Raw genomic sequence first — 57671 nt, forward strand, 5'->3', positions numbered from 1 at the left:
GTCGCCCACGGACATGCCGAGCTGCGGCACGGCATACGGGAGAAGGTCTGCCTGGTTCCCGTCCCACCGGAACAGCGCGCGCCGATCCTCTGGCGTTACCTGGAGGTCGCGCCGGGCGCGCGGCCGCACATTCCGGTCGCGCCGAATGCCGCACCCGCCGAATTCGAGCGAATCGCGGCCGATTATCCGGTGTTTCGTATCGAATCCGAAGTGCCAGGGGCGCAGCGCTGAACTCCTGCTCGGCGCGACCGGGGCCGCGGATCGATGGCGGCGCTTCACGACCCGCCCCCATCGCCCGATAACGGAAGATGCTGTGCGCAAACGGCTTCCACGAATTCACCGACCACCTGTTCGGGCAGTCTGCGCGCCAGGTCGGCCTCGGTGATGATGCCGACCAGTTTGCCGCGCTCGGTGACCGGGAGCCGCCGGATCTGCATCCGCTGCATCAGCTCCATCGCGTCCGCCAGCTCGGTCGCGACGTCGACGGTGTACAGCGCGGCGGCGCCCTGGGCCAGCTCGCCGGCGGTGGTCGACTTCGGATTCTGGCCGAGGGCAACGCATTTCACGACGATATCGCGGTCGGTGACGATGCCGACCGGATGTCCCTCGCCGTCGCAGATCGGCAGCGCGCCGATATCGAGCGTGCGCATCCGTTCGGCGGCGGCGGCCATGGTGTCGCGCACGCCGATGTGCACCACATCGGGCTGCATCACGACTTGTGCCGTGGTCATGGCGAGTTTCCTTCCTGCGGAGGATATTTCGATGATTCGACCATCGTCGCGACCGCACACCCGCCGCGACTAGGGAAGAAGGTCGCCGTTCGCCGGGATGGATGATTCGGAATTCCTGGTGACAAAGGTCCTCGGCGGCCACGCACTTCCTGCCCTGGCCCGCCGCGGCGGCCGGGCGCACAGTTGCCGGTACCGACGTCGAACGGATGCGAGGCGATGAACGATGATGGATATGTCCACCGACCTGGGACGGTTCCTGCACATGATGATGATGTGTCTGCACATGATGGGCGTGTTGCCGCCGATGCGGATGTGACCTTCGCACAGGTCGCGCCGCGGTCGGCTCGGACCGAGGAACGGTTCGACCCGGCCTGGTCTATCGTGGAGGAACCCGGAAACACTTTGCGCCGCAGGGTGTCCGAGGCTCTCTTCACGATCGGGGACGGCGGTGTCGCCACCCGCGGCTCGGTCGAGGAGGACGGACCGGATACCGCGCCCGGTGTGCTGGTCAACGGCGTGTACACCGGAACCGGTCCCGAACAGCATCTGCTCGACTGCCCACGCTGGACCGGCCTCACCATCGATCCGCCGATCGACGCCGACGAACGCGTCCTCGACCTGCGCGACGGCGTGCTGTACCGCCGCGAACCGGGCGGCGACTTCCGGAGCCTGCGCTTCGCCTGCGCGGACCGCCCCGGCGTTGCCGTACTGCGCGCGGAGGCCGCCCCCGGGCGGCTGGCACCGGACCCCATGCTGGAACCCGCGCCGAGTTCGACGGACACCACCACAACGACCGTCGGCGAGGATCAAAGCCTCTGTCTGCGAACGGAATCCAGCACCGGTGGGGTCGTCGTGGCGGTCGCTGCCCAGCGGGTTACCGACGAAGCCACGCACCGCCGGGTCGACCGTATCGTCGCCTATCAGGCCCGGCCCGGCATACCCGACCGCTTCGCGTCCGCTCGGGAGCTCGGTGTCGACCGGCTGCTCGCTGCCCACCGAGCCACCTGGGCGCACCGCTGGGAGCAGGTCGGCATCGATCTCCCCGACGACCCCGAAGTCGAACTCGCCGTGCGGTTCTCACTCTTCCAACTGTGGAGCAACACGAACGCGCACGGCGAATCGGCGGTCGGTGCGCGCGGGCTGTCCGGCCCGGGCTACCGCGGCCACGTCTTCTGGGACGCCGATATCTTCGTCCTGCCCGCGATGGCGAGCATCGATCCCGACGCGGCGGCGGCCATGCTCGCCTATCGGTTGCGCGGGCTGCCCGCCGCCAGGGCCAGAGCCCGCGCGGAAGGCGCACGGGGAGCACGGTTTCCGTGGGAGTCGGCCGCCGACGGCACCGATGTGACGCCGCGCAACGGCTACCTCGGCGGGGTGCCGGTACCGATACTGACCGGCACCCAAGAGGAGCACATAACCGCCGATATCGCCTGGGCGGCAGACCATTTCGCGGAGTGGACCGGCCGCCTGGACTGGCTCGGCACCGAAGGCCGCGAGCTGCTCACCGACACCGCCCGCTACTGGGTGTCCCGGTTCCGGCTCGATCCGGACGGCCGCGCCCACCTCGACGACGTCATCGGACCCGATGAATACCACGAATCGGTGTGCGACAACGCCTTCACCAATGTGCTCGCCCGCTGGAACCTGCGCCGCGCCGCCCGGCTCGAACCGCGCGACGCGGCCGAGGCCGCCGAATTCGCGGCCTGGCGGTGGCTCGCGGAACGCGTTGTCGACCAACATCATCCGGACGGCCGCTACGAACAGTTCACCGGATACTTCGATCTGGAGCCGCTGCTGGCCGCCGAGGTCGCGCGGCCACCGGTCGCCGCCGATGTCCTGCTCGGCCAGGCCCGAGTGGCCGGATCCCAGCTCATCAAACAACCCGATGTGCTGATGCTGCACCACCTGATTCCGGAGGAGGTCGATTCGCTCGCCGCGAACCTCGATTACTACGGCCCGCGCACCACGCACGGTTCCTCGCTGTCCCCCGCCATCATGGCGGCGCTGCTGGCCCGGGCCGGACGCCCGCACGCCGCGCTGGACATGCTGCGCCGCGCCCTGCGGATCGATATGGACGATCACACCGGAACCACCGCGGCGGGCCTGCATCTCGCCGCACTGGCCGGGGTGTGGCAGGCGATGCTCACCGGATTCGCCGGTATCCGGGTGCGAGACGGGGTATTGCGTATCCGCCCCGCATTGCCCGGCGGCTGGGGACGATTCGGTATCGCCTTCGGCTGCCTCGGCAGATGGGTCCGGCTCGACATCGGCCGGGACGGCGTCGGCATCCGCTGCGACGGTCCGCTGACCGTCGCGGTGGACGATGCGCCCCCGATCCTGGTGTCGGGCGAAACCTGGTGTGCCACAAAGCGACAGGGAGTCTAGATGAATTCATCCGAGCAATTGCCCCGCGACGCCGTCCGCGGTCCGGCGACCGCGGCAGCACCCTACTATGTGCTGTGCCGCGGCTCGACGACCGTCGCCGCGGTGGCGGACGCGCTGGCCGACGTGATCTGCGGCCAGGTCTATCGCCAATCCGGCGACGCGCCCGCCGAGGTCTTCCTGCGCGCGCTGGCCGACCCGGCCATCGCACTCGGCGTGCTCGCCCGCGATGCCGCGGCCTGGCCGATCGTGCAGGCCACCGCCAAACCGGTTGTGCTTGTGCCGGAGGGTATTCCGCATTCGGTGATCCAGCGGGTGCTGGTACCGCTCGACGGGACCGAGGAGGCGACCGCCGCGGTCGCCGAGACCGTGCAGCTGTTCCGCACCGCCGGAACGGAGCTCATCGTGTTGCACGTGTTCGACCGCAAAACCGTTCCGGCGTACTGGGATCAGGCGGCGCACGCCAGGACCGGCTGGGAGGACGAATTCCTCGCCCGCTACTGCACACCGTACTTCTCCGGCCCGAATCAGAAACTCACGCTCCGCAACGGAGCGCCCGGTGAGACGGTTGTCGATGTCGCCGCCGAATCCGCCGATCTGATCGTCCTCGGCTGGTCGCAGCAGGTGCGGCCGGGCCGCGCGGAGACCGTGCGGCGCACCGTCGCCGCGGCCACGGTGCCCGTACTGCTGGTACCGACGTCACCGCACGAGAGGTCTTCCGGCACTGGGACGAACCCTCCCGCGAGAGGTTTCCTCTTATCATGACCTACACGGCGAATCTCGACTTCGGCAAGGCGTTCGGCGCATCCCCGGTCTGCCCCGGGTGCGGGGCGGAAGACGTCTTCATAGCGGACGGCCAGAGCGATGTCCTGTTCCGCTGCCGCAATTGCGGCATGCAGTGGCATGTCCCACACGAATACGAGCATCAGCCCCAGCCGATTGCGGGCTAGGCCCACGATGCTCTCCAGCTAGAGCAGGCTTTCCAGGGCGGCGGTCAGCAGATACGTTGTCTCGTCCGCGATTCGGTGCAGTTCGGCGATGGCCGACTCCGCGAGTCGCGGAGCGACCACGTCCACCGTCGTCTGCCCGGCCACCGTCCGGACCAGCACGGGATTCGTCAGCAGCGGCACCGCGCCCCGTGCGTCGGCGGCCAGCGCACGACGGACCAGCCGGGACCCGCAGGCCACCAGCACGGCCTCGTCGGCGTCGCGCCCGTGTCCGGCGGGGTCCAGATCGAGCGTCGTGATCATGTCGAATCCGTGCTCGCGCAACGCATTCGCGATTCGCGGCACGGCGGCCGCGAGCGGCTCGCTCATCCGGGCCGAGATCGTCGGCTCCGGTGCGACCGGAATCATCAACTCGATGGTCAGCTCGGATACGGTGTCGATATCCTCCGGCGCGATGTGGAAGACCTCGGTCAGCGGTCCGATGGTGCGCATATTCGATGCGCGAACCCACTGTTCCAGCGCCCGATGAGCGGTGTCGATACTGCCGTATCCGCCGCGATGCCAGGTCCTGGCGACCAGACCCGGTGCGACCGTGCGCACCTCGGTATCGGGCGTCGGCGCGGGCGCCCGCATGATCGGCACCGCGAAATCGACCGCTACCCGGTCGGAGCCCGGGATCTCGCGGAAGGTAGCCGACGGCGCGCCGACCATCTCCAACCCGGCCGCGTCGACCAGCTCGAACAGTTCGCGAATACCGGCGATGATGTCGGAATCGTCTCGGCGGCCTGGTATTTCGCGCCGCATCAGCAACTCGGTGTACGCGGTCGCCTCGGCGACACCCACCGGGTCGGTGGTTCTGGACAGCACGGATATCGCATCGGCATCCGGAACGACGAGTCGCGCGCCGTCGCGCCGCGACCGACCCGGATGCGCCGACCGGTCTATCCCGATCACCGCGGCGAAACCGCCGCCGCTCGCGACGGCGGCGACCTCCTCGACCACGACCGTGCGGGAGGGCAGCACACCGAGCTGCCGTGCTGTCTCGTAAAGTATTGCGGGAGAGGGCCTTTCAGGCAGCTCCAACTCGGACGCGATCTGCCCGTCGACACACGCGATGAACTCGTGTTCCAGCCCGGTGGCGGCGAGGATATCCCTGCCGTTCCCGTGCACCGAGTACACGCCCGTCGCGATCCCGGCCTGATGTAGCCGCCGGACCAGCGACATGGTCGACTTCTGTACCGGCACACCGCGTTCCAATTGTTCCCCGAGCAGCCGCTGTTCGCGGTTGGCCAGTGCGTGCACGCTTTGCGCGCCCGGCGGATCGGCCGGATCGCCGAGCGGCAGCGAAATCGACCGCGACGCCAGGAAATGCGTTATCCCATCAAGTCGCGGCTTACCGTCGAAGTAGGTGTGGTAGTCGGCGGCCCGGAACGATCGGCGATCCGCGCCCGCGCGCCGGGAAAGCACATCGTCGAAGACCTCGCGCCAGATATCGGCGCGCAGGGCGACGGTATCGACGACGACGCCGTCGAGGTCGAATATCACCGCATGGTGCACCCACGGATCGATCACGGTCGATATCGTGTCCATCTCGATGCCTTTCTTCCGGTCCTGCCCATGGGCGGCGGCCGCGACCGCCGCCCCGGATTCCATTGCCGCTCAGGAGGATTTGATCGCGATATGCTTTTCGGCGGGCGCGACCGTCTCGGCGACGGGCACCGAAACGGTGAGGATGCCCTTGTCGTAGGTCGCGGCGATCTCGTCTTCCTTGGCGCCGGCCGGCAGCGCGACCGAGCGGACGAAGGAGCCGTAGCTGAACTCCGACCGTCCCTTGGTCTCCTGCCGTTCGCTGCGCTCGGCCTTGATGGTCAGCACACCGTCGCGGACGGTGATAGTGACGTCCTTATCCGGATCCATACCCGGCATTTCGGCGTGCACCAGGTACTTGCCATCGGCCATCTCGTCCTCGACCCGGAGCAGCTTGCCCTCCATGACCGGGCGCACGGTCTCGAAGAAGGGGAACCCGGCGAAGAAGTCGGACAGCTCGGGGAACAGCGACTGGGAGCGGCGATGCGCGGGAAGCAGACTCATGATTCACTCCATTTATATTGGGAGACTGATACTTTCGATTCGAGCAGAGGTCCGGTCCGCCCGGCTAGGGACCGGGGTCCCGGCTGCCGGTGTCATTTGTCGTCGCCGCGGTAGCCCTAAGTCCGCACGGGTTCGGATCTCCGGTCCTCGGATACCGTGCGAACTTCCGCGATAAACGCGTCGACCGTCGAGCGCTGGAATATATCGGTGCCCGGCAGCAGCACGGTCGCGGCAGCGGCGGCGACACCGTATTCGCAGGCCGCCAGACAGGACGCGCCGGCGGCCAGCCGATAGGTGAGCGCGCCGATCAGGCTGTCGCCCGCGCACGCGTCGCTGCGCGGCGGCAGCGGCGGCGGTGGCGCGGAAATCCGGTGGTGCGCTTCCTCGTTCGAATACACCGCGCCGAGCGCGCCGACCGTCGTCACCGCGTGCACCGTCGCGCCGAGATCCAACAGATACTCGTTGGCGGCACGGGCCGCGGCGAAGCCGTCGATCGGCGCGCCGATCAGCGCGGACGCCTCCCTGCGGTCGAGCCGGATCAGGAAAGCCCGCTCGCGCAACACATTTCGCAGCTGCGCGCCGGCGATATCCAGCACGATCCTGGTGTCGTACCGCCGCATCCGTTCGACCAGCTCGGCGCAGAAGTTCTCGTCGAACCCGGACGGCACGCTGCCGGTGACGACCAGATACGGATAGCGCGGCGCCACCGCGAGTATCGCCTCCATACAGCGCCTGGTATCGGCCGCCGACAGCGGCGCGCCGTCCGGCACGATGTGAAAGCTGTGGCCGGTGAACTGTTCACCGACGACGAAGGCGTTCCTGGTCTCGGCGCCCACCTCGATGGGTTGATGCGCGAGTCCTTCCGCGTCGAGCAGCCGGTTCAGCAGCTGCCCGACCTCACGTCCCGCGGTGTGCAGGGCCATCGCGGACCCGCCCAACCGGGTGACGCAGCGCGCGACGTTGATGCCGCCGCCACCACCGCGTACCGAACGCACCCGCGCCCGGTTCTTCCCCTCGCCGACCAGCCGGTCCACCTCGAAGGTGGTGTCGACGGCCGGATTCAGCGTCGCTGTCAGAATCATGCGATCAGCGTCGGTATTCGGGGGCGGTGCGCCGTAGAGCCGAAGGACCCCGATCGGACGTCATTGGTCGCGCGACGCCGCGACAGGGACCATCGTCCCCGGAGTACGGGCGCAAGTTCCATATCGGTCGCGCGCGGATCGGCCGACACTGGCTTGCATGACCGACAGCACCGCGTTCACCGAGCAATTCGTACCGGATCGACCGACCATGCTGGCGGCCACGCGGCTGGCCGGCCGAGCACCGTCGGTGCACAACACCCAGCCGTGGCGCTTGGTGTTCGACGGCACCCGGCTACACCTGTTCCGCGACAACGATCGGCTGCTCGTTTCCGCCGACCCGAACGGCAGGCAGCTGGTGATGAGCTGCGGCGCGATGCTGCACCACCTGCGGACCGCCTTCGCCGCGTACGGGTGGCACACCGATACGCTGCGCCTGCCCGATCCCGGGCGGCTGGACTACCTCGCCGTCGTCGACTTCCGCCGCTGGCCGGATCCGCCCGCCGGGGTACGCGCCCGGGCCCGCGCCATCGAACACCGGCGCACCGACCGGCTGCCGATGCTGCCCCCGGCCGACTTCGACGAACTCCTGCACACCACTCGCATGCTGGTACATCCGCACAACCTCGAACTCGACGCCCTGCCCGAGGACGCGCGCGACCGGCTCACCGTCGCCTCGCAGCACGCTGCGGCCGTGCGCCGCTACGATATGGAGTATCAGACCGAATTGCATTGGTGGACAGGGCATACCAGCGGCCCGGAGGGTGTGCCGAAGAGTGTCCTGGCCTCGGATGCGGAATTCGCCCGCGTCGGCGTCGGCCGCACCTTCCCGTCGGCGCCGCATTCGGCCCGCCGCGGCGAACTGGCGGCCGATCAGGCGCGGCTGCTGGTGCTGAGCTCGACCGGAGATTCGGTGCTGGAGTGGCTGCACACCGGTGAGGCGCTCTCGGCGGTGCTGCTCGAATGCACCGTCGCCGGAGCGGCCAGCTGCGCGCTGACCCACATCACCGAACTGCCCGCGGAACGCAAAACCATTGCGGCACTGCTGCCGAACCCCAACCTGCCACAGGTGGTGATCCGGGTGGGCGCCGCGCCCGCGGACGAGGACCAACAGCTCTCGCCCCGCCGCCCTGTCGCCGACATCCTCACGTTCCACCAGCTCTGAGCCGCATAGAGACTCGGCCGATGCGCCGAGCGGGATCTGGCCGTGGCAGTCCCTCCTTCGTCCTGCGCCACGGCCATTTCCCGTATCCGAACAGAAACACCCGCGCATCCCCGAACCGGGTGCGCGGGTGCATCTTTCGGGTTACCCGACCGGCACGGCCACCGCTCGCGCACGGGCGAGCAGTTCGGCGGTCGCGCGCTCGATACCGTCGGCGATCAGCGCGATATCGGGTGTGCTGTCGAAATCGCCGGTGATGCCGTAGGCCAGCTGGTCCCGGTAACTCAGGATGGCGATGCCGGTGCGCAGGCGCATCGCGATCGGCGCGTACGCCAGGATTTCCACCACCTCCCGACCGAGCAGGCGCAGCGTCCGACGCGGCCCGGGAACATTGGTGGCCAGCCCGGCGACCGAGTGCTGCGGGTAGCGCAGCACCGACCGCACGATCCAGGCGATCGACGCGAACGGCAGCCAATTCGCCAATTCCAGTATCGAATTCGCGGCCGACGCCTCGCCGCGACGCTTGTGCCGTGCCATCCGCTCGTGCACTGCGGCCAATTGTGCCACCGGATCCGCCAATTCGATCGGAAGTAAGGGCAGCATCGCCGAAACACGGTTGTCCAAAACATTTTTCGCATCCGTCGCACGCGTGGACACCGGTGCGAGAATGCGCAGCTTGTCCGGCGTCGGCTCCTCGCCGCGGGCCAGCAGCACCGCGCGGAACGCCGCCGCCACCGCGGCCAGCGCGACATCGTTCACGGTGGCCCCGAACGCCACGCCGATCTCACGCACCGCCGAAAGGCTGGTGCGGGCGACGGCGTAGCGGCGCTGGCGGCCTATCGGCCCGTTCAACGACGAATCCGGCGCAGGCGCAAGGGCATCCATTATCAGCGGCACCGCGCCGAGCACCGCCTTCGGCGCATCGATCGGCAACCGCAACCCCTTGGCGAGCAGTCCGAGCGGATCCCGACGGGTGCGCTCGACCGCCGGGCGCACCGAATTCCCCTGCGGCCCTTCGCAGAGCCGTTCGAACAGGGTGATACCAGAGATGCCATCGACCATGCTGTGGTGCACCTTCACGATCAGCGCCCAGCGTCCGCCGGTCAGCCGTTCGACGACGATGCACTGCCACAGTGGGTGATCCCGGTCCAGTCGCTCCTCCATCACGGAGGCGATCAGCTCGTTCAACGCCGCGTCGTCGCCGGGCTCCGGCAGGGCCATCCACCGAATGTGGTGGGCCAGACCGAAATTCGGGTCGTCTACCCATTCGGGTGCGGCCATATCCCAGCGCGCCCTGCGCACCTTCTGGCGCAGCCTGGCATCGGCGTCGAGGTGATCGCGCAGCGCCGCGATCACCTCCGCGCGGCCCGGCTGCGCACCGGCCACGATCGCCACCGCACAGATCCCGGCACTCACGTGTCGATCCGTGTCCTCCAGTTCCATGAATCCCGCATCCAACGGGCCTAATCCGGTCATCGCCCAATCCGTCCTGCGTCGATGTGGCGTCGATCACGCGGCGCCGATTCGGCCGGGACGACTCACCACCGCTTCATGGTGCCGGTGTGGCCGGGCGCCGCGGCAGATGCGTTGGCCATCACGACGCGGGACGTTCGCCCCCGCGCACCACGATCATCGGGCAGTCCGCCGAATGCAGCAGCGCGTTGCTGGTGGAGCCGAGCACCATGCTCGCGAATCCGCCCCGGCCCCGGCTGCCGACCACCAGCAGTTGCGCATTCGCCGACTCCTCCAGCAATGAACGAACGGGACGGTCGCTCTTGACGATTCGGCGCACCGACACCTCCGGATACCGCTCCGCGAAGCCGGCCAGGCTCTCCGCGAGCAGTGCCTCCTCGCTCTGCCGGGCGGCATCCCAACCGGCGAGCGGCATTTCGATACCGCTGGCATCGCTCCAAGTGTGCAGCGCGACCAGCCCGACCTTCCGCAGTGAAGCCTCGGCGAAGGCGAGTTCAATTGCGGGCACGCTGTTTTCGGTGCCATCGACGCCGACCAGCACCGGTTTCGTCATCGAGACCGCGTCGATCGCCGAAATGCCGTGGATGACCGCCACCGGGCAGCGCGCGTGCCGGGTGACCGCGGTGCCGACCGAACCGAGCAGCCCGCGCTGGAACGCGCCGAGCCCGCGGCTGCCGACCACCAGCATCGCCACCTCGGCCGAGCGGTCCAGCAGAGTCGGGATGATAAGGGCGAAGGACAGTTCCGTCGTGATGTGCAGTTCGGTGCTCGAGGTCGCCTGCCTGGCGACGCGTGCGGCCTCGGCCAGGACGCGTTCGCCGTCGCGGCGCAGCCATTCCAGATCGGCCCCGCCGAGCGACATTTCGGGCCCGGAGCCGGTGGAGATCGCCATCGATGTGAGGATGTGCAGCGGGCGGCGGTGCAGTGCCGCGTCGACCGCCGCCCAGGCCACCGCCTGATACGAGCTCGCCGAACCGTCGACCGCCGCGAGTATCTGATTCGTTGACATGACTCCAGGGTGCTACGCGCCACCCGCCGACGGCAGGGACCAAGGTCCCAGGACGACATGCCATCGGAGGCCAACCGGGCCGACGCGGGCCGAAAGTCACCGTGCGGGTGGCGGTTCGGCACTGTGCCCACTGATCACCCGCACGTAGCGTCGAGATAGTCCGCTGCCCGGAATACCGGGTCCGGCGAAGGAGAAAAGGATGCGGGCACGCGTCGTCTACGAATCGATGTGCGGCAGCACCGCCGCGCTGGCCGCCGCCATCGCCGATGGGCTCGGCGAATACGGAACGGTCGATGTGGTGAGCGTGGCGGCCGCCGGCGAGCAGCCGGAGCCGACGGTGGATCTGCTGGTGGTCGGCGGGCCGACGCATCTGCTCGGCATGAGCCGACCGTGGACCAGGCGGCGCACCGCCGGACATACCGATGCCGAGGTCGTCACCGATCTCGGCATCCGCGAATGGCTGGCCGGCGCGCATCCGGCATTACCCGGCGCGCGGGCGGCCACCTTCGACACTCATGTCCCGCGGCCGGCACGGCTGGCCGGTTCGGCCGCGCGTGACGCGGCAAAACACCTGTGCCGCTTGGGTTATGCGCTCGCCGACGATCCGATGGACTTCGTCGTCGACCGCGTCGGCGGCCCACTGCGCGCCGGCGAGCTGGCCCGCGCGCGAGCCTGGGCTCGCCGGCTGGCCCGCACCGAGGCCGCATACCTCGCATCACAGGAAGGGTAGGAAATCCCATGTCATACCGCATCACCGTGGTCGAATCGAGCCCGCACACCCTGCTGGAACTGCGCCGCGCGGTCCGCGCCGAGCACGCGGGCGACGATATCGCCGCGGGCATGCGCGAACTCTATGATCTGGCGGACCGCACCGGCCTGGCCCCCGCGGGCCCGCCGTCGACGACCTATCGCGGCGCGGTCGGACCCGGCCGGGCCACCGAGGTCGTCTTCGGGCTTCCGGTCACCTCCGGACTGGTAGGCGGTGCGGCGGAACAGGTTTCGGTTCGCCCGATCGCGCCCGGGCTGTTCGCGTACACCACCCATCACGGCGACTTCCAGCGGATCGGCGAGGCCTACCGCGCGCTGGAGGAATGGGTGCGCGCCTCGCATTTCCGTCCCGTCGGCCCGTCCACCGAGGTCTATCTCGTCGCCCCGGACGAGGCGGTGCATCCGCACGATCTGGTGACCGAGATCCGGATACCCGTCGCGGCCGCCGAACTGGCCACCCGCATCGCCGTATCCTTCGGCCAAGCCGTTGGGCTGACTCGAGATGCTTTGGCGGAACAGGGTTTCGGCCTACTCACCGAAATCGATGTGCGGGCGACGATGCGCGCGAAACTCGGCGTGGAGATGGAGGATTATCTCATCCTCGGCGCCTACAACCCCGAACTCGCCCACCGCGCACTGGATATCGACCGGCACATCGGGCTACTGCTGCCCTGCAATGTAGTGGTGCGCACGGCCGAAGGGGCAGCCATCGTCGAGGCGATGGACCCGGATCTGTTGCTGGACCGGGACGCTCAGCCCGCGCTCTACTCGGTCGCGCGGGAAGCCAGGTCCCGTTTGGCGGCAGCGCTCGAGAACATCGAAAAGCGTTCGGCCATACCATAAGTCAGCCGGCGGCCCGGTCACTGCCCAAAGGGTCGAGCAGCTCATCGATCGGCCGCCGCGGCGCGGGTGGCAGCCGCACCGCGCCCGCGGGCAGCCACCCGATACGGATCACCGCCTGTGGATGGGCGCGGTTGTCCAGCACCCCGGACCGGATCCGGCCGCGCAGCTCGGGAATCTCCAGCGGCTCGGTGAGCAGGCAGGTGGCCAGGCCGACATTGGCCGCGGTCAGCAGCACGGCGCTCAACGCCTCCCCCGCCGCCAGCCTGGACGGCCGGTCGTCGTAGGCGGTGCCGACCACCAGCAGTTCCGCGTAGTCCGGTTCTTTGGTCGGATCGACGAGCCCCGGCTGGGCGAACTCCCTGGTCGGAATGCCCTGTCCGGCGCGCGGCGGCGGCACGCTCCAGGATGGCACGCCGTCGTTCGTATCCCGCCTGCCACTCCAATTCGCCAGCTCCAGTCGATATTCCGAATTCCCCGCATGTCTGCGGCCCGCCTCGTACATCGCCGCGACCAGGCAATCCCGCGCGGCATTCGCGGCGCGCCGGACAATGCCGCCCTGCGCCCCGGCCCGCTCGCTGACCAGTCCGAGATATCCGGGCGGAATCGGCCAGGAGCTGAAGTGTCTGCGGTCGGTCTGCCGAGTCGAAATGGCCTCGGCGAGCGCGATTTCCGTGCCGGTCGGCCGGTGCCGTACCAATTCCAGCATGGCCAGATGCTCCGGATCGGCACGGTCCGGCAGCCGGTGCACAATGGCCGACCAGCCGAGCGAGGCGAACGCGATGCGCAGATGATGTAGGGCCGCACCGCAGCTCACCAGCGCGTCGCGCTGATCGGGATCGGTCGCCCGCAGCGTTCTGGCCGGGTCGAGATACAGGTGTACCGCACCGTCGCCGATCTGGAAACGCCAGGGCTGGGTGTTGTGCACCGAGGGCGCGCGCACCGCGAGCGACAGTGCCGCACGGATCGTTTGCTCATCGGGCCGTACACGGTTCATGGTGGTTCCATCCGTTCCCTTCGTCGCATCGATACCAAGGCTGCCATCGGATACCTCATGCCGGTTAGGGCAGGAATGCCCGAACTCGCGGGACTTTCTCGAAACCGCCGGAAGTCCCGCCCAGCCGGTGACCTTCGGCCATCACCTCGCGCCCCTCGGGCGCGACATGCTTGGGCTACTACTCCGACGGGTCGAAAGGGACTGCCCCATGCCGGAATTCGCGGCGCCCGCGCAGGTGCGGGAAACCCACACCGGGCTCGTGCTGCTCTACGGTGACCGGGCCTACAAAATCAAGAAGGCCATCCGCACGGACTTCCTCGACTTCGGCACCCCGGAGCTACGTGAGCGAGCCTGCGCGCGCGAGGTCGGGCTGAACCGCCGACTCGCGCCGGATGTCTATCTGGGCGTCGCGCATCTGACCTCACCCACCGGCGGCCCCGATGAACCCGTCGTCGTCATGCGCCGGATGCCGGAGGACCGCAGGCTCACCACCGTGCTCGCCGACCCCGAACGAGTCGGCTCCGAGCTGACGGCGCTGGTCCAGGTGCTCGCGCTGTTCCACCACAGCGCCAGGCGCGGAACGGAAATCGACGCGGAGGGCAGGCCCGACGCGCTGCGCACCCGCTGGCGGATACTCCTGCACAGCCTGAGCGAGCAGCCCGCCGACATCATGGATCCGGCGCTGCTCGCCCGGATCGACGAACTCGCCATGCGCTATATCGACGGCCGAGAGCCGCTGCTGCACAACAGAATCGCCGAGGGCAACTTGCTCGACGGACACGGCGACCTGCTCGCCGAGGATATCTTCGCGCTGTCCGACGGTTTCCGGGTGCTCGACTGCCTCGACTTCGACGACCGGCTTCGTTATGTCGACCGGATCGACGATATCGCCTTCCTGGCAATGGATTTGGAATTCCTCGGCCACGCGGACCCGAGCGAGCGCCTGTTCGACGACTACCAGGCGATCACCGGCGACCAGGCCCCCGCGTCGCTGTGGCACCACTACATCGCCTACCGCGCATTGGTTCGCGCGAAGGTCGATACCATCCGTTTCGCACAGGGCGAGCTCGCGGCGCGGCATCGCGCGCACCGGCATCTGCGGATCGCGCTGGATCATCTCGAGGCCGCCGAGGTGCGGCTGATGCTGGTCGGTGGCCTCCCAGGGACCGGTAAATCCACTGTGGCGCACGCACTTTCGTCGGCCACCGGTGCGGTGACACTATCCGCCGACCGGCTGCGCCGGGAGCTGCGCGCCACCGGTGAGGTGACCGGCGCGACCGGAATCCTCGATGCCGGAGCGTATTCCGCGGCGGCCAAGGCCCGGGTGTACACCGAACTGCGCATCCGCGCGCACGCGCTGCTCACGGCCGGTGTCTCGGTGATCCTGGACGCCAGCTGGATCGATCCGGACGAGCGGCGGCGCGCCGCCGAGCTCGCCGCCGCCACGCACGCCGAACTCCGGCAGATCCGATGCGTCTGCCCCGCGACCGTCGCGAACCACCGGCTCCGGGACCGCGCCGCGGGCGATTCGGACGCCACCCCGGCCATCGCGGCCGCCATGGCCGACAAGGCGGCCGATTGGCCCGGCGCGACCCCGATCGACACCGGGCGTCCGCTCCCCGACACCCTCACCGACGCGCTGCGCGAGTGGTACGCCGGTCCCGCGAAAACTAGGGACTTTGGTCCCGAATCGGAGGTCGAGCGCCCCTGTGTCGGTGGGAAAATCTCCGTAGGCTGAGGAAATGGCGAAGACAGGTGACTACCGGTGATAAAGGTATTTCTGGTCGACGATCACCACATCGTGCGGCGCGGCGTCGCCGATTTGATCGGCGCCGAACCCGATCTCGACGTGATCGGTGAGGCGGGCAGCGTATCCCAGGCGCTGGCCCGCATCCCCGCGTTGCGCCCCGACGTGGTGGTGCTGGACGTGCGGCTACCCGACGGCAACGGCATCGAACTCTGCCGCGACCTGCTGACCCAGCATCCGGAGCTGCGCTGCCTGATCCTCACCTCGTTCACCGACGAGCAGGCCATGCTCGACGCCATCCTGGCCGGCGCCAGCGGCTACGTGGTCAAGGATATCGGCACGCTGGAATTGGTCGACGCCATCCGCGAGGTCGGTGCGGGTAGATCGCTGCTGGACAATCGGGCCGCCGCCGCGCTGATGGCGAAGCTGCGGGAGGAGGCCGAGGCCAAATCCGGCCCGCTGGCCGGGCTCACCGATCAGGAGCGCACGCTGCTCGAGCTGCTCGGCGAGGGACTCACCAACCGGCAGATCGCGGGCCGAATGTTCTTGGCGGAGAAGACGGTCAAGAATTACGTGTCCCGGCTGCTGACCAAATTGGGAGTGGAGCGGCGCACCCAGGCGGCCGTGATGGCCTCCAAGCTCAACACTCCCACGAAGAGGGAGTGAGCCGCGGCCCGGGGACGCCGCGCGCAGGCGGGCGCCCGGCCGATGTACCGTGCGAAAATGCTCGGTATGGAAGGCAAATCGTCCGAGACAGCACCGGGCGACCAGTCACCGGTCCTGGAGACCCTGTCCCAGCTGCGGCTGCGTGAGCTGCTGAGCGAGGTCCAGGACCGCATCGCGCAGATCGTCGGCGTGCGCGACAAGATGGACCGGCTCATCGAGGCCATGCTCGTGGTCACGGCCGGACTGGATCTGGACAATACGCTGCGTTCGATCGTGCACACCGCGATCGAACTCGTCGACGCCGACTACGGCGCGCTCGGCGTCCGCGAATCGGATAAGTCGAGCAAGCAGCTCGCCGAATTCGTCTACGAGGGCATCGACGACCGCACCCGGGTGCTCATCGGCGATCTGCCGCGCGGTCACGGGGTGCTCGGATTGCTCATCGAACAGCCGAAACCCATTCGGCTGACCGATCTTTCGACCCACCCCTCATCGGTGGGCTTCCCGGAACACCATCCGCCGATGCATACCTTCCTCGGCGTGCCGGTCAAGGTGCGCGACGAGGTTTTCGGCAATCTGTACCTCACCGAGAAGGCCGGGGGGCAGGAGTTCACCGAGGACGACGAGGTGGTGGTGCAGGCGCTGGCCGCGGCGGCCGGTATCGCCATCGCCAACGCCCGCCTCTACGAACAGTCCCGCATCCGCCAGCAGTGGCTGGAGGCGACCCAGGACGTGGCCACCGAACTGCTCGCGGGCGGCGAACCGGCCGAGGTGCTCGCGCTGGTGGTAGACCGGGCCTTGAAGTTGACCGAATCGTCCTGTGTCTTCCTGGCCCTGCCGGAGGATCCGGATATCCCGCACGCCGAGGTCTCCGAGCTGAGGATTGCGGCGGCCGCCGGAATAGACTCGGAATCCCTTCCCGGACAGGACATTCCGGTCGCCGACTCACATGCCGGGACGGCGTTCGTCGAGGGCAGAGCGGTGGCGGCCGACCAACTGCGCTACACCCCCATCTTCGAATCCTCGATCGAATTCGGCCCGGTGCTGCTGCTGCCGCTGCGAGCCGAGGGCACCGTGATCGGCGTGCTGACAATGCTGCGCCCACCCGAACTCAAACCGCTGGACGCAGCCGGCCAGTCGATGATGACCGCGTTCGCCGATCAGGCCGCGCTGGCACTGCAACTGGCCAATACGCAGCGGCGGATGCGGGAGCTCGACGTGCTTTCCGACCGCGACCGCATCGCCAGGGATCTGCACGACCATGTCATACAGCGGCTGTTCGCGGTCGGGCTGTCGCTGCAGGGCACCGCGCAGCGCGCCCGCGCACCCGAGGTCAAGACCCGGATCACCGACACCATCCTGGATATTCAGTCGATCGTGCAGGAGATCCGGCACTCCATCTTCGATCTGCACTCCAACAACGCCGCCGACACACCGACCCTGCGCAAGCGGCTGCACGGGGTGATCGCCGAGATGACCGAGGATTCCGGGCTGCGCACCACGGTCCGGCTGGCCGGACCGGTCTCGGTGCTCGGACCGTCGCTCGCCGAGGATGTGGAGGCGGTGCTGCGCGAGGCCGTGAGCAATGTGGTGCGGCACGCCGCGGCGAATACCGTCTCGGTGAATCTCGTTGTCCGCGACGATGTCTCGATCGAGGTATCCGACGACGGCGTCGGCATCGCCGTCGGCGACACCCGGACGAGCGGCCTGCGCAACCTCGCGGTCCGGGCCGAACAGGCGGGCGGCTCGTTCACGGTGCAGCCCGGCCCGGAGCGCGGCACCGTACTGCGCTGGATCGTGCCGCTGCCCTGACCCACAAACAGCCTTAGGGCCTGCTGATTCGGGACCAACGCCAGGCGAGCGGGACCATCGGAAATTCCTAACCTACGGGTACAGATCGCACCCGAAGGGATTCCGCACATGTCCAGCCGCAGCACCGACACCCACCTACTGGCGACCGCCCCGGTGGTGGTCGGCGTCGACGGTTCCGAACCGTCCGACCTGGCCGTGCGCTGGGCCGCCGAAATCGCCGCCGCGCGCAATCGGCGGCTGCGCATCGTGCACGGCTTGGCGCTGGATCCGCACTCCACCGTTTTCGGCATCTACGAGCTGCTGACGCCCGCGGTGACCGATGCGATGCGCAAGGCGGGCCTCGACCTGGTCGCCACCGCCCGCCGCCTGGCCACGCAGGTCGATCCCGGCCTCACCGTGGAAACCGAGGTAGCCCCCGACCAGCCCGCCGAACTCCTTGTGCGCGAATCGAATTCGGCCCATATGGTGGCCATCGGCGCGGGCCGGGCCAGCGAATTGGCGCATATCGGCTCCACGCTGCTCGCGGTGTCCGCGCACGGGCACGGCAATATCGTGGTGGTCCGCGACACCGGCAGCGAGCGGCAGATCCGGCAGACGGGCCCGGTCATCGTCGGCATCGATGACAGCCGCACCTGCGCGCCCGCCGTGGCGGCCGCCTTCGCCGAGGCGAGCATCCGCGAGACCGCACTGGTCGCCGTGCACGCCACCGGCGACATCACGCTCACCGGCTACGCGAATCTCGCTGCCACCCTGCCGATCCGGGAAATGGAGGCGGCCGCCCACGAGGTGCTCGCCGAACATCTGGCCGGCTGGCAGGAGAAGTATCCGGATGTCCACGTCACCCGGAAGGTCTATCCGGCAGGCCCGGCCCATCAGCTCATCAGCTGGTCGAAGGCGGCGCAACTGGTCGTCGTCGGTTCCAGGGGCCGCGGCGGATTCCGTGGACTGCTACTCGGCTCGACCAGCAATTCCCTTGTCCAGCATGCCCATTGCCCGGTGATGGTCGCGCACGCCAACTAGCGAGAGGCGAAATCCCATGTCCGCAAGCATCAATCCCCCGGTACTGGTCGGCACCGACGGTTCCGATCCAGCCCTGGCGGCCGTCCGCTGGGCCGCGGGCGAAGCCGTCATGCACCGCGCGCCGCTGACCATCCTCCACTGCATCGGCGCGCCGGTCGACTTCGGGCCCGGTATCGCGTTCTCCCGCTTCGATTACGAGGTCTACCGCCAAGCCGGGATCGCGGCGCTCGAGCAGTCGCGCGCGGCCGCCGCCGAGGCGATCCGTTCGGCAGGCGAACTGGAGATCACCACCGAACTCATCGAAGCGCCGCCGATTCCGGTGCTGCGCGATCGATCCAAGGATGCCAGGTTGCTCGTCGTCGGCACCCAGGGGCTCGGCGCGTTCCGCCGCGCGCTGCTCGGCTCGGTCAGCACCGCGCTGGCCCGGCACGCCGAATGCCCGGTGGCGATCGTTCCCGAATCGCCGAAATACGACTCGCGCGATCAGCGCGTCGTCGTCGGCGTCGACGGCTCGGCGTGCAGCGCCCGCGCCATCGAAATCGCCTTCGACGAGGCGACATTTCGCGGTGCGGCACTGACCGCGGTACTCGCCTGGACGGAATTTCCGCCGTATATCCCGCGCGAGGATATGCGGCAGGAGGCCGAGGCGATCCTCGCCGAAAGCCTCGCCGGATACGGCGAGCGCTATCCGGAGGTCGCGGTGCGGCGGATGGTCGCCACGGACCGTCCGGCAAAGGTCCTGCTGGAGCTGGGATCCGGCGCCCAGCTGATCGTGGTCGGCAGTCACGGACGCGGCGGATTCGCCGGGATGACGCTCGGATCGGTCAGCCAGGCCGTATTGCACGCGACCACCGCACCGCTGATCATCGCCCGCTCGCACGCCTGAACCGACTGTCGCCGAGCAGATTTGGATTCTGTACCGATGCAGACCCTTGTCGAAATCCGAGCCGCGGCGCCGGGCGGCCCGCGCCCGCTCTCCGCGCGGGCCGCCGGCGCCATGACGACCGATCAGGTGCTCAGCGCGCTGGCGGCCCCGGCGGACGGACTGTCCGAGAACGAACGCGTCCGTCGGCGACAGCTGTTCGGCCCCAATGCCATTCGCACCCACAAGACCCGTCTGCTGCCGGTGTTGCTGCGGCAGCTGCGTTCTCCGCTGCTGCTGTTGCTCGCCGTCACCGCCGCGGTGTCGTTCTTCGTCGGTGAGCGCACCGACGCGATCATTATCGGCGTGATCCTCGCCGCCTCGGTCGGCCTGGGCCTGATCAACGAGTACCGGGCCGAGCGCGCGGCCGACGCGCTGCACGAGCGGATCCGGCATCGAGCGGTGATCCTGCGCGGCGGCACACCGGAATCGGTCGATCTGGCCGAGCTCGTGCCCGGCGATGTCGTCGAGCTGCGCGCGGGTGAGCTGGTGCCCGCCGACCTGCGGCTGCTGTCGGTGACCGGGCTGCGCTGCGACGAGTCGGTGCTGACCGGCGAATCGGCGCCGGTGTCGAAATCGGTCGCGCCGGTCGCGCCGGAAAGTCCGGTGGCCGAACTGGTTTCGTGCGCGCTGATGGGAACGGTGGTGAGCGCGGGCCGCGGCCGCGGCCTGGTCACCGCGACCGGGACGACCACCGAATTCGGCCGCATCGCGGCCGGTTTGAGCGAACGTCAGCCGGAAACCGAATTCCAGATCGGGCTGCGCAAATTCTCCATGCTGCTGGTGTGGGTCGCCGCGGCGCTCACCACCGGCATCTTCGCGGTGAATCTGGTGCTGCAGCGACCGCTGCTCGACGCGCTGCTGTTCTCGCTGGCCATCGCCGTCGGCATCTCGCCACAACTGCTGCCCGCCGTGGTGTCCACCGCGCTCGCCGCCGGTTCCCGGCAGCTCGCGAACTGCAAGGTGCTGGTGAAAAGGCTGGTCTGCATCGAGGATCTCGGCGATATCGAGGTGCTGTTCACCGATAAGACCGGCACCCTCACCGAGGGCCGGATCGAATATATGCGCGCGCTCGATCCGGACGGCGGGGCCGACGGACGCACCCGGCTGCTGGGGATGCTCTGCACCGACGGTGTCATCAGCGGCGAAACCCTTTCCGCCGCGGACCCGTTGGATACCGCACTGTGGGCATCGCCGGGCGCGCCCACCGCGACCGTCGCGAAATACCGGCGGCTGGCGACGCTTCCGTTCGACCACGAGCGCAGGCTGCTCTCGGTGCTGGTCTCCGACGACCGGGGCGAGCCGTCGATCATCACCAAGGGCGCGCCGGAGGCGGTGCTCGCCCGGTGCCCGCGCATACCGGCCGCCGCGCAGGCGGTGCTGGACGCGGAATTCGCTGCCGGACACCGGATTGTCGCGGTCGCGACCCGGCGCGCCGATCCCGCGGCGACGGCGCTCGAACCCGCCGACGAACGCGACCTGACGCTGTGTGGCTTTCTCGTCTTTCTCGATCCGCCGAAAAGCAGTGCCCGCGAGGCTCTTTCGCGACTGTCCGGCCTCGGTGTTACGGTCAAGATACTCACCGGCGACAATCCGGCCGGCGCGCTGCACGTCTGCCGCGAACTGGGCCTGCCCGCCGAGGCGGCGGTCACCGGCACCGATCTCGACCGTCTCGACGATCGACAGCTCGCCGAATGCGTGAAAACCACAACGGTTTTCGCCCGAGTCTCCCCCGAGCAGAAGGCGCGGATCGTGCGCTCGCAGCGGGCGGGCGGGCTGGACGTCGCCTTCCTCGGCGACGGCGTCAACGACGCGCTCGCACTGCATGCCGCCGATGTCGGCATCTCGGTCGACTCCGCCACCGACGTCGCCAAGGACGCCGCCGACGTCGTGCTGCTGGAAAAGGATCTCGGCGTACTCGCCGACGGTGTCGTCGCCGGGCGGCGCATCTTCGCCAACACCATGAAGTACGTGCTGATGGGCACATCCAGCAACTTCGGCAATATGTTCAGTGCCGCAGGGGCTTCGGCATTCCTGCCGTTCCTGCCGATGCTGCCGTCGCAGATCCTGCTCAACAACCTGCTCTACGATTCCAGCCAGCTCGCCATCCCCACCGATCACGTCGACGAGGAGCAGCTGGCCCGGCCCGCGCGCTGGAATATCGGCCTGATCCGCCGCTTCATGCTGATCTTCGGACCGATCAGTTCGGCATTCGACTTCGCCACCTTCGGCGTGATGCTGTGGCTGTTCCACGCCGACGAAACCCTTTTCCACACCGGATGGTTCGTCGAATCGCTGGCCACCCAGACCCTGGTGCTGTTCGTCATCCGCACCCGGCGCAGCCCCTTCTTCCGCAGCGGGCCGAGCACACCGCTGCTGCTCGCCGCTTGCACCGCGGTCGCGGTCGGTGCGCTGCTACCCGTGACGCCATTGGCCGCCGATCTCGGATTCCGGCCGCTGCCAGGGGCGTTCCTGCTCGTGGTGGTGTTGCTGATCATCACCTATCTCGGCCTCGCCGAACTGGCCAAACGGTGGTTCTTCCGCACACCGCCGTCCGTCGCCACCCAGCGCGAGCGGACCAAGGGCTATCGAATCCGCAGGCGCGCAGCACGTTTCAACGCCAAGGCGCCCCGGAATCGGCGGCCCGGCCACAACCATCGATGACAAGGAGACCGCATGCACGCCACGGTATTACCCGAAACCGCCATGCACCCGGCCATCCGGCAACTCGGACCGGCCGACGCCGAGGCCATCCGAGCGCTGCACGCCGCGATGGACGCCGAGGACGGCTACTTCCGGTTCTTCATGCCGCCGCCGAAGGATCTGCACAAGGTGGCGCATGCGATAGCGCTGCGCGATCCGGAGCACTGCGCGGTCGGCGCCTTTCTCGGCGGCGAACTGGTGGGGGTCGCGAATTTCATTGTCCTGCCGGGGACTCGGTCCGCGGAGGTCGCGCTCGTTGTCGCCGCGGAGGATCAGCAGCACGGCATCGGCACCGCCCTGCTGCGCAGCCTCGCCGAACTCGCCCGCGAGCACGGCATCGAACGCTTCGTCGCCGAGGTGCTACCGGCCAATTCGCGGATGATGCGACTGCTCATCGACGGCGGATTCCCGGTGACGACGTATCGGCAGAACGGCGTCGTCCAGGTCGGCATCCAGCTGTGAATTCCGTATCCGAACAACAGATCCCGAGGACGGGCGATATGACAACACCACCCTACGAGAATCCGCACCGGCTGGCGTCGGCGGCGGTGGTCGTCGGCGTCGACGGCTCGGAGGGAGCCGACCTCGCAGTCCGCTGGGCGGCCGAAACCGCCGCCCACCGCCACCGTGATCTGCTGCTCGTGCACGGCCTCGACCTGGCCTCGACGCGCTCGATGGTCGGCTACTACGACGTGCTCACCCCGTCGATCACCGAAACCATTCACAAACAGGGCCGCCGCATCGTCGACGCCGACCGGCGTCTCGCGCAGTCGGTGAACCCGGATTTGGTTGTCGCCGTTGAGATTTCCGAAGCGGGCGCGGCCGAGCTGCTGATCCGGCATTCGCGGACGGCGCATCTGGTCGTCATCGGCGCCACCGGCAACGCGGGCGCCTTCGCCCATATCGGCTCGACCCTGCTGGCGGTGAGCGCCCACGGGCACGGCTCGGTGATCGTCGTCCGCGACACCGCGATCCGGCACACCGGCCCGGTCGTCGTCGGCGTGGACGGCACCGAGGCGGCCGACGCCGCCATCGCCGCCGCATTCGACGAGGCCGCCGAACGCGAAACCGAACTCGTCGCCGTACATGCCCGCGCCGCAACGCCATCCGCCACGGATGAGAACGGCGCCGCCGATACGGTCCTGGCCGAACGGCTCGCCGGCTGGCAGGAGAAATATCCGAACGTCCGCGTCCGCCGCGAAGCACGCCCGGCACAGCCGACCCAGCTCCTCATGGACTGGTCCGACACCGCCCAGCTGATCGTCGTCGGCACCCGCGGCCGCGGCGCACTCACCGGCCTGCTACTCGGCTCCACCAGCAATTTCCTTGTGCAGCACGCCCATTGCCCCGTCCTGATCGCCCACCGAGACCAATCCGAGTAGCGGCCGAACGCTCACGGCGCGGCCAGCACTCCTTTTGCCAAGGCCGCCGTGACCGCGGCCGTGCGGTCGGACACCTCGAGCTTCGAAAACGCCCGCTGTAGATGTGTTTTCACGGTCGCTTCGCTGATGTGCAGGGTTCGGCCGATTTCGGCGTTGGTCGCGCCGCGTGCGACGTACCCGAGGACCTCCACCTCACGGGCCGACAACAGCGCCTGCGGGTTTCGACGGTGCAGCCGTGCGCCGACCGAGGGCGTCAGCACCGTCTCGCCGCGCGCGGCCGCCCGCACGGCGGCCGCCAGCTCCGCGCGCGAACTATCCTTCAGCAGATATCCGGATGCGCCCGCTTCGACGGCGCGCAGGATATCGGTGTCGGTGTCGTAGGTGGTGACGACGACTACCCGGCTCTCGGGACAGGCGGCCAGGATCTGCTCGGTCGCCGCGGCGCCGTCGACCTCGGGCATCCGCAGATCCATCAGCACCACATCGGGACGCAGCGCCGTGGCGACCGCAATGGCCTCCGCGCCACCGGCCGCCTCGCCGACGACAACGAGATCGGCTTCGCGGGACAGTATTCCGCGCATACCCTCGCGCACCACCGGATGGTCGTCGACGAGTAGGACGCTGATCATGCCGGCACCTCGACGGCCACCCGGGTGCCCGCGCCCGGGCTCGTCGTCACGGTGACCACCGCGCCGATCTCCTGCGCCCGGCTGCGCAGACCGGGCAGGCCGAATCCGCCGGCACCGGCCGCGTCGAAGCCGATTCCGTTGTCCGCCACCGATAGTCGCACGCCCTGCCCGGTTCGGGTGAGGTCGACGGTCACGCTGTCGGCACGTGCGTGCTTGCTCACGTTCGTCAACGCCTCCTGTGCGGCGCGCAACAGTACCACCTCGGTTCCGGTATCCAGTTGGGGCACAGCGCAATCCACATTCACGGTGACGGCTATACCGGTCTCGTCGGCGAGTTTGCGGCAGCGTCGCCGCACCGAATCGGCCAGCGATCCGCCACCCAGATCGGGTGGTGTCAACGTCTCGACCATGGTCCGCGCTTCGATCAAGTTCTCCCGTGCCGTGGCTTCTATGAGTGCGATATGCCGATGGGCGGCATCGGGATCGGTATCGAATTCGGATTCGACGGCCTGGGCCAGCGTCGCGATTCCGGTGAATCCCTGGGTCAGCGTGTCGTGGATTTCCCTTGCGAGGCGGGCGCGTTCGGCCATCGAACCCGCCTCCCTGGACAGTCGCGCGACATCGGCGCGGCTGCGTTCCAATTGGTCGAGCAGTATCGCCAATTGCTCACTGCGGTCGAGGGCAAGCGTGATCGTCGCCCCGATCGCCGGATTGAATAGGATTGCGACCAAGGATATCGCCAGCCCCAACGGCACCTGTGTCTGTGCGACGAGCGCGAATACGAGGGGCGTGAAGCTCACCGCCTCGGCGACCACGATCGCGGCCCACACCGGCAGCGTCATGTAGATCAGCGCATACACCACCACCACCCCCGCGAGGGCCGGTGGTGACCACCAGACGGCGACATGGAAGAACAGCAGCACGCCGACCACGAAAAGCACCGAATTCCGGCTCACCCTACGGCGATAGAAGGCATCGGGGTTGTCACGGCGCGGCGACAGCAACGCCGACCAAGCCAGCAGGCAGGTCAGCGCCACCAATGCCACCCACGCCTCACCGCCGTATACGCGGCGCAGGACGATGACCAGAACTCCGGTGGCGATGATGCCGCCCACCACATAGGCGCTCCAGATCCGGTACAAGATATCCCACCGCCCTGGCGCTGTCATGCTCCGACGATAACCCGGATCGTGCGGCCCCGGGTCCTCCGAACAGTGGACACACACCCCGCGCGTATCGGCATACGCTGCGACAAAAGCACACGGACACAAGGGAATCAACCATGACGACCACACCCGACGCCACCCTCTACCCGCCCCGATGGCAACCCGCGCTACTGCGCTGGCACCGTACCCGGGTGTCGTGGTGGCAGTCGTGGAAACTTGCCGCCCAAGCGATGCGGCTATTGAGCGACCACAGCCCGGCCAACGCCTACGGCGCCCGGCTCCCCGGACAGGACGACGTCATGGTGGCCCGAATACCGTTGCAGCGCTATGTCGTAATTCGCAGCCCCGAACTCGCCCGACACGTCCTGGTGACCAATCAGGACAACTACCCCAAGAGCGCGGACTACGACATGCTTGCCGTCGCATTCGGGCGCGGTCTCGGCACCGAGCGGAACGAGGATCGCTGGCAACGCAATCGCCGCCTCGTCCAGCCCGTATTCGGGAAACGGAATATCGCCACGCTCGCGGGCCCGGTCACCGAGGCCGCCCACGACTGCGCCGCGCGCGTCCGCCGGCTCGGCGCGAATGCGGCGCCGGTGGATATGAACGCCGAGATGAGCAGGCTCACAGTCGATATCGTCGCGCGCACGATGTTCGGACTGGACCTGACCGGACCGATGTCGAAGATCAGACTGTCCCGGATGCTCGGCATGTTCGGCTTCGGGTTCCTCACCGGCGTCACCCATCGGCTGCACGCGCTCGCCGAACTCACGCACCGGCACAATCTGCCCATGCGCGTCATGCGTTGCGCCTCTTGGGTTCTCGCGCCGCGCATGATGGCCGACCTGCGGCACCTCGAGCGGGTGATCGACCAGCTCATCGCGGATCACCGCAGCGGTGCGATCACCCGCCGCGGCAACCTGCTCGCATTGCTCATGGACGCGCACGACCCGGAAACCGGGCACCGCTACACCGATGCCGAAATCCACGACGAGCTCATGACTTTCCTCGGCGCAGGGACCGAAACCACCGCGACGGCACTGGCCTGGACCTGGAAGCTGCTCGCCGAAAACCCCGACGCCCGCTCCCGCCTACACGCCGAACTCGACGACGTCCTCGCGGGCCGCACCCCGACCGCCGCCGACGTAGACCTCCTACCTTGGACGAAAGCCGTTCTCGCCGAGACGATGCGACTGTATCCGCCGGTCGTCGCGCTGGCACGCGTCGCGAAGAACGATGACCTGCTCGGCGACTTCCCGATCCGCGCAGGCACCACCATCATGATCAACCTGCACGCCATGCATCAACACGGCGGCGTCTGGCCGGATCCGGACACCTTCGACCCGACTCGCTACCTGACCGAAAACCTGACAACCGCACAACGTCACGCCGCCCTGCCATTCGGAGCGGGCAAACGCATGTGCGTCGCCAACGTCTTCGCCAGCACCGAAGCCGTTCTCGCACTGGCGACCATCGCTCAGCGCATCGAGATGGATCTGGCTACCACCGAACCGATCCGCCCGCAGTTCTCGTTCACTGGCGGTCCCGACGGACCGCTTCCCATGTTCGTGCGCGACCGACCGGCCCGAGCGGAGCTTGTTAACTAAAAGTTGTCTACGAGGGCGATGTTGATGGTTAAGCTACCGCAATGACCCCTCTTCGACGCAGGTCAACGATCTCGAGGCAGATAATCGCCATCCTCGGCGTGATAGTTGCCATCCTCGGCCCGGCCGCATGTGGCAAGAGCTCCGACGGCAACAGCGGCACCTCGGCACGTCCCGATGCGAATCGGCCCTTCGATCTGCAGGCGCATCGCGGCGGGCGCGGGATGACCATCGAGGAGTCGCTGCCCGGATATGCCGAGGCGATCCAATTGGGCGTCAGCACACTGGAACTCGACATCGTGCTGACCAAGGACAACGTTCCGGCGATCTGGCACGATCCGGTGATCCAGTCCGAGAAATGCGCCGATACCGCGCCTCTCACGCCCGGCGACCCGATGTACCCGTACGTCGGGAAGGTGGTGCACGACCTCACCTACGATCAGATCCACACGCTCGACTGCGGGAAGAAGCTGGCGGGCTTCCCGGAGGCCACCGCGCTGCCGGGTAACCGGATCGCCCGGCTGCCCGAGCTGTTCGATCTGGTGAAGTCCTATCCCGGCGCGTTCGATGCGCTGCGCTACAACATCGAGACCAAGCTAGAGGCCGCGAAGCCGGAGCAGTCGGCGACACCGCAGGAGTTCGTCGATGTCATCCTCGACGCGGTCGAAACGGCGGGCGCCACCGGCAAAGTGGAGATTCAAAGCTTCGACTGGCGCAGCCTGCCGCTGGTGAAAGCGAGGAATCCGGCGATCCCGACCGTCGCGCTGTACGACGATTCGACATTCGAACCGGGCAGCCCGTGGTTGCGCCCGATCCGGTACGAGGACCACGCCGGTGATCCGCTGGGCGCGATCAAGGCGCTCGGTGCGAACATCTCCTCCCCCAGCTATGTGAATCCGTGGGACAGCGCGGCCAAGGTCGGCGATCCGGGCTTCAAGCTCACCACCACAACGGAATACGTGAAAAAGGCCCACGATTTGGGCCTCACGGTCATCCCGTGGACGGTCAACGACAAACCGACCATCGCCCTGGTGCTCGACCAGGGCGTCGACGGCATCATCACCGATTATCCGAACCGCGCCCGAGAAGTGATGCGGGACAAGGGTATGCCGCTACCGAAGGGGTTCGCCAAGTAGCGCACCAGGCGTTCTCAGAACGGTTCGATGACGGACACCGCACTCGGTGTTCCCAGATGCCGGAGGAAGGCGAGTATCCCGGCGCTCCCGCGGGCCCAGGAGATGGCACTCGCCGTCGGTCCGTCGCCTCGGGCGGGGGTGTCGCAGACCCCGCGGATGACGAGTTGGGTGGCCGCCGACCACGCGGCGTCGGTGAACCGGGCATCGCCGGTGGCATCGGCCAGGTGGACGAGGAAATCGCCGACCCCGGCGATACCGCAGCAGGCGCTGGGATAGGACAGGTACGGAATCCAGTCCGCGCACACCTCGCCCGCGGCGCGGGCGAGGTCGAGGGCTCGCGGATCTTCGCGCGCCGCCGCGAGCCGTAACAGTGTGAGACCGATGCCCGCCAGTCCCCGGCACCACGAAACACATAGCGGAACCGCGGTGGCCTCGCCGGAACGTGTTATGAGAGAGCGGGTTTCGCGGTAGAACGCGTCGATCCGCACCGCGAGCCGACGCCGATCGACGAGTCCCAGATCGCTCATCCGCAGCAGGGCCGTGATGACGCCCGCCTGCCCATGGGCGAGCCCGGTGGCCGCGTCGAGTCCAGCGTTGGGCGCAACGTCGCGCACCGCGAAGTGCGAGACGGCGTCGGCATGCTCCAGCAGCAGATTCGCACAGCGCCGGGCGATTTCGAGATGGCGATCGCGTTCGTTGGGCGGGGTCGAATTCGATTCGGCGAGTAGGCAATGTCCGAGGCCCACCCCGGCGGCCCCGGCGATCACATCGTCGCCGTAGGGCTCCCATTCGCTACCGGGCATCACCGAATCCATTGGCAGAGTCGGAATATCCATCCCGTCATCGCACAGGCGACGGAGCAGGATCTCGATGCCGGTGGATCCGACGAACAGCCCGGGCCGCAGGCCGGTACGTTCCACGCTCTCAGCCGCCGATATCGCGAGCCGTCGTACCAGCCGCGCGACGCCGGGCCGATCCAGGTGGTGGCGAAGTTCCAGGGCGACGCCCGCCGCGCCGTGATAGATATTCGCATCGGCCCAGTCCTCGGGTTGTGCGAGTAGCTCGTCGGTGCGGGCCACCAGATCGTTCAGCACGGTGTCGGTGAGTCGAGCCAGGCCGGACCGGTCGCATTCGGTGATCGCCGGTGTCGCGACGAGATCGGTGAATCGCTCCGGCCTTCCGGAGCCCAAGGCACGCAGCGCCGCGCGTGCGCGCTCGGCATCGGGATGCAACAGTCCGGCGACGCACCGGATCGATGGGACCGGGTTATCGCCGTAGATCCGCGCGATCGTCCGCAGCGCACAGTGGCGGGCCGCGTCGGGATCCGCACCGTCGACCAGCGGGTCGGCACCGGTCGCCGCGAACAACAGCGTCAGCCCGAGCGCGTACAGATCGTCGCCGAATGTCGGTGGCACACCCCGCAATTGCGCATGGGTGGCATAGCCGGGAGTGCCGCCGCAGAGGCGGACGCCGTCATGGTTGCACAGCCCGAAATCGATGACGACCGGTTCGTCGTCGCGGCCGATGACGACGTTCTTCGGTGACAGGTCGCCGACCACGAAACCGCGGGCATGGATTTCGCCGAGGATACGGGCGAGCCGGGTGGCCAGCCGATCGAGGGTTCGACCCGACGCCGGATGCGCCGTCGCGGACAGCGGCCGGAAACGGCCATTTCGCGGAATGTCCTGGGCCAGATTGAAATCGCCGTCGAAACTCGTGACGAGATATTCGTCGGCATCGTGGCGGAAATGGTCGATGAACCTCGGCACTCCGCTGATGTCGGCGAGGCGTTCGAGCACATAGCGCTCGTTGCGCAGCCGGACTCTCGCGTCGTACCCCGCCTCCGATTCGGCGACGTAGGCGCGAGCCTGTTTGACGATCACCTCCGCGCCGGTGCGAATATCCGTTGCCCGGTAGACATTTCCGTGTCCGGTCCGGTGCAGGCCATCGGTCGGGCGGTAGCGGCCGCCGAGCAGGGTGCCAGGCTTCGCGGTGCCGTCCGGATCCGCCCCGGTGAAGGGGTCCACCGTCCACGGCGGCTGGCGGTAACCCAATTCGGCTCGCCCACTGAAACTTTCACCGTTCGGGCCGTGCATCTGCGAGATGAGCTGCCCGTCCGATTCGGCGACGAGGCGCCGACGGAAGGGGCCGTAGCGATAGTAGACCGGCGCATCCGCGCCGACCCGCCGGTCGGAGAGGATGCGCGGGGCGTGCTCGCCGCGCAGCAGCTCGGCCAATTCCGTTCCCAGCTCCCGGATCTCGTCCGCGGCCGGGTACACCGTCCACGCCTTGCCGACCGCCGCCGACGCGTTCCTGCCGTCGTTCAGTGTGCGCAGCACCTGCGGTGATCGCGCCATCTTGAACGGACACCCGGCGCTGAGCAACACCGGAACCACCCGATGCGCGATACGCTCGAATTCCCCGGCGCGGGCCGAAATATGCAGTTTCCAACCGTGTTCGGGCAATTCGATCTCGGGAACGTCCACATACAGCCACACCGCCGACCGCCGCACGCGGCGACCGTATTCGATCGCCGCGCGCGAAACGATCCGCTCGATTTCGGACGCATCGGCGTTCACCACAGGTGTTCCACCGTCCGCCGGATCGTCGAGCATCACGCGTCCTTCACCCCTATCCCGGGTACGTGACCAAGCAGTTGACGCTGTCGGTGCATCCCCACGTCGCCGGGCAGGCGGCGATCTCGTGCAACGACCCCGGATCACCGAATGGGACATCCGGCTCACCGACGTCGGAACCGGCGTCGCGGGGAATGAGTTCCATAAGTGTTTTCATGATCAACCTCGCTGACGCCGCGATGCCATTCGGCCGAACGTTATCGCGCGATCGGAATGGGTATGCACCAACGGCGTCGATTCGTTGGCATACAGGATGCGGGTCAGGTTATATCCGACCGGAAATCCGCTCAAGACAATGTATTCGACTGGTTGACAAACCGAATATGCGAATCGATACGAACAGTCGAGCGACATCGGCGGCCCAGTGGGCACTGATGGTCAAAGCCCAGGTCATCACCGGTTTTGCGATGAACAACCGATGCCACCGTCCATTGTTCGCATCATGTCGTTCGATACGAAACCACCGATACCGAACAACCGAAATATGATAGCTTGCGGGCCGCATCGCAATGCATCCGGAATCGGTATCGAAATTCCCCAGAACACTCACCGCATTGCCCCCAGTTCAAGCCACCCGTAACACTTCTTCCCGTCGGCTCGAACAACCGACCAAGCGACAGGAAGAATAATGAAGAAAAGAAATATCGCGATCGCCGGTTCCATTCTCACGGCGTTCTGCCTGCCTTTCTCCGGCGCCATGCACGCTTCGGCGGCCGATCTCCCCGTCAACAATGATTATGTGGTCGGTACGACGGATAAACTGCCAGCGGATATCCAGCAGAAGATCGGCGCCACCAGTAGTCCGGCCGACACCTGCGGTATCGGAAGTCCGATGAACGCACAGGCCGATGGCGGCGGCGGTTGGTACGTGGGTTGGCGGAACTGCTGGGGACAGGCCAAGCTGAAGAACGGTGCCAATGCGGCGATCGCCCCGGAGTGGTTCAACGGCGGCGGGGATCACTGGGTCAATATGCGGGCGATCCAGGACGGGTCGAGCATGTGCATGGTGGTCCCGAACGACGGCAACGTCTACTGGTGGCACATCAGCGCGGCCAGTCTGCCCGGTGAGAACACCAACTTCGACAACGTGAGCTACTGCCTCGCCTACTGATCGAAGGTTCGGGATGCGGCGGCGCGGCCGACATCCCGAAGCGGTCACCGGACTCGGCTGTTCCGTAGTCCGGTGACCGGCAATCGGATTCGCGTCAGTGCAGTTCGCCGGTGCCGACGGACGGTTCAACGCACGGGTTGCTCACCCAGACCGACCGCCTGCCGCCCCACCGCACCTCGAACCAGCCGTCCCGCACGATCGGCGGCCGCCACGCGTCGCGGCCGTCCGCGCCCGGGCCCCACCTTCGGTGGGCGGTATGCACACATCCACCCGAGGGCCGCGCACAGCGGTACGAGCGCGACGCCGCACGCCAGTGCGTACCACAGGGAAAGCCCGGTGCCGGTGTCGCCCAGAATCGCTCGGGCTGTCCACGGCGCGAGCGCCAGCCCGACGAACGATCCCACCGCACTGGTCATCCCGGATTGCCAAGCCGAAATCGCCTGGCAGGTCCGTGAACTCGCTTCGATCGCGCGGAGATCCACGGCCCCATCGCGCAATTCGGTGCTCGATAGTCCGATGCCGGTGAGCACGATCAGGAGATATAGCCCGGCCAGAACGGGTGCGGCCGTCTCGGCGAGCGTGACTATCCGCTCGGGCACCGCGTCGCCGCGCTCCACGTCGAGCCAACCCGAGCTGAGCAGTTCGGGTTCGTGTTGGGTGAGTATCGAGGCGGCCTGTTTCTCGGCCCGCGAGTCGGGGCTGTGCGGTGAGCGGAACAGAAACAGGTAGTCACCGGTCGTCGTGTCGAGGCCGTTCGACCGGGCCACGCTCGCCGACACCAACGCCATCGGCGAACCGGCGTATTGTTCGTCGGCAATTGCCAAGCCGGGCAACGGAATCCGAATGTCCTCGGCGCGCCTCCCGTCCGGTTTCGGGGGCGGTGTCGCGGTGAGCACGGCGTTTCCGGCCGAGTCGAGCAGTGCGGGATGCAGTACCAGTACCGTGCCGCCGTCGAATGCCGCGGCCTCGGCGGGGGTGAGTTCACGGCCGATGATGACGGCCGCGGCCCGCCTGTCGACGGCCGCGACGGTGGGGACGCCCTTGAAATCCCGATGGGCGACGCAATCTTGGAAACGGCTCGCGGATCCGCGGAATCGGTCCGCGCACACATCCGCCGGATCCCGCAACCGGACGACGGCGGGTCGGCCCGAATCGCTGTCCGGCTTGGTCACCCGCCGAAATTCCGCGACACCGGTGGCGCCGAGCCGTTCGGCCGCGCGACGCACGGCCGCGTCGGGTACCGCTTGATGATCGGTGAACAGGGCGGAGCCGACCGGTCCCTTCGGCAGGTGGGCGCCGGTGGTCAGGTAGAAGATCGAAGTCGTTGCGCACGTGGCGATTCCGGCGACGGCAACGATGAGCGCCGCCTGCCGGACGGGCACGGCGGCGGCAGCACGCACGGCGAGTCGCAGTGCGAGTGGCCCCCGGCGCATATCGGTTCCCCAGCGGCGCAGCAGCCAGACCATCAGCAGCCCGCAGGCGAGGACGATGGCGCCCGCGCCCGCCGCCGCCATGGTCGGCTGTCCGCTCGCCGCGCCACGGCCGAGAGCGATGCAACCGAGTACGCCCGCGAGCACCGCCGCGACAGCGGGTCCGGAACGTGAGCCGTTCGCGGGCCGCCCGGTCAATCCGCCGCAGAGCGTCACGGCCAGCACGGACAGCCCGGCGATCGCCGCCAATCGGCCTGCGGGCACGCATAAGCGGCCGTACTGTCCCCATCGCAGTACGACCGCCAGCCCGATCCCGGTGACCAACCCGAACAGCACCGGGATCGACCCCGCCACGAATCCGATCGCGAAAGCCGTTGCGAGATCCTGCTTTCGGTCCACCAGCCGCCGATACGAGTGGCGCCGCCGCCGCGCCATCGACGCGAATATCGCCGCGAGCACGGCCAAGACCTCGGCGAAACCGGCGATGAACAGCCAGAGCGCGACGGACCCGGCACCGCCGCGCGGCACCGCCGAGGCCGCACCGCGCGAGGCAGCCACCGCGCCGCCGAGCCGCTCCTTGGCCACGGTTACACCGGCGGCCGGTGTAACCAACCAGGCGACTCGGACCTCGGCTTCTCGCGCGTGCGCGACGAGATCCGTTGCGGCGCCGCTCGAAACCGGCAGCACGGCGAATGCCTGCGTCGCGTCCAATTGATCGAGGCCGATACCGACCACGCGCATCGGCCGTCCCAGCAAGGGCAGCACCACTTGCTCGCCGATCGATACGCGCAACGTCGCCGCGGCCGCTTCGGACACCATGATCTCGTCGGACGCATGCGGAGTCATACCGGACCGGGTCACGAACATCCGCTGTGTCAGGACGCTTTCGGTATCCATCACATGGATCGGCATCGGCAGCTCACCGCGCTCGGCGCGCACGGCGACCCGCCCGTCGACGAGCGCGGCGGCCTGCGCACCCGGGCCGAACGCGCGGCCGATCACGCGCCTCGATTCGGACAGCCGATCCTCGGCCGACCCGTCGGCGGGCAGCGTCACCGGCACCCGATATTCGGCCGTGCCGAATTCCCGGTCCGCTCTGTCGGCGACGCTGATCGTCGAACTCGCGTCCATCGTCAGTACCGCGCTGATCGTCGCGATCGGCACCGCCACCAGCACCGAAATCAAGATCGCCGAAAATTTCCGTCTCAGCAATTCCCGGATGGCCGCCCGAAATGCCATCGCGTAGCTAAATCGCATATCCGCCACCGCTCGAGGAAGTGGGGCGGGCCCGATCCCGCCCCACCGTAGTTCCGGACCGTCGATCAGGCGACGTCGTGATTCACGTGCACGTCCTGTGCGTCGTGCCCGAAGCCGCAGTCATCGGTCCACAGATCCTGCCCGGACGTATCCCGGATCTTCCAGCTGTATGCCTCGCCCGCCGGGAAACCGCAATCCGCGCCGAGATACACGTAGTAGTTCGGCGGCGCCCAGCACCCCCGACCGCGGCCCTTCCGCCCATCCACCCACGTCTGGTTGCAATCGCCGTGATCATCCTTCGGATCGGCCTGCAACTTGACGGTCGAGGTGTCCTGCGCGGTAGCGCCGCTGGTCATTGCCGGGAAAAACATGAGCGCCGCCGTCGCGGCCGGTACCGCCGCCGCGGCAATTATGGTTCGAAACATGGAAATTTCCTTTCCTTGATTTTCCGGAAGAAATTGTCCGGAAAATATCGATAGTCGAAACGATCGATTTCTTGATATTCCCCCGCCGGGAGGCGAGCGTTCGCGCCAGCGACTGTGCGCCATTGTTTCCCCCGTCCGGTATGCCAGACCGCCGATGCGTTTCGACCCCTCGTCGCAATCGGTGATCACCCCGTCGCCGCGACGTCGCGGCGTGTACTCGTCCATGTCTAGCCCGCACGGAGTTGTTCGACACCGCTCGCTCGATACCGAACGACAACCGCCGAACAACGTCCACCCGTGTCGAACACGAAAAACCGTCCAGTTTTGTTATCGTTTCGCCCGAATCACATTCATGGAGCAGGTCGGTACCTCACTATTTCGGAGGATCGGGCATGGCGGAGATTGTGATCGGACGGCGCACGCTGCTGTCGACGGCGCTGGCGGCCGGCGCCATCGCCGCGACGACGACGGCCTGCCAGACGCCGATGGCCAGGCCGGATTCGGACCGCGCACTCGACCGCAGCCGGGCCCTGGCCCAGGAGATGCTGCGAGTCGACGACAACGGCAACGACCTGACGTTGACGAGCCTGCGCACGCTCATCGACACCGGGCTGCCGAAAACCGCCGCACCCAAACGCGTTATCGTCGTCGGCGCGGGCCCGGCCGGGTTGACGGCGGCGACGCTGCTCGCCGACGCCGGACACCGGGTGACCGTGCTGGAGGCCAACGGCAGCCGCACCGGCGGCCGGGTGAAGACCTTCCGCGGCATCTTCACCGATCCCGCGCTCTACGCCGAAGCCGGCGCGATGCGGCTACCGAGTTCGCATCCGCTGGTGCTCGCATTGGCGGATAAGCTCGGCGTGCGCCGCCGCCAGTTCCACAATGTCGATGTGCTCCCGGACGCGCCGACGGTCCAGGCCACGCCGGTCGTGTATCGATCGTTCTCCGGCGAGCAATGGTCGAACGGTCCGGCCGCCGACTGCGACCTGCCGCCCGGCGCGAACCGTACCTTGATCATGGTCAATGGATCCGCCGTCCGCCGCGCCGATTACGCCGCGAATCCGGGCCGGGTGCACTCGGGATTCGGCGTCACCCTCGCCAGTCCCAGCCGCATCGCCCTCGACCAGGCCATGAGTAGGACGGCGGTACCCGACGACCTGCCCATCGAGCGCCGAATCGACGGCTGGACAAAGGTTTTCAACACCTACGAGGACTACTCGACGCACCGATACCTGACCGAGCAGGGCTGGTCGCCCCGGCAGGTCGAAGCGGTCGGCACGCTGGAGAACCTGACCTCCCGGCTGCACTACGGCGTCATTTCCGCCCTGGTCGACCACGCGCTGATCCGTCCCGACGCCACGTTCTGGGAGTTGGCGGGCGGCACCGCCGGCCTCACCGACGCGCTCACCCGTAACCTCGGCCCGGCCGTACTGCTCGGCAAGCGGATGACCCGCATCGAACACACCGAGCAGGGTGTCCGGGTCTGGACCACCGCGGAGTCCGGCAACGAGCGCTCCGACGGCGCACCGATCGATCCCGTCGAATCCTTCGACGCCGATTACGCGATTGTGGCGATCCCGCTCACCTCGGCCCGGTTCTGCACCTTCGATCCGCCGCTGTCCTACGCCAAACGCCGCGCCATCGTCGAACTGCATCACGACGCCGCCACCAAGGTGCTGCTGGAGTTCAAAACCCGCTTCTGGGAACAGGGACCCAACGGATTCCGCGGCGGCGGCTGCGTATCCGACTCCCCCAACCGGTTCATGTACTTCCCCTCGCATGTCGAAGGCTCCGACGGCGGCGTGGTACTGGCGGCCTACACCTGGTCCGACGACGCGATGCGCTGGGATTCGCTCACCGAGGGCGAACGAATCCACTACGGGCTGGCCGGAATGCGGGAAATGTTCGGCCCGGTCGTCGACGCGGAGTTCACCGGAATCGGCATCTCGCAGAGCTGGCAGCGCGCCCGTTACGCGCTCGGCGAGGCCTGCATCCCGACACCGGGTCAACTGCACGAACACCACGGCGCGACCAGAACGGTCGAGGGCAGACTGCATTTCGCCGGTGATCACACCAGCCTCAAACCCGCTTGGATCGAGGGCGCGCTGGAAAGCGGCGTCCGGACCGCACTCGAAATCCATTGGCGCTGAAGACCGCTCCGGCCCCCACCCGGCGCCGGACGCGTAAACAGGTACGGCCGCTGTGGCTTTGGCTCGCATCGGCCGCGATATCGTTGTGCTTCACCGCCATCACGGTGCACACCTGGATCGACGCCGCCGATCACAGCACACCGATAACCTCCCGGGGCGTCACCGTCCCGAATGCGGCCGCCGCGAATCGCGTGATAGCGAAGCGCTTCGCCGCCCGCCGGCCCGTATATCTCATCCCCACCGGCGTCCTGCTGCACTCGATCGAATTCGTCAATTCCAACAACGTCAAGGTCACCGGGCACATCTGGCAGCGGATCCCGCCCAGCCTGCCCGACGAGGTCGCGCGCGGCGTCATGCTGCCCGAGGCCGACGACACCCATCCGCTCAAACCGGCCTTCGACTTCACCGAGGGCGCGGACCACATCATCGGCTGGTCCTTCACCGCGACGCTGCGCCAGCAATTCGACTACCGCGACTATCCCCTCGACCACCAGGACGTCTGGCTGCGCATGCGTCCCGACGATCTCGCGCATCCGGTGCAATTGATCCCCGACTTCAAGGCATATCCGCCGTGGAACCCGACCGCCATGCACGGCCTGGACCCCGGACTCCTGTTCGGCGAATGGCAGCCCCACTACACGACCTTCAGCCTCGAACACCTCGAATACGGACTGAGCGACCAGCTCGCCATGCAGGCCGACGAACTCTATTTCAATGTCGGCGTCTCCCGCGGACTGCTCGGGCCCACCATCGGCCGGATCGTCCCGGTCGTGCTGCTGGCGATCCTGATGTTCCTGTCGCTGTTCGTCATCACCACCGACCCCGATCGCCGCCTCGTCTCCGGATTCACCGCCTTCGCCATCATCGGTTTCGCCGTCACCACCGTGCTCGTCGTCGCCGTCAACGACAACGGCGCCAGGACCGAAACCGGTTCCGCCGGAATCGCTTACATCGAATTCTGGTACTTCACCCTCTATCTGATGACGCTGCTCGTCGCGGTCAACGCCACCCTGCTCGTCGCGGGGGGACTGCGCGGGTTGATCGCCTGGCGGGAGAACCTGCTGCCCAAACTCCTGTTCTGGCCGCTGTTCACCGGCGTCATGCTCGCCGCCACCATCGGCTGCCTCGGCATCTAGGGCTAGCCTGGCCGGGTGGGAGAGTTCGATACCGCATGGGATTTCGCGAGTCCGGCCGATATCGCGCCGGGCGGTGGCGCCGCGATGATCGGATATCGCGACAGCCGTGGCGGCGGAATGGATATGCGGGTGGGCGGGATTCCGGCGGTCACCATGCTGATCGGATTCGGGGACGAGGATCTGGTGGTCGAGAATGCCGTGGGTCGGCAGGCGCTCACCGGGTTCGTGACCGGATATTCCAGCGGCGGTATGCGGATCAGCAGTGCGCGGGCCGAATGCGTCGAGGTGCGGTTGTCGCCGCCGCGGGCCCATTCGCTGCTCGGCATCAACCCCGCCGAATTGGGTTGTGAGGTAGTCGAATTGGCAGATCTGTGGGGAGATCGGGCGGTGCGGCTGCGGGAGCGGCTCGGCGAAACCACGCTGTGGGAGGAGCGTTTCGCGCTGACGCGGGCGTTCCTGGCCGAATGCGCCGAGTCCGCGCGGCTACCGGATCCGGAGGTGGTCGCCAGCTGGCGGCGCATCCTCGTCAGCCACGGCCGGGTCCGGGTCGGGGAACTCGCCGAATCCTGCGGATGGAGCCGAAAACGCCTGTGGGCCAGGTTCGAATCCCAGCTGGGCCTCACCCCGAAGCGCGCCGCCATGCTGGTCCGATTCCGGCACGCGGTCGACGGCCTGCTGACCGGTCTGCCCGCCGCCGAGGTCGCCGCGGCCTGCGGCTACACCGATCAGCCGCATCTGTGCCGCGATATGTCGAGCTTCGCGAACCTCACACCGGGTGCGCTGGCGGCCCAGCCTCGTACCGAGGTCATGCGGTACCGAAACCGCGCGTGGGGAACATTTTTCCAATACCGGGGGCGACCCGTCGATCGATAGTTGTGCGCACGGTTCGGTGCACCTGGCCCCGAACCCATCGATGACGAGAGGACCCGTGTCGTGAACAACCCGCTCGATCCCGCCGGGCTGAAAGCCGCGCTGGAGAACGTCCACCGTGCGGGAATGCCCGGAATATTCGCCGAAGTGCGCGCGGGCGATCAGATCTGGCGCGACGCCGCCGGTGTCGCCGATATCGCCACCGGCCGCCCGGTCACCGCCGATATGCGCCACCGCGTCGGCAGCATCACCAAAACCTTCACCGCCGCAGCGGTTTTGCGGCAGGTCGACAGCGGGGAGATCGGGCTCGATACGCCGATCGGCCACTACCTGCCTCGGCTCGTTCCCGGCGAACGCGGCGCGGCGATCACGGTGCGGATGTTGATCAACCACACCAGCGGCCTCCCCGACTACCTCCAATATGCCTACCCGTCCTTCAAAGGGTTTCCCGCAGCTGCCGATACGCGACCCGACAGCATGGAAGCCAACCGGTTCACCAGATTTCAGCGGACCGACCTGATCGAAATGGGAGTCGCCGCGCCGGCCGCCGGTACGCCCGGCGCTACACCCGGGGTGTATTCCAACACGAATTACCTTCTCCTGTGCGAACTCCTGGAGCGAGTAACCGGTACAACGGCGGAAAAATACATCACCCAGGACGTCATCGAGCGCGCGGGACTCCCGGATACCGAACTTCCGGACGGACCATACGTGAACGGCCCGCACTCACTGCTGTACGAGTCGTGGTTCGGCATGATCGAACCCCCGTCCGATTTCAGCGTTTTCGACATGTCCTTCGTCGGCCCCTCGGCTTCACTGATCTCGACCGTCGCCGACCTCAACCGCTTCTTCGCCCTGCTGCTCGGCGGCGAAATAATCAGCAGGTCGTCCTTGGCGCAGATGCAGCGCACCGTGCCGGTCATCTCCTTCGAACAGAAATTGATCGAATACGGCCTCGGCCTACACAGGGTCGAGGTACCCGGCCACGGCACCTTCTGGGGACATGACGGCTCGGTCTGGGGCGGCGGCGCGATCTCCATGACCCGCGCCGACGGCCACCGGCAAATGTCCGTCGCGGTGAACTTGCAGCGCTGGAACCGCCTCGGCCCCAACGGAATACCCCAACCACACCCCATCGACGAACCGCTTGCGGCGCTACGCCTGCTGGCGATGTGCGGGTAGGGATGCCCGGCTCGACCGGCACGTTCTAAATGTGCCGTCAGGACGGGACCGCGCTCAGGAAGACATCGTCGGCGGATAGGCCTTCGAGCGTCCACCACCGCACGCGCGCCTGGCCGGGCGCGTCCGCGACGCCACCGATACCGAGACGGCGATGTATCAGCAGACGCCCGGTCTCGAGGACGATCTCGGTGTACAGATCGGTGTCGGTGACCGCGGCCGCGTCGAAACCGGCTGCGGGAGAACCGAGTTCGAGAACACGCACCTGCACCGATGGGTCGGCCTTATTGCTGACATTCTGATCCTGTGGCACGGCGACGGCGGCGAGCAGGCGAACGGCCTGTTCTAGGAATACCGGATCGCGGGTGGCGTCGTACAACCATCGGGTGCCCAACACGCCGTGTTCGGAGGTGCCGATCAGCGCGAAGTCGGCGCCCTCCAGCGGCTCGCCACGATAGGTCATGGGAACGTGGTATGTGGCCGGTTCGGCGGCGGAGCTGTCGATGAGGACCAGGAATTCGATCCCGACCGCGCCTGCCGGATCATCGACGCGAAAGCCGCCCGCCTTGGCAAGGACCGGCGTCCGCTCGCCGACGTACCAGGGACGGGTCGGCAGCCACCGGGTCAGCAATTCGAGCTTGGTGGGCCGCATGGTGGTGTCGTGCACGATCGCCATCCGGCAATCATGCCAGGCCCCTGGATCGAGATCTCAGGGCTCGCGCAGGCGCCACAGGGCCGAGACCGGGCCGTGGCCTGCGCCGAGCGGGTAGGACGCGCTCAGGGAGCGGGTGGTCCATTCCTTCGCCAAGGCGACGGCCGAGGGGATGTCGTGGCCGTGGGCGATGGCGCAGGCGGTCGCGGTGGCGAGGGTGTCGCCCGCGCCGTGATCGTGCACGGTGGCGATGCGGGGCGCGGACAGCTCGTGGAATTTTTCGCCGTCGTAGAGCAGGTCGGTGCTGAAGGCGGAGGTGCGCAGGTGGCCGCCCTTCACGATCGTCCAGCGCTGCCCCAGCGTGTGCAGGGATTCGGCGGCCCGGCGCGCGGTGCGGTCGTCGACGACCTCGATTCCGGTGAGCAGGCGCACCTCGTCCAGATTCGGGGTCACCACGGTGGCGAGCGGAATCAGCGTGTGCCGCAAGGCATCCAGCGCGGAGGCGTGCAGCAGCGGGTCGCCGTGGATGGAGGCCGCGACCGGATCGACCACCAGCGGGATCGTCCCGTCCCCGCCGATACCGACCGCACCGCACACCTCGGCGACCGCTTCGATGATGCCCGCGGAGGCCAGCATTCCGGTCTTCGCGGCGCCGATCCCGATGTCCTGCACGACAACTCGCACCTGATCGGCGACCGTCTGCGGTGGGATCTCGTGGAAATCGCTGACGCGCAACGAATTCTGCACGGTCACTGCGGCCACCGCCACGCAGGCGTGCACGCCGAGCAGCGCCATGGTGCGGGAATCGGCCTGGATGCCCGCACTGCCGCCGGAATCGGTTCCGCCGATGGTCAGTACCCGGGCCGGGGTCCGGCCATCCGGCGGCAACGGCAAAAGTCTCACGGGACAACAGTTTCCGGTATGCCGCACCGGCACGGTCAAGCGCCCCGCACGCCGCCGAGCATTTCCCCCGGGGATGCTCAGCTCATGAGCTTCTCGAGCTGCGCCAATGCCGTTTCGAACTCGGCGCCCACCGCGGATTCGATGGCGTCGATGGGCACCTGTTCTAGGACCGGCCCGTCGAGCGCCAACTCGAATGTCACTGCGCACCGGCTCTCGTCGACCGGATCGACCCGGGTGACGAACACCATCGACAGACCGTGCTGGCCGACCGCGGCCAGCCGGATCGCCTGCGGCGGCGTCCAGTCGGTGACCGTCCATTCGATGGTGTGGGTCGAACCGAACACCGTCACCTGTTCGAGGATGCCGCGACCGCGCGTCACGGGGGCGGCCGGCTCCCGCAGCCACCGGTCGTGCCAGGGCACCCACTCCGTATTCCGGGCCGGATCGGAGACCACCGCCCAGACCTCGTCCCGGGACGCCGGTATTTCACCGCCGGTCCTGCTGATCGATTTCATCCGACGACATCCGTTTTCGCTAGACACCATTCGCAGAACGCATTTTTACACGCCGTGCCGGTCATGTCACCCAGTGCAGAACCTGCGAACTCGCTGTGTGCGCAACAATGGTTCCGCGGCGCCCCGCCGATATTCGCTTTATGGATTCGGTCTTCATCGACCCGGGCCGGAATTCACCCCGGCGTACGGCTGCAATAGTTGTCGGAATGGATCTAGGCCGGATCGAAGGCGATCTCGATGCCGATCGTCGCCGGCCGATTGCCGGTCACGATATCGCGGAACAGCTTCTTGGACGGCCGGAAATACGACGGCCACGGCCAGCGCACCGCCAGCCAACCCCACATCCCGTACTTGTGCGCCAACATCTTTCGCACTCGATCGGTACCCGCCTCGTCGAGCAGTTCGGCGCGGCCGCGCCGCGGCGCACCGTGGGTGGCACCGCGAAATGTACAGGGCTGCACGGTCACCGCCGGATCGCGCCGGATGCGCCGGACCTTGAACGAATCCGTCTCGGTCCACAGATATAGCCGACCCGAATCCTCGACCGCCCACAACGGCGACCCCACCGCGGTACCATCCCGCCGGTACGTCGTCAACAACACATAGTGCGATCGCGAAATCTCCTCGGACACAGCAGCAACGCTACCGCCCGCGCCCGATGATCCCGGCCGACGTGCGGGATCCGCAAGCATCGGGTCACGCCGGCCATGCCAGCGACCGGCTAACGATTCGCCAGCTCGCGCAGCGCCCGCTCCGATGCCGAACCGGGTTCGGCGGCGAACAGTTCGAGGCCGCAGCAGGCCGGTGCGTCGGGTAGGGAGATGAGCTCGCGTCGCAGGGTCAGCTCGCCGACGATCGGGTGGCGCAGCAGGTAGGCCCGCGATCTGACCTGTGCGACAGGATGATTCGGCCACATCCGGTCGAAATCCGCGCTCAGCTCCCGCATTTCGTCGACGTGCGCCGCGAGTCCAGGATTCCCGCGATAGCGCCCGAGCAGCACGTGCAGATGCGCGACGTGCTCGTATGCCACACGCGGCCAATCGGTTCCGTACAGTTCGCGCGCGGACGGCCGGGTGAACAGCAGATGCGAGAGGGTGCGGCGGCCGTGCGGCATGGCGGCGAAGTCACCGAATACCGCCACGGCCAGCGGATTCCAGCCGATGATGTCGGTGTGTCTGCCGATCACCAGCGCCGGCGTCCTCGGAAACGCCGCCAGCAAGTGACGCAGTCCGGTAGGCATATCCGGCTCGAACGTGTCCTCTGCGCACGGCCGCGGTCGCCGGGCCAGTTGGTGCAGGTACGACCGCTCGTCCCGGTCGAGGTCGAGCGCCGCGCCGACGGCGTCGAGCACCTCGTCCGAAATACCTTCTCCCCTACCCTGTTCCAGACGCGTGTAGTGGGCGATGCTGACTCCGGCCAGCCGGGCCAATTCCTCCCTGCGCAGGCCCGCGACCCGGCGCGTCCGCCCGTAATCGCGCAGTCCGACATCCGCCGGGCGCAGGCGAGCCCGGCGTGATTTCAGGAATTCGCTCAGCTCCGCCCGCTCATCCACACGACAACCCTACTCACGCCGTGAGTACCCACGACACGGATCTGGCCTGGCCGTGGATGTGCGTTCAGGCTGACAGTCGCTGAACCGGAATACGAACGGAGATATGCGGTGTCACCGACACTCGGACTGATCGGCAGCGGAATGATCGGCGCAGCGGTAGCCCGCCTCGCGGTAACCGCCGACCTCGACGTCATCCTGAGCAACTCGCGCACACCGGAAACACTCGCCGATCTCGTCGCCGAACTCGGTGGGCGAGCCACCGCGGCAACGCCTTCCGAGGCGGCCGAGGCGGATCTGGTGGTGGTCGCGATTCCATTGCATGCCTACGACCGGCTCCCGGTCGCGGCCTTGGCCGGGAAGACGGTGCTGGACACGACGAACTACTATCCCGAAAGGGACTGGCATATGCCCGAATTGGATTCCGCCGAGCTCACTTCCAGCGCGCTGCTCCAGCGGCGCCTCGCGAAATCCCGAGTGGTCAAGGCGTTCAACACGATTACCCCGCACCAGTTGAGCGCACTCGCCCGCTCCGCCGACGCGCCGGATCGCAGCGCCCTGCCGATCGCCGGGGACGACGCGCAGGCCAAAGCGGCGGCGACCCAGCTCTTGGACCTCCTCGGCTACGACGCGGTGGATACCGGAACACTCGCCGACAGTTGGCGCATCGAACCGAATACCTCGGCCTACATTCGCCCCTACCTCGGCGACATGCCCGCCATGGATGTCGGCGAATTTCTCCGCTGGACCCGGCGAATCGACGGAATCCCCGTTCCCGCAACACAACTGCGAAAGCTCGTGGACACCGCGACCCGCCTGGCGGCGGGCGAGGCCCGGCTCCCGAGCGCCGAGAACGGATAGCCCCCGCGGCAAGCTCAAGCGAATGTAAAGTTCGCCTCGTCGCGCACTGCTCATCATCTATCGGTGCCACGATGAGCACGAGGCGAATCCGTTGTGCCTCACCCGAGTTAGTCAGGAAGTAGACATGGGTGACTACGACAACCTGTGGAAGAACGTGGCACAGGCCGGGCGCGACGGAACGGTGAAGGTGAGCAAGGATGTGGCCAACGAGGCCGCGAACTTCGCCGCCGACGCGGCCTACTGGGTATCGGTCGCCAAAGATTTCACCTATCTCTTGAAAGACCATCAGGGCTTCAGCGACAACGGATTTCTGCAATCGGCGCTGACCCTCGCGGACCGCTTCAATATCGAGGGCGGGCGCCTGAGCGACATTCTCGACAAGCATATGAAGCTGCTGCAGGACATGGTCGACGCGTTCTACACCGCGGGCAATCTGTACGACAGCAGCGACCACGACTCGGCGGCGAATTTCGACAGGCTGCAGCACGAGGCCACCGCGCGGGCGTACGACACCGGCGGCTCGATCCCGTTGGACGGCGCGGTGAAGCCGCCGCAATTCAACAATCAGAAGCTGGATGGCCTGCCATCCTACGACGACAAGAATCTGATTTCCGATCTCGCCATTCAGAGCCAGGGCAAATACCGGATCGACAAGCTGGCGGCCATCAGTTCGAGCAAGGATGGCCACTACATCGACCCGATCCGGGTCGAGGACCCGTACAACAAGGATACGGAGTGGTTCTATAACGCGGGCCTCGGCATGAACCCGCAGAAGATCGCGGACAAGAGCACCGTCTGGTCGTGGGTCGGCGACAACATCAGTTCGGCCTTCGGCAATCTCACCGACCGCCTCGCGCGGATGGAGGTGAACAAGGAGTGGACCGGCGACGGGATCCAGGGCGCGATCAACGCCGCCAAGATCTACAACGCGCAGGCCAACGCGCTCGCCGACGATGTGACGGCCATCGGGCACGGTCTGTGGCTGTGTTCCGGATGGTTGGACAACACCAAGGCATGGATGCCGGGGAACTGGGATCCGGCGTGGCGCGGCACCGACATGGACCAGTCACAGACGTCCCAATTCGCCTTCACCAATTGGTATCAGCCCGGAATCAACCAGTCGGGCACGGCGATTCCGAAGCTGCCGGATCCGACGGTGGCGCCCGCGGATCTCACCACGGCCGGTCCAGGGCCCGGACCCGGGCCGTTCGCCGGACCAGGACCCGGCCCGGGTCCCGGCACCGTGCATTTGGGTCCCGGACCCGGAATAGACCCAACCGCAATGCATCTGGGACCAGGACCCGGAATCAACCCTGCCGCACTGCATTCGGGGCCGGGACCCGGAATCGACCCGACCGCATTGCACACCGGTCCGGGTGGACCGGGAAGGCTCCCCAACGGCTTGCCCGCGGGTCCCGGTTCACTGCCACCGATCCGGTACAACGGTCCGACCAACATCGGGCCGGATCCCACCGCACATGCCGGTCCGGGCGGACACCTGCCCGTGCTGCCGATGGGTCCGGGACCGGGCCTGAATCCCAGTGCGCCGCATACGGGTCCGGGGCCGGGTATCGATCCGGCCGCGCTACGCACCTACAACGGACCGTCCAACCCCAAGTTGCTCGACGCGCCGGGCGGGCGGAGCGCCCGCGACCTGCAAGCCATGCAGGACGCCGAAAACAAAGCGCAGCAACAGGAATTCGCCCGCGAACAGGCCTGGGCGGCGCAGCAGGCCGCCGCACAGCAGGCCGCCGACAAACAGGCCCAGGCCCGCGCGGACGACCAACGCGCACAGCAGCAGGCGGCCGATCTGCAACGCCAGTCCAACCAATCGGCGCAGCAGGGCATGCAAGGCATGGACCAGGCCATGCAGCAAGCGACCCAGGGCCTGTCCGCCGCGCAGCAGGCGCTTGCGAACGGCCTCCAGGATCAGGCGAAAAACCTTGCGGCGGGCCTACCTTCGGCCAATGCCGCGGACCTGAAGAACCTCGCGTCCGGACCGGGAATCAAAGCGGGACCGGGCCCCGGATCCGCCGCGCCGCTGTCGCGCGAGGCATTGCTGGCGTCGAAACTGTTTCCGCGCGCGTCGATTACACCGGGTTCGGTGGTCGGCCGGGCCGGATTGCCCGCCGTCAGCGGGCCGGTGGGTGCTCCCGGCGCCGCGGGCGCGCCCGGCAGCGCCGCCAAGAGCGCGGGCCAGGAGAAGGAACACAAGCGGGCCTACTATCTCGAATCGACCGAATATCTGGCCGAGGCATTCGGCGAAGCCCCCATCGTCACCAAAGACGTTATCCAGGACGAGGATTGAGTTCTTTGCGGACCGCGTGGAAATTCTCCGATATGGAATTCTTCGTGCTATGGGAGGATCAGCGCGCCGGATTCCTGCCCAGGCCGTTGACCTTCGCCAGCCGCACCGAATGGTTCGACGAACTCCTCGAGGACAAGGCCAAGGCTCGCGACGCGCTGTATGCCCGCGACGACCCGGAGATAAAGTCCGTACTCGCCGCGCTGCAGCGACCGGAACTGCGGATCGAACTGAACGCCTGGGACGATCGCGACCGGGTGCGGGCCGGAGCGCGCATCCGGCTCTACGGCGTCCGGCTCGACTACCGGTGCTATCTGGTCACCCAGCTGCCGGGCGAAACCTACCGGCACAGCAGCGGTTTCGTGATCAGCGAGGGTGATGCGCACGAGTTGGCCGCCGCGGTGGTCGCCGCGCTGCCCGACTGTCCGGCGGGACGCGATGCCGAGGTGGTGCTGTCCACCATGGACACCGCCGGGGAGATCGACTACCGGTTCGGCCGCTCACAGGTGCGCGCATCCTTCGACGACACAGTTCGGGAACGCTCGAAACGATTTCTGAGCACCCCGGCCGAGCGGCTCGGAACCATCGAAATCATCCAGACCCATTCGCTTTTCGGTCCGCGCGGGATGACAAGGCACCGGCTGGAGCTGCGCGATCTGGAGGGCGACGGCCGCTACCTCGTCGAGGGGGAACATCCGCCGATCGCCGTCGCAGCGGACCGCAAGCGGATGGTCGCCATGATCGACAGCAGGATCGAGGAGGTGATGGCGGTCATCGACGACGAGCGACGATGACCCGCTACACCGCCTCGAGTATGCCGCGCCGCATGACGCCGACCAGATCCAACTCCCGATTCAGCAGCACGAGATCGGCCCGCAGCCCCGGACGCAGCTGACCGACCTCGGTCAGGCCCAATGCGGCGGCCGGTGTCGCCGCCGTCATCCGGACGGCCGCGACGAGCGCCGCATCCGGATCGGGTCCGGCGGTGCGCGCGGCGGTACGGAAGAGTTGATGCATGGTCGCGGTGCTGCCCGCGATGGTCGACGTCCCGGTGACGTGCGCGACACCGCATGCCACGGTCACCTCGACCGGACCGAGCCGGTACTCCCCGTCGGCGGCGCCCGCCGCGGCCATGGCGTCGGTGACCAGAGCGATCCGCTCGGCACCGATGCTGCGCACCAGATGTGCCGGCAGCGACGGATGCAGGTGCACGCCGTCGGCGATGAGTTCGACCGTCACACCGGGATTTTCGAGCAGCGCGAGGGTCGGTCCCGGTTCCCGGTGGCCGAGCGGGCGCATCGCGTTGAACAGGTGGGTGCCGACGCTGGCGCCCGCATCGATCGCGGCCTTCGTCTGCTCATAGGTCGCGTCCGTATGTCCCACGGCGACAACGACATTCGCGGCCACCAGCCGTTCGATCGCCGCCAGCGCGCCGGGTAGTTCCGGTGCGATCGTCACCATCCGGATCGCGCCGCGGCCCGCGCGCAGCAGCGCGTCGATCTCCGCGAGGTCCGGATCGCGCAGCTGCCGTTGCGCGTGCGCGCCGCGGCGGGCCGGGTTCAGCCACGGGCCTTCCAGATGGATTCCGGCGGCGGTGCCCGCGTCCACCTCGTCGGCGAGTCGGGCTACCGCACCGAGCAATTCGTCCGGCGCGGCGGTCACCAGGCTGGCCATGGTCGTCGTGGTGCCGTGCCGCAGATGGAATCGGGCCGTGGCGCGGATGTCCGCGACGGTGCCCGCCGAATAGGACGCACCGCCACCGCCGTGCACGTGCATATCGACGAATCCGGGCACGACAACGCCATCGGGCAGCTCGATATCCGCCGCGCGGGAAGGTGTTCCGGCGCCGCACGCGTGGATCCTGTTGTCCACCACCTCGATCCAACCGGGTCGGCAGATCCGACCGTCGAGCACCGCGGTGCCCGCGCTGATCAGCGTCACAGCGTCTCGGTCACCTTCTTCAGCCCGCGCGGCCGGTCCGGATCGCCGCCGCGGGCGATCGCCAGGTGCAGCGCGAGCTGTTGCAGCGGAAGGATTTCCAGCAGCGGCGAAAGCGGTTCGGGCACACCGGTCGGCAGCACGACCCCGCCCGCCAGGTCGGACACCGCATCGGCCGCGCCGACGCCGAACACATCGGCGCGCAATTCCGCGAGCCGGGCGAGCACCGGCCGCATCGCCGTGCCGCCCGCGCCTTCCGGCACGATCGCCAGCACCGGAACCGAGGGTCGACGGTGGCGAGCGGCCCGTGCAACAGGTCGGCGCCGGAGAACGCCTGTGCCGAAAGGTAAGACGTCTCCATCAGTTTCAGCGCGGCCTCCCGAGCGGTCGGGTACGAGTAGCCGCGCGCCGAGGTGATCAGGCGCTGGGCGAACCGGTACCGCTCGGCGGCCGCGGCCAGACCGGCCCCGGACTCGAGCACCCGGGTGCCGAGCGCGGGCAGCCGATCGGTGTCGGCGCCGTCGCCACCGCGCGCGTAGTCGAGCAGCAGATACAGTGCGAGCAGCTGCGCGGTGTACGACTTGGTCGCCGCCACCGCGCGTTCCGGGCCGGCCAGGATGTCGACGTGGATTTCGGCGGCGGCCGCGAGCGGGGATGCGGGGTTATTGGTGAGCGCGACGGTGAGCGCGCCCTGACGCCTCGCGACCTCGACCGATTGCACCAGGTCGGGCGATCCGCCGGACTGGCTCACCGCGATGAACAGCACATCGCGCAGATCGGGCGCGGAGCCGTAGATGGTCATGGTGGACGGGGAGACGAGCCCGGCGGGCAGTGCGTGCTGGATCTCCACCAGATATTTGCCGTACAGCGCCGCATGATCGCTGGTGCCTCGGGCCACGAACAAGACGAAACGCGGCTGGTATTCGGCGATTCGGGCGGCGGCCTGCCGGATGGCGTCGGTGCCCTCGCTGAGCAGCCGCTGCCAGGCCGCGGGCTGTTCGGAGATCTCGGCCGCCATGAGCGCGCCGGGCTGGTCCTGGTCGGGCCCGCCCGTCGCCCGACCACCGCCCTCATCGAATCGCTACGCGATGCTGTATTCATTTCACTCCTTGATGTGGTTGGCAAGTTTCGAGCAGGCCCCGCGCCAGCCGCAGTGCGCCGTGCACCGGGTCGGCATCGAGTACCCGCATATCGTCGATACCCCGCTCGGCCAGGGTGCGACGCAGTTCGCGTTGCAGCAGCGGTTCGTTCACCGCGAGTCCGCCCGCGGCGATCACCGGTCCGGCGCAGCGCAGCCTGCCGGTGACGGTGCCGACGAGATCGGCGAGGTCGGTGACCGCCTGAGCGACGATCGCCCGCGCCACCGGATCACCGGCCGCCGCCAGTTCGAGCACCACGTGCGCGCGCCGAGCCCAGTATCTGCGGTCGGAGTTGTTGTAGAAGTGTTCGAGCAGTTGTTCCGTAGAGCGCAGACCGCATTCGGCGGCCATGGCCAACCCGAGACGGTCCGCGGGTTCGCCGCGGTCGATCCGGGCCAGCGCGGCGCGCACCGCCTGGCGGGCCACCCAGTACCCGCTGCCCTGATCACCCAGCTGATAACCCCAGCCGCCCGCACGTGCCGTGCGCCCGGCGTACCTGCCCCAGGCGACCGAGCCGGTCCCCGAGATGAGCACGACGCCCTCGTCCACCCCGGCGGCGGCGAGCACCAGCTCGCTGTCGTGCACCACCTGAATCTCCGCGTGCGGCAACCGTTCTGACAGCAGCTCCCGCAACCGGTCGCGCATCTCCGGGGTATCCGCGCCCGCGGCTCCCGCGCACACCGCCCGAATGTCGTGCTCGCCAACGGCTTCCAGGATCACGTCGAGCTGACGGCCCGCTTCGGCCCGGCCGACCGAGGCGATATTGGCACTGCCCGCCCGCGCCCGCGCGATGACGATCCCGGCCTCGGCCAGCACCGCCATCGTTTTCGAGCCGCCGATATCCAGTCCGAGAACGGCGTTCATCGCCGCACCTTCGCACCCGGCCAGCGCGCGCCGTTCTCCCAATACTCCTGGATCTCCTCCAGCCTGCGGCCCCTGGTTTCCGGCGCCAGCCGGTACACGAAGCCGAACCCGAACACCGCGAGCGCCCCGAACACCGCGAATGTGCCAGCGCCACCGAGGGATTCGAGCATGGTCAGGAAGAAGCCCGCGACGATCGCATTGGCGACGAGATCGGTGGTGAGCATCGCGCTCGAACCCATCGACCGCAGCCGCGCCGGAAAGCTCTCGCCCGCATAGACCCACACCAGCGAGCCGAAGCCGAAGGTGAAGCCGACGGTGAACAGCAGCACCCCGCCGAAGCCGAGAACCGTGAGCACACCGCCGAATTCGGATCCGGCCGTGAAGACCGCGATCAGCACGACATTCGCCGCGATCATCATCGCGATGCCGGACAACAGGATCGGCCGCCGACCGACCCGGTCGACCAGCAGCAGTGCGACGAGCACCGCGGCCAGCGCCGCGACCTGCACCAGTGCCGGCAATACGAGCAGTGCGAAATAGCCGTGGAAACCCATCGCCTCGAACAGTCGCGGACTGTAGTAGACGATGGCGTTCTACCGGTGATCTGGATGAAGAACCCGAGCCCGACCACGAAGACGGTCGCCCGCAGGTAGGGGCGCCGCAGCATTTCGCGCAGGGCGCCGCGGGATTCCTCGGACAGGCCGCGCTGGATTTCGGCGAGTTCGGTTTCGATATCCGCGCTCGGATCCACCCGCAGCAGCACCCGGCGCGCCTGTTCGATCCGGCCCTTCATCACGTACCAGCGCGCGGTGTCGGGCAATCCGATCAGCAGCGCCGTGGTGAAGACCGCAGGGATCGCCGCGAGACCGAGCATCCAGCGCCAACTGTGCGATCCGGCCAGCAGGTAGGCCGCCAGATATCCGATGACGATGCCGATCACCGTCGCCATCTGATAGGCGACGAGCAGCGCGCCGCGCACCCGCACAGGCGCGGCCTCCGCCACGAAAACCGGGACCACCACGACCGAGATACCGATCGTGATCCCGAGCGCCAGCCTGGCGGCCACCAACATGGGCAGCGCGGTCGAGAACGCGGACAGCAGCGCGAACGCCCCGTAGGTCGCGGCGACCAGAACCATGGATCGCTTACGGCCGATCCGGTCGGCGAGCATGCCGCCGCCGATCGCGCCCGCGATCTCCCCGATCACCACCGCGGTGGTCAGCAGCTCCTGCTGATGGGTGGTCAGGCCGAATTCGTCGGTGATGAACAGCAGCGCACCCGCGATATTGGACAGGTCGTAGCCGTAGATCACCCCGACGCTGGCGGCCGCGACCCCGACCAGCACGCCAAGCCGGGGCGCTGCCCGCAGCTCGTCAACGAACCGCATATCTTCGCCTCTCACCGTTGATCAGGGGAAGGAATTGGTGTACACCAATTTGTCGGACACGAGATTGGCATACACCAATTCGACCGTCAAGCGGAGGGTTGAGCGGTAGGTTCTACGCATGGGTAACGACACCGGGGCCGCCCTGCGATCCACGCAGCCCCAGCCCCGCTATTACGACACCAAACTGGCCCTGCGCGAGCTCATCGGCACGATGCGGTCGTCGAGCCCGCTCCCGCCGGAACGCACACTCGCCGAACAACTCGGCACGTCACGGACCACGCTGCGCAAAGCGCTCGCCGAACTCGCCGCCGAGGGGGTGCTGCGCCGGGTACAGGGCAGCGGCACCTTCGTCGCGCCGCCGAAGGTGGTGCACATCCGGCAGCTGACCTCGCTCACCGATGATCTGCAGGCCCGCGGCCAGCAGATCGGCTCCCAAATCCTGTCGCTGACGCGGGTGCCCGCCGACGAGACCGTCGCCGAACAACTCGCCATCGCCCCCGGCCGCCGGGTGCACCGCCTCGAGCGCCTGCGCTCGGTCGCGGATGAACCACTGGTCTTCGAAATCGCCTATCTTGCCGACCGATTGCCGAAGCTGGAACGGCATCTCACCGAGAAGGGTTCGCTCTATGCCACCCTGCGCGAGTGCTACGGCATCGAGGTGGCCGCGGTGGAGGACACCGTCGAAACCGCGCTCACCACACCCACCGAGGCGAATCTGCTGCACGTCGCGACCGGATCGCCGATTCTGCTCGTCCACCGGCGCGCCTGCGATCCGGCCGGACGCCCGATCGAATGGACCCGTTCGGCCTTCCGCGGCGACCGATTCCGATTCGTCGCCCGCGCCTGATCGGCGCCGTCGGCGAAGCCGTCCGCAGCCCACGCACGGCCGGAGCGTAATCCGTTGCGGCATCAGGCATTTCGTGGTCTGATCAGGCCGGATTCATATGCGAGCACGACGGCTTGGGCGCGGCTGCTGAGCTGAAGTTTCGTCATCGCGCGGTACAGGTGGGTTTTGACGGTGCCGTCGCTGACGCTGAGGTGGCTGGCGATCTCGGTATTCGATATGCCGGTGCCGACCAGCCGGAGCACCTCGATCTCCCGGGTGGTCAGCGCGGCCAGATCCGGATGCGGTTGCCTGCGCAGGTCGGTCCGGTTCGCGAACTCCTCGATCAGCCGCCGGGTGACGGTCGGCGCGAGCAGTATGTCGCCCGCGGCGACCGCGTGGATCGCGGCCAGAACCTGTTCTGGCGAGGCGTCTTTCAGCAGAAATCCGGACGCGCCCGCACGCAGCGCGGTGTAGACGTATTCGTCGAGATCGTATGTGGTCAAGATGAGTATCTGCGGCCGGTAGGTGGTCGCCGCGGCGAGGATGCGTTCGGTGGCGGTGATGCCGTCGGTGCCGGGCATGCGGATATCCATCAGGACCACATCGGGTCGATGGGCCGCCGCCATGGCGATCGCCTCGTCACCGGTGGCGGCCTCGCCCGCCACCTCGAGTTGTGGGCTCGAGCGGATCAGCGCGGCCAGACCGCCACGGACGAGTGGCTGGTCGTCAACGACCAATACGCTGGTCACCCGACCGCCCATCGCCCGCGGACCGGGTGGTCCCCTCCGGTCCGCGGGCGACGGTCCCGGCGGACATCGGCAGCGTCAGCACAACTCCAAACCCCTTCTGCACCTGGGTATTTGCGGTGAGTGTACCGCCGTACAGCCTGGCTCGCTCCCGCATACCGATCAGCCCGTGCCCCTGAGTGGCCGAATTCCCGCCCGGCACAGCGCCTCTGCCGTCGTCGACGATCCGTACCACCACCTCGGACGGGCGGAAATCGACGGTCACGGCGGCGTGCGCGGCGCCCGCGTGTTTGAGCACGTTGGTGAGCGATTCCTGGACGACCCGATAGATGCACAGTTCGGCGCCCGAGGTCAGTTCGCGGACGGCCCCGGTGACGGCGAGGGTGGTCGGCACGCCCGCCGCGGTGATGCCGTCCACGAGCTCGCCGAGCCGATCGATGCCGGGCTCCACTTCGAGCAGTTTCGCGTTCGGTGGATGATCGGGGTCGAGACGGAGCAGGGTCAGCAGCCGCCGCATATCCTCCATGGCTTTTCCGCTGGCATCGCCGATGGCCTGTACGGCGGTGTAGGCGGTGCCGGGATCGGTGTGGAAGACGTAGCGCGCCAGACCGGCCTGAATCGAGATCGCCGACATGTGGTGTGCCACAACATCGTGCAGTTCCCGTGCGAGCCGGACCCGCTCCTCGACGACCGCGCGACGGGCACGCTCGATTCGGTCCCGCTCCAGCTGCTCGGTCAATGCCGCCAGCCGTTCGTTGCGCTCGTCCAGCACCCGTTTCAGATTCCCCAACGCCCATGCGCCCGCACTGAACATCGGTGCGAGGGCCAGGATCAGCCACAGCGCGACCGCTCCGGTGATCATTGCCGCGAAGATCTGGGTGGCGACGTGCAGTGCGGCCGCCGGGATCGACCTGGTCGGCCGGTAACGCGTGGCGACCGTGTACAGCGCCCATAACGAACCCGAACCGTTCAACGCCTCCCAATATCCCGACGCCGCGAACAGCGACATACCGGCGCAACAGACCACCAGCGCCGTGATCGGCGCCCGGCGGCGCAGCATCACCGGCAGATTCGCGACCGCGATGAAGGCGGCGCCGAGTACATCCAGCCGCAACGGCCCCGTCGCATAGTTACTGCCCGCCGCCAGCAACACCATCGCGGTGATGACGATCGACCCGCCGATATCGAGCAGCAATGGCGCCGCAGCCTTCCAACGCCGTCCCGGCGCCGCACCGCTCCACACCGGATCACCATATTCCGGCACCGGTCGCGCGGTCATCAACCGACGGTGTGCTGCCGCCTACCACCACGGTTGACCCGGACTACCGAACCGGTTGCGCGGACCGATGGCGCAATATGTGGGGTCTATGTCGTTGACGCCATCGTCGGAGCTCGGAGATCCTGGAGGCGTGCAGCAGCGGCGGATCGTTTTCGTAGTCTTCGATCGATTCCAGTCGTTGGACCTCGTCGGACCGATGGAGGTCTTCGACGCGGCGAATCAACGCGCGGACCAGATCTACGATGTGCGCGTCATGGCGGCGCGGGCCGGGACGGTGCAGGCCAGCAACGGCCTGGGAATCATTGCCCCGCACGGGGTTCGGGATCTCCCGCCCGAGCGGATCGATACGGTCGTCGTGGTCGGCGGCTCCGGCGTGTACCAGGCGGTCGACGAGACCGACCTCACGCGGTGGCTGCGGGCCGCATGCACCGGCGCCCGGCGCATCGCGTCGGTCTGCAGTGGCGCGTTTCTGCTCGCGGCGGCAGGACAGCTCGACGGCTGCCGGGTGACCACCCACTGGTCTCGGGCGCGGCAGCTGGCCGCCGAATATCCCAGGGTGCTCGTCGATCCCGATCCGATCTTCATCAACAGCGGCAAGGTATGGACCTCGGCGGGCGTAACCGCGGGGATGGATCTCGCCCTGGCGTTGGTCGAGAACGACCTCGGCCACGAAGTGGCACATGCGGTGGCGCGTCACCTGGTGCTGTTCCTGCGGCGCCCCGGAAACCAGTCCCAGTTCAGTGCGGCGTTGAGCACACCGCCCGCGACCAGCGACCCGATCCGCATGGTCGTATCCAGAATTCACGCCCGCCCCGGCGACCGGCACCGCCTCGACGATCTCGCCCGCTACGCCGGGCTCAGCACGCGACATCTGCAACGGCGATTCACCGCCGAACTGGGTATCGCGCCGGCGGGCTATCTGGAGCGCGTACATCTGGAAGCCGCGCAGCGAGCGCTCACCGAAAGTGACGACCCCCTCGAAACCGTCGCGCGCCGTTGCGGATTCGGCACCGCCGAATCCATGCGCCGAACCTTCCACCGCCACCTGGGCATCGCCCCGTCCGATTACCGAGACCGGTTCTCTTCCAACACAACCCGGATCTGATTCCGACAACCCTGGAGCAGCCATGACCACATACGGACTATTGATCTTCGACAACGCCGAGGAACTCGATATCGTCGGCCCGTGGGAGGTGTTCACCGCCTCGGCGGCACAGCGCGGCGACGCCGATACCGCCGTGCTGATAGCCGAACAGCCGCAACCGATTCGCTGCGCGAAGGGGATGCGAATGATTCCCGATCACACCCTCGACGACCACCCGCCCCTGGACGTGGTCCTGGTCCCCGGTGGCGCCGCGGCCCGGGAAACCTTGCCGCAGAACAAGAATGTCATCGACTGGCTGGTCCAGACCTCGGCCACCGCCGCTTGGACCACCTCGGTGTGCACCGGCGCATTCCTGCTCCGCGCGGCCGGTCTCACCCACGGTCGGCGCGTCGCCACCCACTGGGCCTACGAGGATCGGCTCGAAGCCCTCGGCGACCACACCGTCGTGCGCGACGCCCGCTACGTGGTCGACGGAAACCTGCTCACCAGCCAGGGCGTATCCGCGGGCATCGACAGCGCCCTGTGGCTGGTGGGAGCCCTGCACGGCCGCGACCACGCCCGCGCGGTCCGCCGCGTCCTCCAATACGAGCCCGCGCCGCCCTACCTCGCCGACGAACCACTGCCGACGCCCCGCTGACTCGACCTCAGACCAGCTCGGACTTGTAATAGATGCTGGCCACTCGCGCTCCCACTTGGCCCGAGGCGAATCCGAAGCACAAATGTGGTGCGCCGGAGTCGATTCGGATGGCCATGCCCTCCGGTTCGCGATAGTCCAGTGATTTGCCCGCTCGGCTGAGTTCGTGTTGGATCCGCTGTCCGGTGCGTAGGTCGACGCTGGTGATGTAGGTGTTGCCGGGTGCGGGATTCGAGTCGCTGTACGGGTCGCCGGACAGCAGGTAGAGGTAGTTTCCGTAGGTGGTGTGTCCTTGGAAGGTGCCGAGGCCGTCCGGTTGGGCGATGTCGTACAACCGCGTCGGCGAGCCCGCTTCGACGGCCGCCAGGTCGAACACCGCGTACCGGAAGGCGCCCGCCTGCTCATAGCGCATGGTCAGGTGGTTGGTCGAGGGATCGATCGCCGGGGTCGTCTTGATCGCGCCGGGGACCAGGGTGTACTTGGTGAGTTCCGCCGACGATGTGGTCAG

Annotated in this window: 50 protein-coding genes and 2 pseudogenes (2 of these 52 running past the window's edge); 28 read left to right on the forward strand and 24 right to left on the reverse strand. The window is 67.7% G+C overall.

The annotated features are described in order from the left end of the window. A protein-coding gene (locus F5544_RS23500) for a nitroreductase family deazaflavin-dependent oxidoreductase (RefSeq protein WP_167475194.1) crosses the window boundary here: on the forward strand, positions 1 to 231 show its end. 258 nt of this gene lie to the left of the window's left edge; the window shows 231 of its 489 coding nt (coding positions 259-489); its start codon lies beyond the left edge, outside the window; it ends in the stop codon at positions 229 to 231. Between the two features lie 44 nt (positions 232 to 275). On the opposite strand, the gene F5544_RS23505 is transcribed toward F5544_RS23500, so the two are convergent. Continuing rightward, complete coding sequence (locus F5544_RS23505) at positions 276 to 731, reverse strand: CBS domain-containing protein (RefSeq protein WP_167475195.1); 456 nt, start codon at positions 729 to 731, stop codon at positions 276 to 278. Between the two features lie 273 nt (positions 732 to 1004). Between F5544_RS23505 and F5544_RS23510 the strand changes: the two genes are divergently transcribed. The 3 genes from F5544_RS23510 to F5544_RS23520 are packed head-to-tail and all read left to right on the forward strand — an operon-like array spanning position 1005 to position 4063. Continuing rightward, positions 1005 to 3116, forward strand: coding sequence for a glycoside hydrolase family 65 protein (locus F5544_RS23510; protein WP_167475196.1), 2112 nt, complete (start codon positions 1005 to 1007; stop codon positions 3114 to 3116). After that, on the forward strand, positions 3117 to 3878 hold the full coding sequence (locus tag F5544_RS23515; protein ID WP_167475197.1) for a universal stress protein: 762 nt from the start codon (positions 3117 to 3119) through the stop codon (positions 3876 to 3878). Beyond that, a complete protein-coding gene (locus F5544_RS23520; protein ID WP_167475198.1) occupies positions 3875 to 4063 on the forward strand; it encodes a hypothetical protein in 189 nt (62 codons plus the stop codon). The genes F5544_RS23515 and F5544_RS23520 overlap by 4 nt, the downstream gene beginning before the upstream one ends. 18 nt (positions 4064 to 4081) lie before the next feature. Here the strand turns inward: F5544_RS23520 and F5544_RS23525 are convergent, their stop codons facing one another. The 3 genes from F5544_RS23525 to F5544_RS23535 all read right to left on the reverse strand — a co-directional run bounded on the left by F5544_RS23525 (position 4082) and on the right by F5544_RS23535 (position 7233). After that, positions 4082 to 5650, reverse strand: a complete 1569-nt coding sequence (locus tag F5544_RS23525; RefSeq protein ID WP_167475199.1) for an HAD family hydrolase — start codon at positions 5648 to 5650, stop codon at positions 4082 to 4084. 69 nt (positions 5651 to 5719) lie between these two features. Continuing rightward, positions 5720 to 6154, reverse strand: a complete 435-nt coding sequence (locus F5544_RS23530) for an Hsp20/alpha crystallin family protein (protein WP_428847178.1) — start codon at positions 6152 to 6154, stop codon at positions 5720 to 5722. 113 nt (positions 6155 to 6267) lie between these two features. Continuing rightward, positions 6268 to 7233, reverse strand: a complete 966-nt coding sequence (locus F5544_RS23535) for a 1-phosphofructokinase family hexose kinase (RefSeq protein ID WP_167475201.1) — start codon at positions 7231 to 7233, stop codon at positions 6268 to 6270. A gap of 157 nt (positions 7234 to 7390) precedes the next feature. Here F5544_RS23535 and F5544_RS23540 point away from each other — a divergent pair, with 157 nt between their 5' ends. Beyond that, entirely contained in the window at positions 7391 to 8395 is a 1005-nt protein-coding gene (locus tag F5544_RS23540; RefSeq protein ID WP_167475202.1) for an Acg family FMN-binding oxidoreductase, read from the forward strand. A gap of 141 nt (positions 8396 to 8536) precedes the next feature. Here the strand turns inward: F5544_RS23540 and F5544_RS23545 are convergent, their stop codons facing one another. Both F5544_RS23545 and F5544_RS23550 read right to left on the reverse strand, forming a co-directional pair. Then, entirely contained in the window at positions 8537 to 9808 is a 1272-nt protein-coding gene (locus tag F5544_RS23545; protein ID WP_238846605.1) for a wax ester/triacylglycerol synthase family O-acyltransferase, read from the reverse strand. Positions 9809 to 9986: 178 nt separating this feature from the next. After that, the gene (locus F5544_RS23550) at positions 9987 to 10874 is read right to left on the reverse strand and encodes a universal stress protein (RefSeq protein WP_167475204.1); all 888 of its coding nucleotides are present in this window, start codon (positions 10872 to 10874) and stop codon (positions 9987 to 9989) included. Between the two features lie 199 nt (positions 10875 to 11073). Between F5544_RS23550 and F5544_RS23555 the strand changes: the two genes are divergently transcribed. Then, a complete protein-coding gene (locus tag F5544_RS23555; RefSeq protein WP_167475205.1) occupies positions 11074 to 11604 on the forward strand; it encodes a hypothetical protein in 531 nt (176 codons plus the stop codon). 8 nt (positions 11605 to 11612) lie between these two features. Next, positions 11613 to 12485 (forward strand): DUF302 domain-containing protein, encoded by an 873-nt coding sequence (locus F5544_RS47325; RefSeq protein WP_167475206.1) that lies wholly within the window; start codon positions 11613 to 11615, stop codon positions 12483 to 12485. A 1-nt stretch (position 12486) separates the two neighbouring features. On the opposite strand, the gene F5544_RS23565 is transcribed toward F5544_RS47325, so the two are convergent. After that, positions 12487 to 13479, reverse strand: coding sequence for an Acg family FMN-binding oxidoreductase (locus tag F5544_RS23565; RefSeq protein ID WP_167475207.1), 993 nt, complete (start codon positions 13477 to 13479; stop codon positions 12487 to 12489). Between the two features lie 208 nt (positions 13480 to 13687). Here F5544_RS23565 and F5544_RS23570 point away from each other — a divergent pair, with 208 nt between their 5' ends. The 8 genes from F5544_RS23570 (at position 13688) to F5544_RS23605 (ending at position 23731) form a co-directional block, all read left to right on the forward strand. Next, the gene (locus F5544_RS23570; RefSeq protein WP_167475208.1) at positions 13688 to 15217 is read left to right on the forward strand and encodes an AAA family ATPase; all 1530 of its coding nucleotides are present in this window, start codon (positions 13688 to 13690) and stop codon (positions 15215 to 15217) included. Between the two features lie 27 nt (positions 15218 to 15244). After that, positions 15245 to 15892 (forward strand): response regulator transcription factor, encoded by a 648-nt coding sequence (locus tag F5544_RS23575; protein ID WP_167475209.1) that lies wholly within the window; start codon positions 15245 to 15247, stop codon positions 15890 to 15892. A 66-nt stretch (positions 15893 to 15958) separates the two neighbouring features. Next, positions 15959 to 17704, forward strand: a complete 1746-nt coding sequence (locus F5544_RS23580) for a sensor histidine kinase (RefSeq protein ID WP_167479423.1) — start codon at positions 15959 to 15961, stop codon at positions 17702 to 17704. Between the two features lie 108 nt (positions 17705 to 17812). Beyond that, positions 17813 to 18724 carry a universal stress protein gene (locus F5544_RS23585; protein WP_167475210.1) on the forward strand — a complete coding sequence of 304 codons (912 nt, stop codon included), beginning with the start codon at positions 17813 to 17815 and terminating at the stop codon, positions 18722 to 18724. A gap of 16 nt (positions 18725 to 18740) precedes the next feature. Next, the gene (locus tag F5544_RS23590; RefSeq protein WP_167475211.1) at positions 18741 to 19610 is read left to right on the forward strand and encodes a universal stress protein; all 870 of its coding nucleotides are present in this window, start codon (positions 18741 to 18743) and stop codon (positions 19608 to 19610) included. Positions 19611 to 19646: 36 nt separating this feature from the next. After that, on the forward strand, positions 19647 to 22310 hold the full coding sequence (gene mgtA / locus F5544_RS23595) for a magnesium-translocating P-type ATPase (RefSeq protein WP_167475212.1): 2664 nt from the start codon (positions 19647 to 19649) through the stop codon (positions 22308 to 22310). Between the two features lie 12 nt (positions 22311 to 22322). Next, positions 22323 to 22811 carry a GNAT family N-acetyltransferase gene (locus F5544_RS23600; protein ID WP_167475213.1) on the forward strand — a complete coding sequence of 163 codons (489 nt, stop codon included), beginning with the start codon at positions 22323 to 22325 and terminating at the stop codon, positions 22809 to 22811. A 38-nt stretch (positions 22812 to 22849) separates the two neighbouring features. Beyond that, positions 22850 to 23731 (forward strand): universal stress protein, encoded by an 882-nt coding sequence (locus F5544_RS23605; RefSeq protein ID WP_167475214.1) that lies wholly within the window; start codon positions 22850 to 22852, stop codon positions 23729 to 23731. A gap of 11 nt (positions 23732 to 23742) precedes the next feature. Here F5544_RS23605 and F5544_RS23610 read toward each other — a convergent pair whose 3' ends face one another. Continuing rightward, complete coding sequence (locus F5544_RS23610) at positions 23743 to 24360, reverse strand: response regulator (protein WP_167475215.1); 618 nt, start codon at positions 24358 to 24360, stop codon at positions 23743 to 23745. Then, on the reverse strand, positions 24357 to 25529 hold the full coding sequence (locus F5544_RS23615) for a sensor histidine kinase (protein WP_167475216.1): 1173 nt from the start codon (positions 25527 to 25529) through the stop codon (positions 24357 to 24359). Before F5544_RS23615 ends, F5544_RS23610 begins: the two co-directional genes overlap by 4 nt. A 113-nt stretch (positions 25530 to 25642) precedes the next feature. Between F5544_RS23615 and F5544_RS23620 the strand changes: the two genes are divergently transcribed. Continuing rightward, the gene (locus tag F5544_RS23620) at positions 25643 to 27133 is read left to right on the forward strand and encodes a cytochrome P450 (RefSeq protein WP_167475217.1); all 1491 of its coding nucleotides are present in this window, start codon (positions 25643 to 25645) and stop codon (positions 27131 to 27133) included. A gap of 41 nt (positions 27134 to 27174) precedes the next feature. Next, complete coding sequence (locus F5544_RS23625) at positions 27175 to 28266, forward strand: glycerophosphodiester phosphodiesterase (RefSeq protein ID WP_167475218.1); 1092 nt, start codon at positions 27175 to 27177, stop codon at positions 28264 to 28266. A gap of 14 nt (positions 28267 to 28280) precedes the next feature. Here the strand turns inward: F5544_RS23625 and F5544_RS23630 are convergent, their stop codons facing one another. Continuing rightward, a complete protein-coding gene (locus tag F5544_RS23630; RefSeq protein ID WP_167475219.1) occupies positions 28281 to 30881 on the reverse strand; it encodes a lanthionine synthetase LanC family protein in 2601 nt (866 codons plus the stop codon). 649 nt (positions 30882 to 31530) lie between these two features. Between F5544_RS23630 and F5544_RS23635 the strand changes: the two genes are divergently transcribed. Beyond that, positions 31531 to 32013 (forward strand): hypothetical protein, encoded by a 483-nt coding sequence (locus F5544_RS23635; RefSeq protein ID WP_167475220.1) that lies wholly within the window; start codon positions 31531 to 31533, stop codon positions 32011 to 32013. A 125-nt stretch (positions 32014 to 32138) separates the two neighbouring features. Here F5544_RS23635 and F5544_RS23640 read toward each other — a convergent pair whose 3' ends face one another. Next, positions 32139 to 34700 carry a hypothetical protein gene (locus tag F5544_RS23640; protein WP_167475221.1) on the reverse strand — a complete coding sequence of 854 codons (2562 nt, stop codon included), beginning with the start codon at positions 34698 to 34700 and terminating at the stop codon, positions 32139 to 32141. Between the two features lie 65 nt (positions 34701 to 34765). Beyond that, on the reverse strand, positions 34766 to 35350 hold the full coding sequence (locus tag F5544_RS23645; protein WP_167475222.1) for a hypothetical protein: 585 nt from the start codon (positions 35348 to 35350) through the stop codon (positions 34766 to 34768). A gap of 167 nt (positions 35351 to 35517) precedes the next feature. On the opposite strand from F5544_RS23645, the gene F5544_RS23650 reads away from it, so the two are divergent. From F5544_RS23650 to F5544_RS23665, 4 genes are read left to right on the forward strand one after another with little or no spacing between them, the layout of a single operon-like run. Further along, complete coding sequence (locus tag F5544_RS23650; RefSeq protein ID WP_167475223.1) at positions 35518 to 37275, forward strand: flavin monoamine oxidase family protein; 1758 nt, start codon at positions 35518 to 35520, stop codon at positions 37273 to 37275. Beyond that, positions 37266 to 38411, forward strand: coding sequence for a hypothetical protein (locus F5544_RS23655; RefSeq protein WP_167475224.1), 1146 nt, complete (start codon positions 37266 to 37268; stop codon positions 38409 to 38411). The genes F5544_RS23650 and F5544_RS23655 overlap by 10 nt, the downstream gene beginning before the upstream one ends. Before the next feature lie 15 nt (positions 38412 to 38426). Beyond that, the gene (locus F5544_RS23660; protein WP_238846606.1) at positions 38427 to 39284 is read left to right on the forward strand and encodes a helix-turn-helix domain-containing protein; all 858 of its coding nucleotides are present in this window, start codon (positions 38427 to 38429) and stop codon (positions 39282 to 39284) included. Between the two features lie 60 nt (positions 39285 to 39344). Beyond that, the gene (locus tag F5544_RS23665) at positions 39345 to 40463 is read left to right on the forward strand and encodes a serine hydrolase domain-containing protein (protein WP_238846607.1); all 1119 of its coding nucleotides are present in this window, start codon (positions 39345 to 39347) and stop codon (positions 40461 to 40463) included. A 37-nt stretch (positions 40464 to 40500) separates the two neighbouring features. Here the strand turns inward: F5544_RS23665 and F5544_RS23670 are convergent, their stop codons facing one another. From F5544_RS23670 to F5544_RS23690, 5 genes are all read right to left on the reverse strand, one after another. Continuing rightward, entirely contained in the window at positions 40501 to 41136 is a 636-nt protein-coding gene (locus tag F5544_RS23670; protein WP_167475225.1) for a maltokinase N-terminal cap-like domain-containing protein, read from the reverse strand. 33 nt (positions 41137 to 41169) lie between these two features. Then, positions 41170 to 42015, reverse strand: a complete 846-nt coding sequence (gene thiD, locus F5544_RS23675; protein WP_167475226.1) for a bifunctional hydroxymethylpyrimidine kinase/phosphomethylpyrimidine kinase — start codon at positions 42013 to 42015, stop codon at positions 41170 to 41172. A gap of 77 nt (positions 42016 to 42092) precedes the next feature. Then, entirely contained in the window at positions 42093 to 42530 is a 438-nt protein-coding gene (locus F5544_RS23680; RefSeq protein ID WP_167475227.1) for an SRPBCC family protein, read from the reverse strand. Between the two features lie 212 nt (positions 42531 to 42742). Then, entirely contained in the window at positions 42743 to 43222 is a 480-nt protein-coding gene (locus tag F5544_RS23685; protein WP_167475228.1) for a PPOX class F420-dependent oxidoreductase, read from the reverse strand. 29 nt (positions 43223 to 43251) lie between these two features. Next, on the reverse strand, positions 43252 to 44082 hold the full coding sequence (locus F5544_RS23690; RefSeq protein WP_167475229.1) for a helix-turn-helix domain-containing protein: 831 nt from the start codon (positions 44080 to 44082) through the stop codon (positions 43252 to 43254). 108 nt (positions 44083 to 44190) lie between these two features. Between F5544_RS23690 and F5544_RS23695 the strand changes: the two genes are divergently transcribed. From F5544_RS23695 to F5544_RS23705, 3 genes are all read left to right on the forward strand, one after another. Beyond that, complete coding sequence (locus F5544_RS23695; protein WP_167475230.1) at positions 44191 to 44940, forward strand: NADPH-dependent F420 reductase; 750 nt, start codon at positions 44191 to 44193, stop codon at positions 44938 to 44940. A gap of 124 nt (positions 44941 to 45064) precedes the next feature. Then, positions 45065 to 47248, forward strand: a complete 2184-nt coding sequence (locus F5544_RS23700; RefSeq protein WP_167475231.1) for a hypothetical protein — start codon at positions 45065 to 45067, stop codon at positions 47246 to 47248. Beyond that, positions 47245 to 48039, forward strand: a complete 795-nt coding sequence (locus F5544_RS23705) for an ESX secretion-associated protein EspG (protein ID WP_167475232.1) — start codon at positions 47245 to 47247, stop codon at positions 48037 to 48039. Before F5544_RS23700 ends, F5544_RS23705 begins: the two co-directional genes overlap by 4 nt. A 4-nt stretch (positions 48040 to 48043) precedes the next feature. Here F5544_RS23705 and nagA read toward each other — a convergent pair whose 3' ends face one another. From nagA to F5544_RS23725, 4 genes and pseudogenes are all read right to left on the reverse strand, one after another. After that, positions 48044 to 49186 carry an N-acetylglucosamine-6-phosphate deacetylase gene (gene nagA / locus F5544_RS23710; protein WP_167475233.1) on the reverse strand — a complete coding sequence of 381 codons (1143 nt, stop codon included), beginning with the start codon at positions 49184 to 49186 and terminating at the stop codon, positions 48044 to 48046. Then, positions 49183 to 50201, reverse strand: a pseudogene (locus F5544_RS23715) (SIS domain-containing protein). The gene nagA and the pseudogene F5544_RS23715 overlap by 4 nt, the downstream one beginning before the upstream one ends. A gap of 79 nt (positions 50202 to 50280) precedes the next feature. Then, positions 50281 to 51186 carry an N-acetylglucosamine kinase gene (locus tag F5544_RS23720; protein WP_167475234.1) on the reverse strand — a complete coding sequence of 302 codons (906 nt, stop codon included), beginning with the start codon at positions 51184 to 51186 and terminating at the stop codon, positions 50281 to 50283. Next, a pseudogene (locus F5544_RS23725) lies at positions 51183 to 52573 on the reverse strand (sugar porter family MFS transporter). Before F5544_RS23725 ends, F5544_RS23720 begins: the two are co-directional and overlap by 4 nt. 118 nt (positions 52574 to 52691) lie before the next feature. Between F5544_RS23725 and F5544_RS23730 the strand changes: the two are divergent. Next, on the forward strand, positions 52692 to 53420 hold the full coding sequence (locus F5544_RS23730; protein WP_167475235.1) for a GntR family transcriptional regulator: 729 nt from the start codon (positions 52692 to 52694) through the stop codon (positions 53418 to 53420). A gap of 62 nt (positions 53421 to 53482) precedes the next feature. On the opposite strand, the gene F5544_RS23735 is transcribed toward F5544_RS23730, so the two are convergent. Both F5544_RS23735 and F5544_RS23740 read right to left on the reverse strand, forming a co-directional pair. Continuing rightward, positions 53483 to 54160 carry a response regulator gene (locus F5544_RS23735; protein ID WP_167475236.1) on the reverse strand — a complete coding sequence of 226 codons (678 nt, stop codon included), beginning with the start codon at positions 54158 to 54160 and terminating at the stop codon, positions 53483 to 53485. Further along, positions 54126 to 55424, reverse strand: coding sequence for a sensor histidine kinase (locus F5544_RS23740; RefSeq protein ID WP_167475237.1), 1299 nt, complete (start codon positions 55422 to 55424; stop codon positions 54126 to 54128). Before F5544_RS23740 ends, F5544_RS23735 begins: the two co-directional genes overlap by 35 nt. 88 nt (positions 55425 to 55512) lie before the next feature. Between F5544_RS23740 and F5544_RS23745 the strand changes: the two genes are divergently transcribed. Together F5544_RS23745 and F5544_RS23750 are read left to right on the forward strand one after the other, a co-directional pair. Continuing rightward, entirely contained in the window at positions 55513 to 56529 is a 1017-nt protein-coding gene (locus F5544_RS23745; protein WP_275106961.1) for a GlxA family transcriptional regulator, read from the forward strand. A gap of 22 nt (positions 56530 to 56551) precedes the next feature. Next, positions 56552 to 57166: a DJ-1/PfpI family protein gene (locus tag F5544_RS23750; RefSeq protein ID WP_167475239.1), complete on the forward strand. Its 615-nt coding sequence runs from the start codon at positions 56552 to 56554 to the stop codon at positions 57164 to 57166. A gap of 7 nt (positions 57167 to 57173) precedes the next feature. Here F5544_RS23750 and F5544_RS23755 read toward each other — a convergent pair whose 3' ends face one another. After that, positions 57174 to 57671 carry the 3' portion of a hypothetical protein gene (locus tag F5544_RS23755; protein ID WP_238846610.1) on the reverse strand. Its footprint extends 456 nt past the window's final position, so only the last 498 of its 954 coding nucleotides appear in the window; its start codon lies beyond the right edge, outside the window; the stop codon is at positions 57174 to 57176.

The organism is Nocardia arthritidis (assembly GCF_011801145.1).
Lineage (GTDB): Bacteria > Actinomycetota > Actinomycetes > Mycobacteriales > Mycobacteriaceae > Nocardia > Nocardia arthritidis_A.

Coding starts and splice junctions, on each gene's coding strand:
- F5544_RS23740 (WP_167475237.1), bottom strand. CDS start 55,424: ATGACCGCGCGACCGGTGCCGGAATATGGTGATCCGGTGTGGAGCGGT.
- F5544_RS23600 (WP_167475213.1), top strand. CDS start 22,323: ATGCACGCCACGGTATTACCCGAAACCGCCATGCACCCGGCCATCCGG.
- F5544_RS23745 (WP_275106961.1), top strand. CDS start 55,513: ATGTCGTTGACGCCATCGTCGGAGCTCGGAGATCCTGGAGGCGTGCAG.
- F5544_RS23640 (WP_167475221.1), bottom strand. CDS start 34,700: ATGCGATTTAGCTACGCGATGGCATTTCGGGCGGCCATCCGGGAATTG.
- F5544_RS23610 (WP_167475215.1), bottom strand. CDS start 24,360: ATGATCAGCGTCCTACTCGTCGACGACCATCCGGTGGTGCGCGAGGGT.
- F5544_RS23555 (WP_167475205.1), top strand. CDS start 11,074: ATGCGGGCACGCGTCGTCTACGAATCGATGTGCGGCAGCACCGCCGCG.
- F5544_RS23525 (WP_167475199.1), bottom strand. CDS start 5,650: ATGGACACGATATCGACCGTGATCGATCCGTGGGTGCACCATGCGGTG.
- F5544_RS23720 (WP_167475234.1), bottom strand. CDS start 51,186: ATGAACGCCGTTCTCGGACTGGATATCGGCGGCTCGAAAACGATGGCG.
- mgtA (WP_167475212.1), top strand. CDS start 19,647: ATGCAGACCCTTGTCGAAATCCGAGCCGCGGCGCCGGGCGGCCCGCGC.
- F5544_RS23515 (WP_167475197.1), top strand. CDS start 3,117: ATGAATTCATCCGAGCAATTGCCCCGCGACGCCGTCCGCGGTCCGGCG.
- F5544_RS23625 (WP_167475218.1), top strand. CDS start 27,175: ATGACCCCTCTTCGACGCAGGTCAACGATCTCGAGGCAGATAATCGCC.
- F5544_RS23735 (WP_167475236.1), bottom strand. CDS start 54,160: ATGGGCGGTCGGGTGACCAGCGTATTGGTCGTTGACGACCAGCCACTC.
- F5544_RS23730 (WP_167475235.1), top strand. CDS start 52,692: ATGGGTAACGACACCGGGGCCGCCCTGCGATCCACGCAGCCCCAGCCC.
- F5544_RS23615 (WP_167475216.1), bottom strand. CDS start 25,529: ATGACAGCGCCAGGGCGGTGGGATATCTTGTACCGGATCTGGAGCGCC.
- F5544_RS23535 (WP_167475201.1), bottom strand. CDS start 7,233: ATGATTCTGACAGCGACGCTGAATCCGGCCGTCGACACCACCTTCGAG.
- F5544_RS23585 (WP_167475210.1), top strand. CDS start 17,813: ATGTCCAGCCGCAGCACCGACACCCACCTACTGGCGACCGCCCCGGTG.
- F5544_RS23580 (WP_167479423.1), top strand. CDS start 15,959: ATGGAAGGCAAATCGTCCGAGACAGCACCGGGCGACCAGTCACCGGTC.
- F5544_RS23505 (WP_167475195.1), bottom strand. CDS start 731: ATGACCACGGCACAAGTCGTGATGCAGCCCGATGTGGTGCACATCGGC.
- F5544_RS23605 (WP_167475214.1), top strand. CDS start 22,850: ATGACAACACCACCCTACGAGAATCCGCACCGGCTGGCGTCGGCGGCG.
- F5544_RS23565 (WP_167475207.1), bottom strand. CDS start 13,479: ATGAACCGTGTACGGCCCGATGAGCAAACGATCCGTGCGGCACTGTCG.
- F5544_RS23680 (WP_167475227.1), bottom strand. CDS start 42,530: ATGAAATCGATCAGCAGGACCGGCGGTGAAATACCGGCGTCCCGGGAC.
- F5544_RS23650 (WP_167475223.1), top strand. CDS start 35,518: ATGGCGGAGATTGTGATCGGACGGCGCACGCTGCTGTCGACGGCGCTG.
- F5544_RS23635 (WP_167475220.1), top strand. CDS start 31,531: ATGAAGAAAAGAAATATCGCGATCGCCGGTTCCATTCTCACGGCGTTC.
- F5544_RS23520 (WP_167475198.1), top strand. CDS start 3,875: ATGACCTACACGGCGAATCTCGACTTCGGCAAGGCGTTCGGCGCATCC.
- F5544_RS23630 (WP_167475219.1), bottom strand. CDS start 30,881: ATGCTCGACGATCCGGCGGACGGTGGAACACCTGTGGTGAACGCCGAT.
- F5544_RS23590 (WP_167475211.1), top strand. CDS start 18,741: ATGTCCGCAAGCATCAATCCCCCGGTACTGGTCGGCACCGACGGTTCC.
- F5544_RS23685 (WP_167475228.1), bottom strand. CDS start 43,222: ATGCTTGCGGATCCCGCACGTCGGCCGGGATCATCGGGCGCGGGCGGT.
- F5544_RS23570 (WP_167475208.1), top strand. CDS start 13,688: ATGCCGGAATTCGCGGCGCCCGCGCAGGTGCGGGAAACCCACACCGGG.
- F5544_RS23750 (WP_167475239.1), top strand. CDS start 56,552: ATGACCACATACGGACTATTGATCTTCGACAACGCCGAGGAACTCGAT.
- F5544_RS23540 (WP_167475202.1), top strand. CDS start 7,391: ATGACCGACAGCACCGCGTTCACCGAGCAATTCGTACCGGATCGACCG.
- F5544_RS47325 (WP_167475206.1), top strand. CDS start 11,613: ATGTCATACCGCATCACCGTGGTCGAATCGAGCCCGCACACCCTGCTG.
- F5544_RS23620 (WP_167475217.1), top strand. CDS start 25,643: ATGACGACCACACCCGACGCCACCCTCTACCCGCCCCGATGGCAACCC.
- F5544_RS23645 (WP_167475222.1), bottom strand. CDS start 35,350: ATGGACGAGTACACGCCGCGACGTCGCGGCGACGGGGTGATCACCGAT.
- F5544_RS23670 (WP_167475225.1), bottom strand. CDS start 41,136: ATGGCGATCGTGCACGACACCACCATGCGGCCCACCAAGCTCGAATTG.
- F5544_RS23700 (WP_167475231.1), top strand. CDS start 45,065: ATGGGTGACTACGACAACCTGTGGAAGAACGTGGCACAGGCCGGGCGC.
- F5544_RS23550 (WP_167475204.1), bottom strand. CDS start 10,874: ATGTCAACGAATCAGATACTCGCGGCGGTCGACGGTTCGGCGAGCTCG.